Below are 54,443 nucleotides of genomic sequence, written 5' to 3'. Positions count from 1 at the left end.
CGCGACCCCCCGGCCCCTGGCGGAGGATCTGCGCGCAGCGGAACGCCTCCTCCGCCCCCTCGATGGCGGTCACCACGTCGAGCAGGGTGATCTCCTCGGGGGCGCGGGCCAGTCGGAACCCGCCGCGCGGGCCGGAGACGGACCGGAGGATCCCGGCCCGCACCAGGGCCTGCAACTGCTTGTTGAGGTACGCCGTGGGCAGCCCGTAGAACGCGGCCAGCCGGGCGGCCGACACCGCCCGTCCCGGCTGCAGCCAGGTCATGTTGAGGCAGCTGTGCAGCGCCCACTCGACGCCCTCGGCCATCTTCATATTCTGGATACTAGATATCCAGAATCTGCTCGGCAAGCGTTCCGCACGGGCCGGGCGCCGATGCCGGCCCGCCGTCGTCGGGTCGGCCCGGCGGCGGCGCGTCGCGGGGCACCGTCCACCCTGGCCGAATTCCGTCACCGCCCTCCCCGAGGCGGAGCGTCGGAATTGCGTCCGGCCAACCCTTCAGAATATCGATCGCGCCCATTTCCGGCGTCAGCCGAAAGGGAGAACGGGCCGGTAAGATCGGTGACACCGTTGTGACTGATCGCTGACTGCGGATAGTGAGGGCGATCACACACACTGCTGGCATGAATACGAGACTCGACCGCGGCAGGGCATTCCGCCTCGCGGCGTGTCTCGCCCTGGTGGCGGTGCTCACCGGGTGCATGCAGCTGCACATCGGCCTGACCGTGAACGCCGACGACACGATCGACGGGCAGCTGCTGCTGACCGCCGAGAGGCGGGTGTTGACCAGCAACAACAGGACGGTCCAGGTCGGCTTCGCCGAGCTGCGGCAGAACATCCCCTCGTTGCCGGCCGGCGAGGAACGCGTCTACGAGGACGAGCGCTACTACGGTTCCCAGATCACCTACCACCGCACTCCGCTGAAGGAATTCACCAGCGACAGCGTGAAACTGGTCCGGGACGGGGACCTCTACCGGTTCAACCTCTCGCTCGATCCGAAGAAATACGGCGGGAAAGTGGCCGAGCAGGACCCCCGGAACCAGGCCGCGTTCATGCAGTTGATGTCGTTCGAGATTTCCGTGAGCTTTCCCGGTCGCGTGATCGACACCAACGGCACGGTCACCGGTCGCTCGGTCACCTGGAAGGTCGGCTCCAACCGCGACAAGCCGACCGAGCTGCGGGCGGTGGCCGAGGCGCCGGCGAAGCCCTCGCCGTCCGCCACCGGAGCCGCCGCCACGGGCGGCGACACCGACGGCGGGTTCCCCTGGCTCCTGGTCGTCGGGGCCGTGGTCGTCCTGCTCCTGGTCGGCGGGGTCGTCGCCGTACTCCTGCTGCGCCGGCGCGGGCGTCCCGCGACCGCCGCCACGACGCCGACGGGTCCGGCCGGCACGCCGGCGCCGACCCCGTCGGCGGAGCATCCGGGGCCGGTCTGACCCGCCTCGGGTCGGACCGCGCCACCACCCCGGGCGGCCGGCCCGGGCCCGCCCGACCGGCCGCCGTACCTCACCACCACACCACCCTCCCGGCACCACCCCGAAGGGAGATCGCCGTGAACGATCTCTTCACCTGGCCCGCCCTCGGCAGCCTCACCGGCGCGAGCGCCGCCACCCTGCTGACCGCCAACGTCGTCGGCGGCCTGCTCGGACCCGCGGGCGACAAGGCCCGCAAGTGGATCGCGTTGGGCGTCGCCCTGGCGCTGTCCTACCTGACCGCCGCGTTCGCCACGGACGTCGGCGCCGAGAAGTGGATCATCGCCTTCTTCAACGGGCTGATCATCTTCTCCGCCGCCCTCGGCATCAACCAGCTGCCGCCGGGCAACCGGCAGGCGACGCAGGCGTCGCCGAGCCGGATCGCCCAGGGCGGTGGCGAGCCCCGCTACATCCGTTCCTGGGTCTGAGAGAGGTGAGCGTCATGGTCTTCGGAATCATCAGCGCCGCCGTCCACATCGTCCTCGGCGCCGCGCTCGGCGGCTGGGCCGGCGGCACCCTCGGCCTGCTGATCGGCGCCGTCGCCGGGCTGCTCGTCGGCGGCCCGTTCGGCTGGGCGGTCGCCTCCGCCCGGGTGTACGGCCCGGACACCCGCGGCGTCTGGCTCTTCGTGGTGGACCACACCTGGAGCCTGCTGAACACCGCCGTCGGCGCGGTCTACCTCGCCGTACACCTCATCTTCGGCCACCAGCTCGACCGGACCACCTCGCAGCACAGCTGCCGGGTCAACGTCGTGGAGGGCGTCTCCCCGCGGTACGCCACCACCATCGGCACGGTCTGCGCCGGCTCCAGCCCCGGCATCCAGCGGCACGAGGACGTGCACATCTTCCAGGGCCGGCTGCTCGGCCCGCTCTACATCCCGCTGGTGCTGCTCAACTACGTGCTCTTCACCATCGCCCCGGTCTGGTTGCTCTGGCACGACCACACCAACGCGCCGATCAACGCCTTCACCCGGTACTTCGAGATCGGCGTCTACCCGCACGTCTGGAACGAGGCCATCGCGTACCGGATCCAGGGAAGCCCGCCGCGATGACCGACGACGGGCGTGGACCGGTCGAGGCGGCCACCGCCGACCTGGCGGCGTGGCTGGCCACCGCCGCGGGCGAGGTCGTCCCGGTCGGCCCGCCCGCCGACGGCGGACCCGCCGACGGGCTGACGGTCTGGCCGCTGGAGCTGCGGCCCGGCCGGCAGACCCGCGGCACCGGCAACCGGGAGCCGTACCGCTTCACGGTCCGCTACCTGCTCAGCGCCGCCGGTCCGGCGGCGCTGCCCCGGCTGGACCGGGTGCTCGCCGCCGCGGTCGTCGACGGGGAGCCGGAGGTGCTGCTGGAGGCCGGCGACCCGGAGCTGTGGCGGGCGTTCGGGGTGCCGCCCCGGCCGGCGCTGCTGATCGACGTACCCGTACAGGTGGCCCGGCCGCTGCCGGCGGCGCCGCCGGTGCTGCGCCCGCTGCGGCTGCGGCAGCTGCCGATGCGCACCCTGGACGGCCGGGTGGTCGGCCCGCAGGAGCAGCCCCTCGCCGCGATGCGGGTCGAACTGGTCGGCACCGCGCAGGCCACGCACACCGACCCGGCCGGCCGGTTCCGGCTCACCGGCGTGCCGGACGACCCCGAGCAAACCGGCCCGGTCCGACTGCGCCTGGTCGGCCGCGGCCACACCCTCACCGCCGACGTCGACCCCGCCGACACCGACCTCGTCATCGTCTGCGAACCCCCGGCCCGCTGACCCGGACCGCCCCGCGCACCAGGAGGACCGATGCCCAACTACTTCTCCCCCGGCATCTACGTCGAGGAGGTGCCGAGCGGGGCCCACCCGATCGGGCCGGTCGGCATGAGCACCGCCGCGTTCGTCGGCATCGCCCCGGACCGCGGCGCCCACGTCGACCGGGCGATGCCGGTGAACAGCTGGTCGGAGTTCCTGCGGCTCTACGCCGGCGGCGAACGCCCGGAGAGCACCCCGCTGGCCCGCGCCGTCTTCGGCTTCCTCGACAACGGCGGCACCCGGTGCTGGGTGGTCAACGTCGGCGAGGGCGGCCAGCTCACCGGCGGCGGCCAGCGCCGCGCCGGCCTGCAACTGCTGGAGGCCGTCGACGAGGTGTCCATCCTCGCCGCCCCCGGCTTCCACGACCCGGTCTCGCACGAGGCGCTGCTGAGCATGGCCGAGCGGCTGCGCACCATGGTGGCGATCTGCGACCCGCCCCCGGGCATCGACGACATCTCGGCGCTGACCCGGGTCGCCACGCCCAGCTCCGCCCGGGCCCCCCGCGCCGCCGACGGCAAACCCGCCGAGGGTACGGCGAAGCCGGCCGACGACGACGGCGGCGGCACCACCGCGTACCGGCCCCGGCAGTCGGACTTCGGCACCTGCTACTTCCCCTGGCTGCGGGTGCGCGACCCGCTCAGCGGCGAGCTGGTGCTCACCCCACCGAGCGGGCACATGGCCGGCATCTGGGCCCGCACCGACGGGCTGCGCGGGGTGCACAAGGCCCCGGCCAACGAGCCGGTACGCGGCGCCGTCGACCTGGAGTACCTGGTCACCCGCCCCGAGCACGACGTGCTCAACCCCAAGGGCGTCAACGTGATCCGCTACTTCGCCGGCGAGGGCATCCGGGTGTGGGGCGCCCGTACGCTCGCCGCCGAGGCCAGCGAGTGGCGCTACCTCAACGTGCGGCGGCTCTCCATCTCCATCGAGCAGGCCATCGCCAACGGCACCCGGTGGATGGTCTTCGAGCCGAACGACTTCTCGCTGTGGCGCTCCATCCGGCGCGACATCGGCGCCTTCCTCACCCGGGTCTGGCGCGACGGCGCCCTGCTCGGGCGCACGCCGGAGGAGGCGTTCTTCGTCAAGTGCGACGAGGAGACCAACCCGGCCGACGTGCGCGACGCCGGCATGGTGATCGCCCACATCGGCATCGCGGTGGTCAAGCCCGCGGAGTTCGTGGTGTTCAAGCTCAGCCAGTGGGCCGGTGGCACCGAGACCGAGACGATCGGAGGCTGACATGACGACCCCCGCCACGCCGCAACCGGGCGCCCCGGTCGACCCGTACCGGGCCTACAACTTCAAGCTGCTCATCAACGGCATCACCAACGGGCACTTCACCGAGGTCAGCGGCCTGGAGGTGACGATCACCCGGCGGGCGTACCGGGAGGCCGGCAACGACCGGATCCGGGCCGTACCCTGCCAGGTCGACTACGCCCCGGTGACCCTGCACTTCGGGCTCACCTCCTCCCGCGAGCTGTGGGACTGGGTGCAGGCCGCGGCCCGGGGGACGGTGAACCGCCGCAACGTCTCGGTGGTGCTGCTCGACGCCGCCGGCACCAGCGAGGCGCTGCGCTGGAACATGATCAACGCGTGGCCGATGCGGTGGCGGGGCGCGCACCTGCACACCCTCTCCCAGGAGATCGCCATCGAGGCGCTCACCCTGGCGTACGAGGGCCTGGAACTGGAGTCGGGCAGTGCCGCCGCCGCGCCCAGGACCGCGTAACTGGCTGGCCCGGCGGCTCCGGGACGCCGCCGACGCCGTCGAGCGGTGGGACCCCGCCCCGGCCGCCGGTGGCTCCCCGGCCGGGACGACGCCGGACCTGCCGGCCGGGCCGCCGGCCCAGGCGACGCCGGGCCTGCCCGAGGCGAGGCCGCAGGTGCCGTCGGCCGAGGCGACGCGGGACGTGCCGCGCCGGCCGGGCCAGCCGCCGGAACACTGGCTGCGCCTGGTCACCGCGCACGCCCCCGGCCTGCTGCGCGGCCTGGACGTCGACCCGGACGCCCTGCCCGCCGCCGGGCCGTCGACGGTTGCGCGCGACCCCCGGGGCGGGCCCGCCGACGGGGCAGGTGGCGACCGGCCGCCCGCCCGCTCCGGTACGCCGGCGCTGCCCCCGACCGGCCCGCTCCGGCCGGAAATGGCCGCGGGCTCGTGGCCCCGCAACCCGGACGGCTCGTCGCCCAGGGACGCCGACCCCGCCGTCAGCGCGTGGCGCGGCGACCCCGATGGGGGCTCATGGCCCGGCGACCGCAACGCAGCCGTGGGCACGTGGCCCGGCGACCCCGATGGCACCGAGGGCTCGTGGCCCAGTGACCCCAGCACAGGCGTGGGCTCCCGGCCCGGCGACCCTGGCACGGGCGTGGGCTCGTGGGCCGGCGACTCCGGGGCGGGCCTTCGTCCCGGGTCCACCACTGCGAGCAACCGGCTCGACGGCGTCATCGGCACAGCCGGATCGAGTTCTCCGGCCGCCGGCAGGTTGCCCGGCGTCGCCGACCCGAGCGGCCGGCCGGGAGCCGCCGCGCCGGACTCCCGGCCGGGACCGCCGCCCGCGCATTCCCGGCCCGGCCGGCCGGACCACCACCGGCCGGGGCAAACCGACCGACGGGTCGGGCTGTCGGCCGACGACCTCGACCGGTCGCCGGGGCGCGACACTCCCCCGGGGCCGGCAGCTTGGCGGATCCGTCCGGCGATACCCGGGCCCGCCGCCGGATTCGGCGGCCTGTCGCACACCGGGTCCGGCGACACCCACCCGCACCGGGACGCGCCGCCGTCCGCCGGCCCCGGCGAGCCCCGCGTCGGCCGGATCGACCAGTCCGGGCCGGCCACCGGCCAGGTCCCGGCGACCGCATCCGTCGACGGCACGACAGCCGATGGTCGGGCGCGCACCGCCACCGACCCGGCGCACCGGCCCGGCACGACCGGCGCAGACCACGTCGGTGCGCTCCGGTTCCCCGCCCCCTGGTCCGTCCCGACGGGAACGCGGGCGGCCACCGGCCACCCCGGACCGCAGGCCGGCCCCGGGGCGGGCCGGGCGCGCGGGGCGTACCCGGGTGACCTCGCCCGGACGGCCGAGCAACCCAGCGGCGCCGCAGCGACCCGCACCGGCCTCGACAGCGCGTCCGGGTCCGCCGACCGGTGGCCGCCGGCACGGCCCAGCAATGGATGGCCCGACGCCGTAGCGCCCACCCCGGCACCCGACCCGTGGCCGGTCCTGCCGGACGGGCCGGCGGGCGGCGCCGGAGGCGTACCCCCGACCGGAGCGACCACGACGGGGCCGGCGGGGCGGTGGGCCGGGGATCCGTGGCCGGCGCTGCCCGACGGCCCGGCGTGGCGGCCGGCCACCGGCGACGGTGACGGCGAGCGGCTGCGCCGCCTCGACCTCGAGCAGCGGGGGGCCTGATGGAACGGGTGGCCTTCCTGGTGGACTCCTCCGGCGTCCGGGTGGACTGCCTGCTCAACCCGGAGACCGTGCAGGTGACCCGGCTGGCCGGGGTACGCCCGCGCGGCGTCGGCGACGGGCAGCTCACCGGCGCCGGCCTCGCCGACGACCCGCTGGTCTTCACCGGCGGCGGCCGCACCGAGCTGGTGCTCGACCTGCTCTTCGACACCGACCTGGTGGACGCGCCGACCCGCCCGGAGGACGTGCGCGCCCTCACTCGTCCACTGTGGATGCTGGCGGAGAACTCCGCCACCGCGCACGGCTGGCTGCGGCCGCCGCTGGTCCGGCTGGTCTGGGGCAAGACCTGGAACGTTCCCGGCGTGATCGTCGCGATCGCCGAACGGTTCGACGCGTTCACCCTGACCGGCTCGCCCCGCCGGTCCTGGCTGCGGCTGAAGCTGGTGCGGGTGGCGGAGTCCGCCGACGAGGCCCAGGAGGGCTTCGACGAGGAACTGGCCGCCGCCACCACCCCGGTGGCCGCGCCCGGTTCGGCGGTGGTGGCGGCCGGGGACGGCTCCGCCGTGCCCGGGTACTCCGGGGTCCGCTTCGACCTGCTCGCCCACGACGCGCTCGGCTCGCCGCTGCGGTGGCGGCTGCTCGCCGAGCACAACCGGATCACCGATCCGCTGACCGTGCCGGCCGGCACCGCCCTCGCGGTGCCCCCGCTGACCGCCGCCGCGACCACTCCACCCCCGCCGGGAGGTGCCCCGTGACGGCCTGGCCGACCGTGCTGCTCGACGGGGTACCGCTGGACGCCCGCCGGCTCCGGTCGGTGCGGATCGCCGGGCGGCTGGACCAGCCGACCCAGTGCGAGATCGGCTACGCCGCCGGCCCCGGCCCCGCCGCGCTGGACCTCGGCCCCGGCCCGGCGGTGCCGACCGGCGCGACCCTCGACGTCCGGCTGGACGACGCCGGCCTGTTCACCGGGGAGGTGACCTGCGTCGAGGTGGAGTACGCCGCCGACGGCGCCGCCCTGGTCCGGCTGCGTGGCTACCAGCCGCTGCACCGGCTGCGCAAGCGACAGCAGTTGCGGGTGTTCGAGTCGGTGACCGCCGCCGACCTGGCCCGGGAGCTCTGCGCCGAGGTCGGTCTCGACGTCGACGCCGAGGAGGACGGCCCGCGCCTGGAGCGGGTGCTCCAGCACCGGCACAGCGACCTCGACCTGCTGCTGGAGGTGGCCGGCCGGGCCGGGCTGCACCTCGCCGACGACGAGGACCGGCTGCGGCTGGTCACCCTGGACGGGCACGGCGAGCCGGTCACCCTGCCCCTCGGCCACACCCTGCACTCGCTGCGGATCGCGGCCAACCTCGACCGGGCCGCCGGGCAGAGCGCGGCGCTGGGCTGGCATCCGCAGCGCGCCGAGCCGATCAGCCAGCGGGCCGACGCGGCGCGCACCGGCCGGCGCATCCCGCTCGACCCGGACCCGGCCGCCGTCGGCGCGGACGGGGTGCGCACCGCGGTGGACCAGCCCGGCCGCAGCGACGACGAGCTGGCCGCGATCGCCCAGGCCGGCCTGGACGCCCGGGTGGCCGCGCTGGTCACCGCCGAGGGGGTCGCCGAGGGCGACCCGGCGCTGCGGCCCGGCCGCCGCGTCGAGCTGGCCGGGATCGCCGACCCGGTCGCCGGGGTGTACGTGCTGACCGAGGTGGTGCACACGATCGACGCCAACGGCCACCTGACCCGGTTCAGCACCGCCCCGCCGCCCGCCCCGGCACCCGCCCCGGTCGCCGGCGCGGCGGTCACCCTCGGCACGGTCACCGACGTCGACGACCCGGACCGGCTCGGCCGGGTGCGGCTCACCCTCCCCGCCTACGGGGACCTGGACGCCGGCTGGCTGGCCGTGCTCTGCCCCGGCGCCGGGGCCGGCAAGGGGATCGTGGCGCTGCCCGACCCGGACGACACCGTGCTGGTGGCGCTGCCCGGGGGCGAACCGGCCGCCGGGATCGTCCTCGGCTCGCTCTTCGGCGCCGTCGCGCCGTACGACGCGGGCATCGCCGACGGGCGGTCCGGCCGGTGGTCGGTGCGTACCGGCAGCGGCCAGACGATCGTGGTGGACGACGCGGCGCGCAGCCTGAAGCTCGCCACCGACGCCGGCAGCTTCCTGGAGCTGACGCCGGAGCTGACCACCCTGCACGCCGCCACCGACCTGGTGCTCTCCGCGCCGGGCCGGGCGATGGTGGTACGCGCCCGCAGCGTCGACTTCCTGCACGCCGAGACGACCGAGGACGCGCCGACCGCGCGGGAGCGGGCCGCCGCGCTCGCCCGCCAGAGCTCAGGAGGCGGCTGATGCGCTGGATCCACCTGCAATCCGTGATCACCTGCGACCACGACGGGCGGGTGACCAACCGGGCGTCGCAGCGCTGGGTGACCGTCACCGGCGTACCGGTGCTGGTCGACGACGACCCGCAGGGGCGGGACATCGTGGCCTGCCCGAACTACGGGCCGACGGTGAAGCCCTGCACGAAGACGCTGCCGGTGCGGATCGGCTACAGCGACTGGCTGCGCGTCGACGGGCACCGGATCGTCCTGTCGCACCTGGACGGGCTCACCGACGGCACCCCGCCGGGCCTGGTCCACCACACCGTCCGCGACCCGCGGCAGAGCCTGGTGGAGGCGGACCGATGAGGGCGTTCCGCTTCGTGGGCGCCGGCTTCGACGCCGGCCGCACCGGTGGTCTGGCGTTGACCGCGGCCGGCGGGCTCGCGATGACCGAGGGCGACGAGACGGTACGCCAGGCGCTGTACCTGCTGCTTTCCACCACTCCGGGCGAGCGGTTGATGCGCCCCGGGTACGGCTCCCGGCTGCACCGGCTGGTCTTCGCGCCCAACGACGACACCACCGCCGGCCTGGCCATCCACTACGTCCGGCAGGCGATCCGGCGCTGGGAGCCACGCGTCGAGGTGATCGACGTCGACGCCGGGCCGGACCCGGACGACCCGTGGCGGCTGGTGATCCGGCTCGACTACCGGGTCCGGGCCAGCCTCTCCCCCGGCCAGCTGGTCTTCTCCGTCGACCTGCTCCCCGAGGACGAGGAGCCCGACGGGCCGGTCCACGACCACGCCGAGGGGGACCTGTCATGACGCTGCCCGTGCCGCACCTCGACGACCGCGCCTTCCTCGACCTCGTCGCCGAAGCCCGGGAGCGGATCCGGCAGTCCTGCCCGGCCTGGACGGACCTGTCCGCGCACGACCCCGGCATCGCCCTGGTGGAGGCGTTCGCGCACCTCACCGAGGTGATGATCTACCGGCTGAACCAGCTGCCGGAGAAGGCGTACGTGCAGTTCCTCAACCTGCTCGGGGTGGCCCGGCACGCCCCGTCGGCGGCCTGGGCGGACGTCCGGTTCACCCGTACCGGGGGCGAGCACGGCGCGGTGCGCATCCCCGCCGGCACCCGGGTCGCCGCGGCCCGCGGCGCGGACCCGAAACCGGTCGTCTTCGTCACCACCGAGCCGGCGACGCTGGCCGCCGGGCAGGCCGAGGTGACCGTGCGGATGCACCACTGCGAGCCGGTCGAGGCGGAGCTGCTCGGCACCGGCACCGGGCAGCCGGGGCAGGCGCTGCGCGCCGCCCGGGCGCCGCTGGCCCGGACGGCGGAGCCGCTGGACCTGCTGCTCGGGGTGGAGGTGCCGCCGGGCTCGGTGGAGCTGGGCGCGGCCGCCCGGGAGCACGCGGGACGGACGTACGAGATCTGGCGGCCGGTGGACAGCTTCGCCGGGGTCGGCCCGCAGGCCAAGGTGTACCTGGTGGACCGCTGCTCGGGGGTGGTCACCTTCGCCCCCGCCCTGGACCTGCGCCCGTCCGGCGAGGGACCGGCCGGGGCGGCGGCGACCGGCGCGGTCGGCTCCGGACTGGTCACGGTGGCGGCCGTGCCGCCGGCCGGGGCGGGGATCCGGCTCTGGTACCGCGCCGGCGGCGGGCGCACCGGCAACGTCGCCGCCGGGACGCTGACCAGCCTGCGCGACCCGCTGCCCGGGGTGCGGGCCGACAATCCGGAGCCGGCCAGCGGCGGGCGGGACATGGAGACGCTGGACTCGGCGCTGGTCCGCGGGCCCTACGAGTTCTTCGCCCAGCAGCGGGCGGTGACCGCCCGGGACTTCGAGATCCTCGCCGCCGGCTCCGGGGCGGTGGCCCGGGCGCGGGCCTTCACCCGGGCCGCGGTCTACAGCTTCGCCCGGCCCGGCGAGGTCGAGGTGGTGCTGGTGCCGTACGTGCCGGACGAGGCCCGGCCCGGCGGCCGGCTGCCGGTGTCGGTGCTGCGCGAGCACGAGGTGGAGGAGGCGCGCCGCCGGGTCGAGGCGGACCTGGACCAGCGCCGCGCCCTCGGCACGAGCTGCCGGGCCGGGTGGGCCCGCTACAAGGCGGTCTCCATCCGGGCCCGGGTGGTGGTGCGCCGGGAGGAGGACGCCGAGGCGGTGCGGCGGCGCATCCACGACCGGCTGCACCAGACGCTGAGCCCGCTGCCCACCACGCTGAACCCGGCCGGCTGGGCGTTCGGCGAGCCGCTGCGGGCCTCCAACGTGTACCGGATGCTGGAGCACGCCGAGCCGGGCGTGCGCTACGTGGAGTCGGTGCGGTTCGTGGTCGACGAGGCCCCCGACGCCGAGGTACGCACCCTCGCCGTCGACCAGTACCAGGCCCGCACCTGGTACGCGGGCCGCGGCGAGGTGCTGTTCCGCTCCACCAACGCCGGCGCGGGCTGGGAGCCGGCCGGCCGGTTCGAGGGCGAGACGGTGGTGCGGGTGTCCCCCGCCCCCGCCCCGGTACGCCCCGGCGTGACCGCCCGCCCCGGCTCGGTGGCGGCGGTGACCGTCCGGGCCGCCGGTGGCTCCCGGGTGCACCTGAGCACCGACCTCGGCGAGAACTGGTCGCTCCTGACCGACCTGGACTCCCGCATCTCCGACGTGGCCTGGATCGACCGGGACGGCGCGGGCGCGTTGCTGGTGGCCACCGACACCGGCCTGTACGAGGTCTCCCTGCTGCCCGGCTCGGTGCCGTTGCAGATCCTGGTCGACCCGGCCGACGCCGACCGCGGCTTCTACGCCGTGCGCGCCTTCGTCTCGGAGCGGGGCGCCCCCGGGGTGGCGGTCGCCGCGCAGGCCGGGTTCGGCGTCTACCTCTCCACCGCCGCCGGCCGCCCGGGCAGCTTCACCCACGTCGGCCTGGCCAACGTGGACAACCGGGTCCTCGCCGTGCAGTACGACGGCCCGGCCACCCTGCTCTGGTCGGGCGCCGGCGAGCCGGACCCGAAGAAGCCCGGGCAGGGCTGCCACCGCACCCGGCTGTTCGAGTCGGACGTGAAGTGGCAGTCGGTGCAGGCCGGCTGGATCGGCGGCACCTGCCGCGACCTGGCCTTCGCCGGCACCCTGGCGCTGGCGGCCACCCAGAGCGGCGGGGTGGTGCGACTGGACACCCTCGCCGCGCAGCCGCAGTGGCAGCCGGTGATGGTCAACTGCGGGCTGCCGCTGCGGGACCGGTCCCGGTTCGTACCGGTCGACGCGATCGCCGCCACCGGCGGCACCGACCGGCTGGTGCTGGCCGGCGGCGAGCGCGGGGTGTACCGCAGCGGCGACGCCGTGGACTGGACGCCCAGCGCCAACCAGGCCACCGCCGACGTGGTGACCGTCCCGGACACCTGGCTGCTCTGCTCCGGCGAGCACGACATCGAGGTGGTGCGGCAGGATGCGCCGAGCGGCGATTGAGCGGCTGCTGCCCGCCGCGTACCAGCGGGCCAGCGTCCCCGGCAGCGTGCTGTTCGCGCTGCTGGAGGTGATGGAGGCGCTGCACGCCCCGGACGAGGCGGTGCTCGCCGACGTCGATGCGTTGTTCGCCCCGTACCGGGCGCCGGACGGGTTCGTCGGGTACCTGACCCGCTGGGTGGCGATGGACCACGTGCTCGCCTCGCCCCGCCCGGACGCGCCGCCGGCGCTGCCGGTGGGGCGGCTGCGGGACCTGGTGGCGCACGGCGCGCACCTGGCCCGCTGGCGGGGCACCCCGTACGGGATGCGGAGCGCCCTGGAGTTGGCCACCGGGGTGACCGGGTTCGTCCTGGACGAACCGGTCGACCGCCCCTTCCACCTGGTGGTCCGGGTGCCGCCGGCCGCCGCCGGCTCGCTCGCCCTGATCAGCCGGATCGTGACGGCGGAGAAGCCGGCCGCGGTGACCGCCGAGGTCGTCCTGCTCGGCGACGCCGAACCCGCGGACCCGCCGGCCGACCCCGAACCGCCCGTCGACGCGCCGCCGCTGCCCACCGGGCCGGCGGTCGGCCGGGCCTCCGTCCCGCCCCCACGCACCCTTCCACCTCCGGGACCGTCCGCAGAGGAGCCGTCATGACCACCGAATGGGCCGTCGTCGCCGCCGCCGAGCAGTTCACCCTCGACACCGGCAACCACGGCGAACTCACCTTCACCGTCTCGAACCCCGGCGCGGCCCCGGACACGGTGGTCTTCGACGTCGCCCCCGGGGAGGGCAGCCAGCGGTCCTGGTTCACCGTCGCCGAGCCGCAGCGGGTGGTGCCGGGTCAGGGGTCGGTCTCCTTCCTGGTCCGCCTCGCCGTGCCGCCCGGCACCGCGCCCCGCCGCTACGACATGACCGGCTTCGCCTACTCGGCGAACACCGCGCCGGAGGAGAGTTCCCGCTCCAGCGGCCGGGTGACGTACGAGGTCCGCGCCGTCGCCCCGCCCCGGCGCGCCCCCTGGCCGTGGATCGCCGCGGCCGTGGCGCTGGTGCTGCTGGTCGGGGCGGTGGTGGGCTGGCTGGTGACCCGGCCGGAGGACGCGCCCACCCCGGGCGAGCCGCAGGTGGTCACGCTGGAGGCGGAGAGCCTGGTGGCGCAGGCGAAGGTGGAGTCGCCGACCGGCGCCGCGGCGAAGGTGGTGGTCCAGCCGAACTGCTGCGGGGTCACCTGGTCGCAGGACCGGCAGCTGTTCTTCCAGGGCCTGGCGGTCGGCGACCAGGTCACGATGACCGTCGACCTGCCGAAGGACGCCGTCTGGCGGTTCTCCGCCGCCCGCACCACCTCGTTCGACTACGCCAACACCATCTTCCAGATCGACGGCGTCCAGGTCGGCGGCACCTTCCTCGGCTTCACCCCGAAGGTGGTCCGCACCGACTTCGAGGACGTCGGCACGCTGCGGCTCGGCAAGGGGCCGCACCAGGTGACCCTGGTGGCGGTGAGCAAGACGCAGGCCTTCGACCGGTACTTCGCCGGGATCGACCAGATCCGGTTCACCGAGGTCGGCGGGGCGGCGGCGGCCCGGCGATGAGCGGGCGACGCAAGCTGCTGCTGGTGGGGCTGGCCGTCCTGCTGGTGGTGCTCTTCGTGGTGGCCGTCGGCGCGGGCCGGGGCGACCGGGGCGGCCCGGACGACGACGGCGCCGTCCGCTGGCTGGGCCGGCTGGTCGGCGACAGCGCCACGGTCGACCCGGCGACGGTGCGGGCCGGCTGCGACCGTACCGGGGACACCCTCACCGTGGTCGGCGCCTGCGTGCTGCGCGTCGCCGACCCGGACGGGCTGCGCACCCTGGTGCTGCGCAGCCCGGACCGGTTCCGGGTCACCGCGCCGGCGCCCCGGGACGCCGGCTTCACCGTGGACGACGAGGTGGAGCCGGCCGAGGACGGCACGGCCGTGGCGAAGGTCGCCGTCGACCGGGCCAGCGAGATCACCGTCGGCTGTGCGGGAGGTGTGGCGTGCACGGTCACGATCGGATCCTGAGCCGCCGGGCGGCCCGGCCCGGACCCTCGCCCCGTCGCGGGGGCCCGACCCGCGAGGAGGCCCGTCGTGGGTGAGCTGCGCAAGCCGTTCCTGCTGCTGGCGCTGCTGGCCGTGGCGCTGGTGGTCGGGGTGGAGCTGGGTTCGTCGCTGCTCACCGGCGGCGGGGACGCGGGCGGCTCGCTGCGGGCCAGCGCGCAGGACCTGGGGGTGGACGTCGGCGAGGTGGGCCGGGTCGACGAGCCCTCCGGTCGGGGCACCGGCTACCTGGCGCTGATCGACGTGGTGGCGCTCTGGACGACGGGGCTGTTCTGCCTGAGCCTGGTGGTGCCGGACCGGGTCCAGGGGCGGGTGCAGGGCGTGGCGACGCTGATCTTCTCGATCGTGCTGATCCTGGTGTCGCTGCTGATGCTGGTGCTCGCCTTCGTGGAGCTGTCCATCATGGTCTCGCTCTTCCTGGCCGCGCCCTTCGGCACGCTGGCGTACCTGGCGCTGTGGGGTTTCTTCCCGGTCGGCGAGGCGAGCCTGCTGCTCGGCCTGGTGCTGCTGCTCAAACTGGTCTGGGTGGTGCTGCTGCTGCTCGCCCAGCCCCGCTTCCTGCAGAACAAGGGGCTGGTGCTGCTGGCGCTGACCACGCTGGTCTGCACGGTGCTGCTGGAGTTCCTGCACAACCTGGTGCCGGTCGTCGTGGTGAGCATCCTGGACGACGTGGGGGCGCTGGTCTTCGCGGTGGTCGCGATCGTCTGGGGCCTGGTCCTCCTGATCGGCTCCATCCCCGCCATCGTCAAGGCCGTTCGGGTCACCGCCGCCCTCCCCACCCGCTGACCGGCCCTAGGATCGATGCCATGCGTGTCCTGGTGGTCTCCGCGCCGATGGTCGGTCACGTCTTCCCGCTCGTGCCGCTCGCCGCCGCGCTGCGCGACGCCGGCCACGAGGTGCTGCTCGCCACCGGGGGCGGGGGCCTGGCCGTCGAGCGCGCCGGCCTGCCGGTGCGGGACGTCGCGCCCGGGTTCGACCTCGGACGGATCGCCCTGCCCATCATGCTGCGCCACCCGCTGATCGCCCGCGCCGAGTTGGCCGGCACCGCCGGCACCCGCGGCGCCGGCCTGCTCTTCGGCGCGCTCAACGACCAGCTCACCGACCGGGTGGTCGCGCTGGCCACCGAGTGGCGACCCGACCTGGTGCTGCACGAGCCGTTCGCGGTGGCCGGCGCGGTGGCCGCCGCCCGGTTGGGCGTGCCGGCGGTCCGCCAGGAGAACGCCCTCTTCGACGGCAGGGACCTGGTCCGCGCCACCACCGGCCGGCTCGGCGGCACGCTGCGCCGGCACGGCCTGACCGAGCTGCCGCCGCCCGCCGCCGCCCTCGCCGTCGCCCCGCCCAGCGTGACCCACCAGGACGGCTGGCCGATGCGGTACGCCTCCTACATCGGCGGCGGTGAGCTGCCGGGCTGGTTGCGCGAGCCGGGCGCGCGGCCCCGGGTCCTGGTCAGCCGCAGCACCCTGACCGGCCCGGGCGACGAGGGGCCGATGCCCGCCGTGGTGGCGGCCGCCGCCCAGGTGGACGCGGAGTTCGTGCTGGTCCGGCCGGACCGCCGGTCGGCCCGCGCGCTGCCCGGCAACGTACGGGTGGTCGACTGGATCCCCCTCGACGCGGCCCTGCCGGCAAGCGCGGCCCTGGTCCATCACGGCGGGGCGGGCAGCGTCCTCGGCGCCCTCGTCGCCGGGCTGCCGCAGCTGGCCACGGTGGGGGCGGGCGACCGGCGGCACAACGCCGAGCTGGTGGCCCGCCGCGGCGCCGGCCTGGCGCTGCGCCCCCGGGACATCACCGCCGAGACGCTGACCCGCCTGGTGACCGACGCCGACCTTCGGACCGCGGCCGGGCAGGTGAGCCGGGAGATCGCCGCGATGCCGGCGCCGGCGGAGCTGGTGTCTCGGCTGGCCGCGCTGGTCTGACGCCGCCGACCGCCGACCAGCCCGCGCACGCGGTCCGGCGATCGGGTGACCGCTAGGGGCGGCCCGCAGCACAGGCAAGGGCTTTCCTGACGCCCGTGCGGTAGCCTGTGCCCACTGCGGGGCGCGGGACGGGAGCGGGCAGGGGGTGGCCATTGGCGACGCTGGCCGATGTCGCCCGCCGTGCGGGCGTCTCCCCCGCCACCGCCTCCCGGGTCATCAACGGCAGCAGCAAGCCGGTCGCCGACGAGCTGCGCGAGCGCGTGCTGCGGGCCGTCGCCGACCTGCGGTACGTCCCGAACGCGCACGCCCAGCTGCTGGCCCGGCCGCAGCGCAGCGTGGTCGGCGTGGTGGTGCACGACGTCTCCGACCCGTACTTCGCCGAGGTGACCCGGGGCCTGCAACGGGTGGCCACCGACCGGGGCCGGCTGGTCATCATCTGCAACAGCTACCGCGACCCGGAGCGCGAGCTGGAGTACGTCGAGATGCTGCGGGGCCAGCAGGTCGCCGCCATCGTGCTGGCCGGCTCGGGCTACCACGACCCCGACTTCACCGCCCGGCTCACCGAGAAGCTGGCCGCGTACGAGGCGACCGGCGGCCGGGTAGCGGTGATCGGCCGGCACGAGCACCCCGGCGACGCGGTGATGCCGGCGAACGCCGACGGCGCGCGTCGGCTCGGCGCGGAGCTGCGCCGGCTGGGGCACCACCGGGTCGGCGTGATCGCCGGTCCCCGGGAGCTCACCACCACCAGCGACCGCCTCGCCGGGGTGGCCGAAGGGCTTGGTGCCGCGCTGCCGGCGGAGCGGGTCCGGTACGCCGACTTCACCCGCGACGGCGGCGCCCGCGCCGCGGACGAGCTGCTGGCCGCGGTGCCGGGGCTGACCGCGCTGGCCGCGCTGAACGACTCGATGGCGGTGGGCGCGCTGACCCTGCTGCGGGCCCGGGGCGTCCGGGTCCCCGAGGAGGTCTCCGTCGTCGGCTTCGACGACATGCCGGTGGCCGCCGACGTCACGCCCGCGCTGACCACCGTCCGGCTGCCCCTGGTGGAACTGGGCGCCCGCGCGATGACCCTGGCCCTGGAACCGGCCGTCGGCCGTCCCCGGGTCGAGGTGCTCCCCGCCGAACTCGTCCGCCGCGACAGCCTCGGCCCCGCCCCCGCCTGACCACCGGCCAGGGTCGGCGGCGGGGACGGTCAGACCAGCGCGGCCAGCCGGTCGATCTGCCGGGGGTCGGACAGCGCCGATCCGACCGCCGGCCGGCTCAGCGGCAGGATCACGTGCCGGAAGATGCCGAACGGGCTGGCGCGGTGGCCGACACCGGCGGGTGGCGGGAGGCCGGCGCAAACGGCGGGGAGCGGGGCCGGGGCCGGGGCGGCTGATCATGGCTCGGCTGATGGACGAGGCGGTCATCGACGGCACGCCGCACGGGACGGTCGTCGGCTGGCCAAGCGGCTCTCCGGCACCGCCTGAGGTCGCGTACGCGACGGCCGGGTCGGGCCGGTAGTGAAGATCGGCTATAAGTGGTGCATGGAGTTCCCGCCGTACCTCGCCACCATGCCGATGCACGCGATCACCGAGATCCACGGCGAACCCGGCCTGCTGGAACGGTTCCGGCTGGAGATCCGGGCGTTCGACCCGGCCGCGCGGGAACGGCTCGGCGCCGCCCTCGACCTCGCCGCCGAGCTGCACCGCGACGACCGGCGGGTGCGCGAGCCGTACCTCAACCACCTGCTGCGGGTGGCGATCCGGATGATGCACCACTACCAGGTGCGCGACGTGGACGTGATCGTCGCCGGCCTGCTGCACGACGCGGTGGAGGACCATCCGGGCGAGCTGGCCGGCACCGATGTCGCCGACCCGACGGCGGCGGCGCTGGCCACGCTGGCCGCGCGCTTCGGCCCGCGGGTCGCCCGGCTGGTCGCCGCGGTCACCAATCCGGAGTACGACCCGGACCGCGACCGCAACGCCCAGTACCGGGAGCACGTGGCGGCCAGCCTGGACCGGGAGCCGTGGGCGCGGGTGATCAAGGTGTCCGACTTCACCGACAACGGGGTGGGCGTGGTCTACACCATCGGGCCGAAGGTGGCCCGCTCGGCGGCGAAGTACCGACCGCTGGTGCCCGTCTTCCGCGACCTGATCAGCCGGCCCGACACCCCGCTGTCGGCGCCGGTGAAGCGACACATCTTCGCCCAGCTGGACCTGGCCGAGGAGCGGTTCAGCGCGATCCTCGACAAGCCCAACTAGCTTGACGCGGTGTTCACCAGCTGATGCTGGCCGCCACCGGCAGGTGGTCGCCGCCGGTGGCCGGCAGCACCCAGGAGCTCTCCGGCTTCACGCCGCGGACCAGGATCTGGTCGATCCGCACCACCGGGAACTTCGCCGGCCAGGTGAAGCCGAAGCCTTTGCCGGCCTCGCCCTGGGCCGAGCGCAACTGCGAGGTGATGCTGGCGAACACGCGGTCGTCCATGGTGCCGTTCAGGTCGCCGAGCAGCACCACCCGCTCGTTCCGCTCGGCGGCGATGGCCTCGCCGAGCGCCTGCGCGTTTCTATCCCGATGGGCCGTCCAGAAGCCCGCCCTGGGATTCACCCGTACGGACCCCAGGTGGGCCACATACACCGCCAGCGGCCCCTGGTCCGTGGCCACCGTGGCGCGCAGCGCCCGGTTGTAGGCCATCTTGATGTCGACCGGCTTGGTGGCCGCCAGCGGCCCGGCGTCCATCTGGATGTCGACCGGCTGAGTGTCCGACAGCGGAAGCTTGCTCCACAGCCCGACCGTGCCCTGCACCGTGTGGTACGGGTACGCCTTCGCCAGCTCCTTCTCGTACGTGCCCGTGGCCTGCGGGGTCAGCTCCACCAGGGCCAGCACGTCCGCACCGGAGGCGGCCAGGTCGCGGGCGGTGCCGGCCGGGTCGGGGTTGTCGGCGTTGACGTTCTGCTCGGCCACGGTGAGGTCGCCGCCCAGGCGGGACTTGTCGCCAAGCAGCCCGCCGAAGAGGTTCAGCCACACCACGGCCGGCAGCAGCAGCGCGGCCACCGCGGAGGCGGAACGACGCCATAGCGCCCCGATCAGCAGTACGGGGATGAACAGACCGAACCACGGCAGGAAGGTCTCCACCAGGCTGCCGAGGCCCCCGCGGTCCGTGATCTGCGCGTGCAGCAGCAGGATCAGGCCGAGCAGCAGCGCCAGCGCCGCGAGCACCAGGCCGCGCTTCCAGGGGCTCGGCCGGGAGGCGGCGCGTATCGCCCGGCGGATGCGCGCGCGCCAAGTCCCGACGCCGGTATCCCGGCGGCCGGCGTCGCCCTGCCCGGTCTCCGCCGTGTCCACCTGCGTGATCGTCTGCCCTCGCTCACCGCCGGTCACTGCTGCATCCTATTGTGATCAACGGGTTGTCCGGGTGAGTCTTCGATCCAGATCACCGAGGCGCGCAGGTGGAGGCCGGCGAGCCAACTCTCCGGGGTCTTGTCCTAGCGGGTTGCGATGCCTCGCCAGGCCTTGAGCTTCTTGATCGGCCGCTCGACGGTGTTCCGCTCCTTGTACAGGGCTGCGTCGTGGCTGACGGGCCGACCGGGCCTGGCGCCTTCGGCGGCGAGGTGGACCTTGCTGGTCTGCCCGCCCCGCGAGCGTCCCAGGAGGGCGGCCTTCAGCCGGAGCTTTCGGCGGAGCTTTCGGCGGAGCCGAACGCGTCGTCGCTCCTCCCGTTCGGGATCCGCTTCGGCGTCTCCCCCCTCTCTTCTTCGAAGCCGCCTCCTTTGACCTGGCCTTCTCGCGGTGGTGGAGTCGATGCTGACCTGGGACAGGTCCACCTCGCCCCGCTTCGCGGCTTCCGGTCAGGCCCTCCAGCCGGGCCTCATACACGCCGGGGTCACGCCATTGGCGGAAGCGGTTGGAGACGGTCGACCAGGCGTCCGCCCGGCCGCCCGCCGGTGGCCCGGGCTCCGGCCCGCGGTTCAGGTCCGCGCGGTGGCGACGCGGCGGCGTAGCGCGGGCAGCCGCTCGCCGGTGGTGCGCAGGACGAGCCGGAACGGGTACCGGCCGTGCGACCACACGTCGTCGCAGACCTGGAGCAGGGTGGCGAACTGTCCGGGCGGCTCGTCGGCGAGGAGCTGCTCGGCGTCGTCGACGCGCAGGGCGAGCGGGCCGGCGTCGTCTCGGTCGAGCAGGCAGTCGGCCAGCGCGTCCCAGTTGCGCCCGAACCACTCGGGCAGGTCGAGGGCCTGCGCGAGCAGCCCGAACAGGTCCGCGCGACTGCGGGCGTCGGCGCCCGGCACGACCACCGTGCCGGCGGTCGGGTCGGCGATGGGTTCGGCGGTCAGCTCCAGCCACGGTGGCAGGTCGGGCACGTCCATCCGGTCATCCTCCCCGGTTCGGTCGGGCCGGCTGGTCCCCGGCCCGACCGCTGCCCGCTCAGAGTCGGTAGAAGTTCGCGTAGTGGTCCGGCGAGAACCAGGTGACGCCGGTGCTCCGGTTGACCACGATCCGGTACGCGTCCCGGGGGGCCCCGTACGCCCGGGGGTAGACGTCGTACTCGTGGTAGGTGGCGTTGGCGGGAAGCTGGCCCTCCCGGTTGTAGAACTGGCCGCCGGCGAAGTTGTAGCGCCCGCCGCTCCAGGTGTACCAGCCCCGGCTGGTCGGGAAGCCCTTGGCGGCCCAGCCGGACCGGGCGGTGCGGGCGTCCGCGCAGCGGGTCATCGTGCACGAGCTGTAGACCGCGGCGGACGCGGAGTCGGTGAGCGACGGGGTCACCACGGACGGGCCGACGAGCGCCCCGGCGACCATGGCGGTGAGCAGGGCGAACGTGCCGACCAGGCGGCGCAGGCGGGTGAGCGGGGCGGGCGGGGTGGCGAGGATGGTCATCGGGCCCTCCGGATCACGAGGCATCGATTGATCTCGACCTCCAGTGTCCGGCCCGACCGGCGCGGACGAGAAGCCCCCGGCACCCGAATTCGTCCACAACGGTCGGTGACGTCGCGGTGCCGATGGCGCCCCAGTCCGCCGCTGCCCGCGATCTTGAGGCCTTCCCGACGGGTGGCACCATGTCTCTCATGGACTGGATGCCGTTGCTGAGCACCGGAGCGGGCGCCATCATCGCGCTCTCCGGCAGCTTCCTGGTCGACCTGCGGCGGGAACGGGACACCCGGGACCGGGACCGGGACCTCGACCGGTGGCGCACCTGCATCGACTTCGCGCTCGCCCTGGGCACCGCGCACAGCATGCTGCGCAACGCCGCCGCCGGTGACCGCGCCGCGACCACCCGGGCGATGAGCGAGTCCGGGGCGTACCAGGAACGGGAACGGCTGCTGATGTCCGGCACGCCGGAGCTGGTGGTGGCGGGCGAGGACGCGTTCCACCGGCTGGTCGACATGCAACGGCTGATCCGCGCCGGCGAGGACGTGCGCACCGACGCCGGGCACGAGGCGTACCACCGGTTCGCCGAGAAGCTGTGGACGTTCCGGATGGCGGTGCGCCGGCACTTCGGGCACCGGGCGATCGATCCGGGGACGCTGGACCGCAAGGACTGGTCCGAGCGCAACGAGTGCGTGTACTGCGGCGCCGCCGCCTGACTGATCGTCTCAGAATGAGTTGAGCTGCGGGTCTGCGGTCCTACTCATCCGGTTCCCAGGCTATGAGCAGGTCGAAGAGACGTCGGTCGCCGTCGAGCTTCAGGGAGTCCATCGGAATGCGGCCGTAAAAGGCCAGAACCAGCTCACTGGCCGTGCCTCGGGCGGAGGCGTCGGCCGCGTCCGGGTCCTCGCCGGCAGCGATGGCGGGCATTGTGCCGGGGGCGGGCAGGCGGGCGGCCCGTGAGCCGTCGGCGGAGAGCCAGTTGCGCCAGGAGCGGCCCTCGGTGGCGTGGTAATCGACGGCAGCGGGCTCGTACGGCCAAGCGGCCGTCGTTGCGCAGCAGGTGGACAGGAACTCCTCGACACCGTCGAGTGCCACCTCGTCCGGCAGCGGCTGCGGGGCGCCCAGGGTGACCTGAGCGTCGTAGGTGTGCACTGCGATCTCCTGGAGCTGGTGCCGGGCGACGGCACCGCAGGTCTGCGGTGACTGCGACGTACCCCACCACGTCCAGCACCCGCGATCCGGGCCAGCCTCCCGCAATGCGTCCAGTAGCTGCTGCGTCGATGCGGCCAACCAGGCCAACAGGGCCTCGCGCTCCCGAGGCGCGGCCGGGCCCTCCGATGCGGCCTTGGCCGAGGCGGTCGGCCCTGCGGCGACGGTGGCGGCCCAGGAGCGGCGCCCCTCGCCCAGGTGCTGCACCAGATCGAACAGCGTCCACTCGGGGCAGGTCGGCACCTGCACGTCGAGGCTGGGCGCGGAGGCGACCGCGGCGCGGAAGGCGGTCGACCGTTCGTCGATCAGCCGCAGCAGAACGGGGAACTCCAGGGTCTTATCCACTCCGGCTGTCTAGCACCGTCCTCCGGCAAAGGGACAGCGAATTTCGCAGCCGACGCGGCGGGCGCGCGGCCGCACGCCCTCGGATGAGGCGGTGTCCTCATTCTGAAAGCGTGCTCCGGACGTGGTGTCCCATTCCTGTCATTGACAGTCGAACCTGCCGCTGGCAAGACTTGCCCTCTCCAGAGCCGCGCTGCACCACCGACACGCCGATATCCGTGCACTGTGCTGCGGGAAGGACTGCTGATGCTGCAGCTCATGCTCTGCGGGGCACAGGACACCAAGCGCGTCCGCGATGAATTCGCCGCGGTCGTCAAGGGATTCGGCGCCGAGGTGTGGCACTACCTGTCCGGCGAAATTCTGTACCTGAACCATGCGAATGCCAGCTGGGAAACCAACTCGCGCGACACGGTCCGCAGCGCGGACCTGTGCGTGTTCGTGATCGTCGAGAGGTACGGCTCGGTCACGTGGCAGACCGAGCTGCGGGAGGCGCTGTCCACCGGCAAGCCACTCATCGTGCTCTGCCTGGACGAGACCTACGAGACGTACCGAACGTTGACCCGCAACGTCCCGCTCGCCGCGGTGGAGGACGAGGGACGCCGACGCTTGATCGAGACCATGCACGAGGTGGAGTCCGAGCGGCAGCTGACCATTGTCCCGTTCTCGTACGGAACCTTCGGCGACGTGCTGCGCCGGCAGTTGTCGACCCTGTTCAAGGTCGGGCTGCGTCACGTCGAGATGCGCAACGAGCGCATGGCGGCAGCACGGATGGTCCACGAGCCTGCCCGACTCACCCGCTCCGAACTGATGACGCTCGCGGAGGTCGCGGTCGACGAGACGGAAGACAAGATTCCCCGAAAGCAGGCAATACGCGCTCTCGCAGCGCGGGGAGCCACCGACGAGCAGCTGGTGCTGGATCTGCTCGCCAGCATGGAGCAGGGCGTCCAACGGCTCACGATCGAGCTGCTGCCACAGCTGTACACCACCCGACCGGCCGACCCCGACTTCCTCGCGCACTGCATCGGCGTGGCCAACCGCTCGTCGGACGTCGGAGTAACCCGGCGTCTCATTCCGGCGCTGCTCGAGATCGACCTTTCCGCCGCCGTGGAAGCGATGGTGACGCTGGACCTGGTGGAGTCCGGTGCCCGCCGCCGGATGTTCGAGACGCTGGAGACCTTCGCGCAGCACTTGACCGATCCCACGGTGGTCGAGGGAGTGCGGGCTCTGCTCGGCCGCTGCCTGACCGCCGAGTCCGAGGCGGACTGGAAGGCCCGATGCCGGGCCTGGCATGAGCGGCTGTCCTCGAATCGGCAGCGGGATGACAGCGCGCCGGGGGACGATCCGGGCCCGGACGACGACCGGGAAGACCGCTCGTCCTAGCTCGACCTGTCCCTCTCCCCGACCGGAGCCCCCTTGCCGAACGAGGCGGCGGCCGGCGGTCTCAGGGTTCGCGCATCCAGGTCTTCGGATCGGTCACGAAGACGCCTTTGCCCTGCTGTCGTCGGATGACCCGCAGGGCCTCCAGCCGGGCGTAGGCCATCTGCACGGTTCCGTGGCTCACCCCGTATTTGTCGCGCAGCTGGCTGATCGAGGGCAGCCTGTCCCCCGGGTTGAGCCTCTTGGTCCTGACGTCGGCGATCACATCGTCGGCGATGCGCCAGTAGTCCGGCACTTCTCGCATGGCACTCCTCGCGTGGCAACCCGATTCGATCACAACGCGACGCGCCCAACAAGCAGCGTTGACTCATCTGACTGTTCTAGCTATGTTGCTGGTGAGCCGCTCCTCGCGTGGCAACGGGTTCGGCTCATCCCCCTGGTCGGGGCGGGTGCGCGTGCCCGTCCCGACCCACCGGACCGCTGCGCTGCCGTACCGCTGATTAAAGCTGCGGCGGCGGGGCCGGCGGGCCGCGCGCGGCCGGCGTGCGCGCGGCCCGCCCTTCCAGACCCGCGAGAGGACGCCCGTGACCGAGCTGTATCCCGGCGGCGCCCCGGCCCGGCCGACGCCGCACGAGGTCCGCACGCACGCTTTCCCGCCGCGCCGCGACGGCGTCGACCCCGATCAGGTACGCCGGTTCCAGGCCGTGGTCGCCGACGAGCTGACCGACCTGCACCAGCGGGTACGCGAGCTGAGCCAGGAGAACGAGCGGCTCAGGCGGGCGGTGCGCGACTGGCGGACCGTGCATGCCCGGGAGTGCCAGCCACCGAACTCCGGCCCCTGGTGAACGACCGCCCCTCCCCCGGCGACCTGCTCGTCGTCGACGGCCGAGCATCCGTGCAGTTCGGCGGGGACCGCGCCCTGCTGCTCCGGGTCGTCTCGGTCGGCTCGGACGAGCCGTACCCGGGCTGGATCTGGCTGGCCGGGTACGTGCTGGACCGGCGGGGCCGGGCGACCGCCCGGCGCGAGGTGTACGTGCAGCTCGCCGGCCTCCGCCCCGCGGGTCAGCCGTCACCGCCCCCGACCAGCGCTAGAGCCGCGACAGGATCTCCGCCTTCTTCGCGGCGAACTCCTCCTCGGTGAGGATGCCCGCGTCGCGCAGCTCACCGAGCTGGCGGAGCTGCGCGATGGGGTCGACCGGCGCGGGCGCCGCCGCCGGCGCCGGGGCGGCGGGCGGTGCCGGGGCGGCGGGCGGCACCGGCGTGCCGGGCAGGCCGGAGTAGTGCCGGGTGTTGCTCCGCTGCTGCTGAGCCAACCGCGCGGCGTGAGCGGTGTCGTTGATGACCGCCACCGCCTCGCGGGGCTGCGGGATGTCCTCCAGGACCACCAGCTCGACACCGTTGGAACGCTGCACCTTGACCACCACGCTGCCGAGCCCGCGGGCCTTCTGGGTGATGGACTGCCGCAGGTCCACGTCGATCACGTCGCCGATCGGCACCTGCTGCGCGTTGGTCGAGAGGAATCCCCGCTCGAAGTACAACATGGTCTCGGTCAGCTTGTACCGGCCGCCGCCGATCCCGGTGAGCGGCTGCCCGACCGCGGCCCAGAGCACACCGGGCTCCAGCGGGGCCGGCCCCTGCGGCGGGGGCGAGACCGGCACCGTGCTCATCGGCACCGTGCTCACCGGCACCGGGGTCACCGGCTGCGGCTCCACCAGCTCGGCGGGGCTCTGCGCCACGACGGCGTCGGCCGGTGCGCGCATGGCGGGCAGGTTCGCGGGGCCCGGCGCCACGGCGTCGTCGACGTAGAGCTGCCACCCCACCGGGGGCGGCGGCCACGTCGGATCCGGCTGCCAACCGGCCGGCGGCAGCCAGCCCTCGGGTGCCGGCGGCCAACCCGGTGGAGTATTGAATCGCAACGCCATGACGATGCCGCACCTCGTTGAATCGCTGTTCAGGACCGGTAGAGACTAGCCGGGCCGGCACCCGCGCAGCTCCGCCGAACGACCGATCCACCTGCCCCCGCTCGGGTCGCCGGATCGGCTCGGCCCCTGCCTGGTCGGCGCGGCTCAGGGCTGCTCGTCGAGCAGCGGTCTCAGCTGATCCAACAGCTCGGACCTGCGGACGTTGCGGGGCAGGTCGATTTTCAGGTCGATTCCCGGGCCCTTCACCGTCAGCGTCACCGACTGCTGCGGCTCCCGAAGCCGCCAGTTGCGGATCGCGGCCACCAGGTTCTCCATCTGGGGCTGCAACGTGGCGAGGGTTGCCAGGTTCGCGGCGACGCTGACGCCCTCAATGGCGAGGGTCAGCGCCGACAGGTCCCGGACCCCCTCGTACGGCAGCGCAACCTCGTCCAGCACCTCGGGCGGTAGCAACAACTTGATACTGGTCAACGCTCACCCCTCACCATCGCAGCGATACGTTCCCGGTCGGTGGGGCTCAACGGCCGCAACGACGTCGATGCCGTCTCACCGCAGAAATAGCCCTGGACGTGGTGGATGCCGAGGTCGTAGATCTGCTTCAGCGGCACCGGCGCGTCATCGTCGAAGCCCTCGACGATGACCGGTCGGGGGCTGGACGCGTCGCCCCGGTCACTGGCGTAGCGCGCGACCTGGACCACCAGACCGAGTTCCTCCAGGGCCAGGTGATGGTGCAGCACCGCCCGGTCGACCTTGATCTGGGTCAGCGGCAGCTCCGCCATCCGCGCCAACGACGAGTAGCCGACGCCGAAGTCGTCCACCGCGAAGCTGATCCGCAGCTGGCGGGCCAGCGCGGTGAGACGCTGGTGGAAGTAGGTCAGCGGCCGCTGCATCCAGTCCTCGCCCGGCCCGGGTGCGATCTCGTCGTGCTCGGAGATCTCGAGGGTGACGGTCCGCGCCTTCAGATCCGCGTCGGTCAGCGCGCGGGCGACCTGGGCGATGTAGGCATCGCTGAGCAGCGAGCGGACCGCGACGTTCACCGAGAGAGGTTTGGTCCCCTCCCAGGGCGAGGCGGCATCGGCCTTGGCGTACGAGTCGACCGCCTTGGCGAACAGCAGGCCGTCGCGTTCGATGATGAAACGGTCACCCCAGGCGTGTGCCATCTGCAGCGCGGTCACAGGCGCCACGGACTCGTTCTCCCGCCGCCGGGCCAACGCCTCGTAGCTGTGGATGCACACGCCCGCCGCGCGCACGTCCAACTCCACCACCGGCTGGAAGACGACGGTCATCGAGTCGATCAGCTTCTGGTAGAGGCTGAACGCGTGCTCGTAGAGCGACGACGGCAACCGACCGAAGGACGTACGCAGGGCGGTCATCACCTGCATCTCCGTCAGGAGCGGATCGTCGGGAAGGTTGGAGCTCCAGACGGCTTCCAGCATGACGGCCAACGGCTCGCCCATGTCCAGCGCCGCGAGCGCCGGGTCGACGATGACCAGGGTGTGCGGTCGATCCGGGGAGGGCAGCCGTACGCAGAGCACCCGCCGCCCGGCGTCGTCGGAGACGACGTGCCCGGGTGACGAGGACCGGGCCAGGGTGGCGTCGGCCGCGCTCAACTCCAGCAGCGGATGAAGCTCGTCCTTGTCGAACCGGGAGGTGAAGCTCATCGCGCGGATGCCAGACGGCGAGAAGTCGACCACGGCGACGGAATGGGCGTCCAGGGCGTACCGGATCACCTCGGCCTTGGTCGCCTCGACGGCTTGGCGGGCCCGGGGAGCGAGCAGGGCTTCGGAGCGGAACAGGCGCCCCAGCAGCTGGCTGATGGAGCTCGACAGGTCGTCGAGCGGGTTCTTGCAGGGCCGGCTGGTGCCGGCGAGGGCGGGCGCGCTCAACGGCCGCCGGTCGTGCCGGGGCACCGGAGGTTGGGTGAGGACCGTCGTCGGTCCCCACATCTGCACGAGTTGGACCGGTGGCGGCTGGATTCCCTGTTCGGCCACGAAGGTGGCCATCTGGGCGAAGGACACCCGCCCGTTGCCGTCGGCCGCCTCGCCGCTCAGCGCGCGGAGCAGGTGATGGGTCAGCACGCCGTGCCCATGCTCCTCGCTCTCCCTCGCCGCCGACCCTTTCGGGCACGCCATCAGGGCGCTGTGTCGGTCGACCTGCGTGCGGTAGGTCTGCATGGCCTCCGCGTGCCGCAGGTCGGCGTCGAGGTACGTGCCGGCGTGGCAACAGTCGAGGATGAGGAACGAGGTGCCGGCGAACGCCTCGAACACGTCGCGTTTCAGGAACGCCATCCGGAGGCCGTTGTCCGGCTCGCTGAGCAGCGCGTCGGGATCGAGGTCGGCGGTGACGAGGTAGGCGTCGGGCTGGGTGCTCCACTCGGGCCGCAGAGCGTGCCCGGCGAAGTAGACCAGCAGCACGTCGGAGGGGCCCGCGTCGAGTGTCAGCTCCCGAAGCCGCCGCTTGATGTCGCGCCAGGTGGCCTTCGCGCCGACGTACAACTCGACATCACCGGGGTCGAACGTTCCGACCTCCCGGTCGAGCAGGACGTCGCTCATCGCTCGGGCGTCGCTCTCCGCGTAGCGCAGCGGCGGAAGCTGGAGGTCGTACCCGCACTGGTTCACTCCGATCAGAACTGCCCACCGCTGGATCGGCTTCATTGAGGACCCCCGGGACGAACGCCGCGCAGCTACGGTAAGAAATCGGAGCAATACTCGCGGTCACCCTATCGGATCTTCAACCCCGGTGGGCAGTCGGAAATGTGTCAAGTCCGGAAAGGACCGGAGCGGCCCACGTCGCCGCTGCCGGAAGAGCACCGGGTCGCCGTCCGGGTCGCTCACCCGGCACTCGCCTCCGCACCGCGCCACCCACCCGTGCGAGACGCGTGGATCGAGTATCCGAGATCGGCTTTTCGCGGACCCCCACGGGGGCGCCGGCACCCCTACGATGCGGCCATGCCCCTCTCCGCCGCACCAAGTCCCGATACCGCCCACTGGACGCCGCCGCGACGGCCGGAGTGCTCCTGCCCGGAGCACGAGGACGACCTCGCCGACCTGGTGCTGCCCTCCACCGAGCCCGGCGAGCCGCCGATGACGCTGCCCGATCTCGTGGCCGCGAACGCCCTCGGCGTCCTGCTCGCCGAACCACGCGACCGATGGCTGGAGGTACACGACGAGTCGGACTCGGGGCCGGCGCGCCTGGGCCCCTTCCACTGGGGTCTGTGGCTCGGCGACGAGGCCCGGTCGTGCTACGACGACGACTCGGAGCGGTCGCTGGACCAGGCGCTGCTGGACCGTCCGGGCATCGAGCGGGTCGAGTGGATGGAACGCGAGGAGTTCCTGGTCGGCGCCCCCACCCTCTGCGCGAGCGGGCTGATCGCCGCCATGGCGCGCGCCCTGGCCGACCCCCGAGTACGCGCCGCCGGACCGCCGACCGCCTAGGCCCGGCCGACGCAGCCGGACCGCGTCGACGCCGTCGGACCGCCGCTGACGTCGCCGGGTCAGCGGGCGAGCGCCGCGTAGCGCCCGTCGCGGTCGATCAGCATGTCGTGGGTGCCGGACTCGACGATGCGCCCGTGGTCGACCACGGCGATCTGGTCGGCGTCGCGCACGGTGGAGAGCCGGTGCGCAATCGTGATCACGGTACGACCTCGGGCGAGCTGGTCGAAGGCCCGCTGCACCGCCCGTTCGGTCTCGGTGTCCAGGGCGCTGGTGGCCTCGTCCAGCACCAGGATGCGTGGGTCGCGCAGCAGCGTGCGGGCGATCGCCAGGCGCTGCTTCTCCCCGCCGGAGAAGCGGTGCCCTCGGGAGCCGACCACGGTGTCGTACCCGTCGGGAAGGCCGGCGATGAGGTCGTGGATCTGCGCGGCGCGGGCCGCGTCCTCGATCTCGGCGTCGGTGGCGTCGGGCCGGGCGTACCGGAGGTTGTCCCGCACGGTGGTGTGCAGCAGGTAGGTCTCCTGGCTGACCACGCCCACCACGGCCGCGAGGTCGGTCAGCCGCAGGTCGCGCAGGTCGACGCCGTCGATGGTGATCCGCCCGCTGCCGGGGTCGTGCAGGCGGCTGACCAGGGCCGCGAGGGTGCTCTTGCCGGAGCCGGTCTCGCCGACGAGCGCCAGGCTGGTGCCGGCCGGCACGTCCAGGGTGATCCCGGCGACGGCGGCGGTGTCGCTGCCCGGGTAGCTGAAGGTGACGTCCTCGAGGCGCAGGTGGCCGCGGACCCGCGCCGGGTCGATCTCGACCGGCTGCGCCGGGTCGTCCACCTCGACCGGGAGGTCCAGGTACTCGAAGATCCGGGCGAAGAGCGCCAGCGACGCGGTCAGCGAGACGCCGACGTTGAGCAGCCCCATCAGGGGGCGGAACAGCCCGCCCTGCAGGGCGGTGAAGGCGACCAGGGTGCCGATGCTGAGGGTACCGGCGGTGCCGGGCAGGCCGGCGCTGAGGTAGATGACCGCCGGGATGGCGGCGAAGATGACCGTCATCGTGGCCATCCGCCAGCGCCCGGCCAGCTCGGAGCGGAGTTCGAGGTCGACCAGGCGGGCCGACGAGGTGGCGAACCGGGCGATCAGCGCGGCGCCGGCGCCGAGGGTCTTGCTGAGCTGCACGCCGCTGATCGACAGCCCCTCCTCGATGGTGACGTTGAGGTCGGCCAGTTCGCGCTGGCGCTGGCCGGTGATCTCGCGGCGCATCCGGGCCACCTTGCGGGTCAGCCAGATCGCCGGGGGCAGCACCAGGAGCGAGACCAGGGAGAGCCGCCAGGAGAGCGCCACCATGGCGACCGCGGTGGCCACCACCGTGGTCAGGTTGGCCGCGATCGAGGTGGCGGTGGAGGTGACGACGGTCTGCATGCCGCCGATGTCGTTGGTGATACGGGACTGCACCTCGCCGGTGCGGGTGCGGGTGAAGAACGCGATCGACTGGCGGTGCAGGTGAGTGAAGACGTCGGTGCGCAGCCGGTGCATCACCAGCTGGCCGACGCGCGTGGAGATCCAGGTCTGCACGACGCCGAGCACGGCGGTCACGGCCGCGACCGCGACCATGCCGACGACCAGCCAGACCAGCAGGGTCAGGTCGCGCTCGGGCAGCGCGCGGTCGATCACGGCACGCAGCAGGAACGGCGTGGCCATCGCCAGCACCGACGAGACCACGATGATCACGGTGATGGTGGCCAACTGCCAGCGGTACGCGGTGAAGAGCCGGCCGATGCGGCGCAGCGACACGTCGCGGGCCTGGGCCTTTTCGGCGGCGGAGACGGTACGGGGGGCGCCGCCGCGGCCCTCCCGGTGGGTGGGGGTCGGGTCCAAGGAGTGCCTCTTCCTGTCGGGGTTATTGCTGAGGTTACCTCATCATGAGGGAACAACAGGAGTTTCTGCTACCGTATTCCCGTGGACGCCGACGAGCGCGAGGCGCACGACGAGAGCCTGGCCGAGCTGTTCTGGGCGGTGGCCCGCCGGCTGCGCCACCAGTCCCGGCAGACCCTCGAACCGTGGGAGATCAACCCCGGTCACGCCCGCGCCCTCGCCGTGCTCGGCCGGCACGGGCCCATGCGGCTCAGCGCGCTCGCCGACCACCTGCACATCGCGCCCCGCTCCACCACCGAGGTCGTCGACGGCCTGGAGGAACGCGGGCTCGTCGCGCGCCACCCCGACCCGGCCGACCGGCGCGCGACCCTGGTCACGCTGACCGACGAGGGTACGCGGATCGGCGCAGCCATCCGCGCGGCCCGCACCGCCGAGGCGGACCGCTTCTTCGGTCACCTCTCCCCCGCCGACCACGCGCACCTGACCCGCATCCTCCGCACCCTCCGCGACTGACCCGTCCGTCCACGCTTCAGCCGTCCGCGCTTCAGCCCTCCGCTCGGCGGCTGGCGAGGATCGCCAGCACCTCGCGGCGCACCGCGTCGGTCTCGTGCACCAAACGGCGGTGGGCGAAGCGCACCACGAGGATGCCGGCGGTGGCGAGCAGCGCGTCCCGCCGCAGGTCGACCTCGCGTTGTCGCCGGTCACCGTGGGTCGCGGCGCCGTCGAGTTCGAAGTCGACCCGCTCCCGCTCGGCCCAGACGTCCAGGTACATCGTCCGGCGACCGACGACGATCCGCGTCTGCCGTTGGAACGCCGGCATCCCCGGGCCGGTGAAGACGTGGTCGTGACCCCAGATCTCCAACGGGCTGCGGCAGCCGGCATCGAGCTTTGCCAGCAGCGTCCGCAGCTCGGCGCGACCGGCGAGGCGCGGCACACGGTCGAGGGCGGCGGCGATGCGCTGCGGTGTGGTGAGCCGATCGTTGACGGCACGGATCACCGCTGCGGGGCGGTCCGCGGCGGGCAGCAGCGGCCACGCGTCGACCAAAGCCTGCTCCAACCGCACCACCGGCATCCCCGCCCGCACCACCACCTGGGGCGGCCCCAGCACCAGTCCCCGCCGATGGTGCACGACGAGGTGCGGCCGGCCACGCAGAGCCGAGTCCGCCGGCACGTCGAGGTGTACCGGCTCCGCGTCGGGCTGCCGGCGTAGCTGCCACACGTCGAGGGCGGTCGGGCCGCCCAACGCCCCCCGCCCGTCGACGTAGGTGATCGCCGCTCGCTTCCTCGTTGCCCCATCGAGCCGCGCGAAGGCGAGAGCCGGGCTGCCCGAGGCCGACCCGCCCCACCCGGCACTCAATCGACGCCGAGCCAGCTCGCCGGTCGAGCCCGGACGGCCTGCCTCGACCATCCCGCCCGACGGAGCCACCTCCGAGGGCGCGCTGAGGCCGAGCAGCCCGGCGTCGACGTAGACGCCGGGCAGCACGCGCAGCAAGGCCCCGGAGCGGCAGGCCCGCCACAGCGCCGACTCCGAGGCGACCCGGGTCGCCGCCCCTCGGCTCACCACACCCCCGCTGCGATCGAGCAGCACCCGCAGCACCCCATCCACCCACCGAACGCTGCCAACCGCCCCCACCCACCGCGACCCCCCTCACCCCCCGCTGTGGACACCCACCCCGCTGTGGACAACCCCCACCCGCCCCCCGCTTCTGCTAGCGCGAACCCGTGATCGTCTGGTGTTTTCCGACGGGGAGGACGGCGTGTCGCGCCGGAAACCCGCAGACGATCAAGGAGAAACCAGACGAGCCTGGGCGCGGAGGTACGCGCGCTCGGGTTCGTTGGCGGTGTGGGCGATGGCGGCCTCGTAGGCCGCGGCCGCCTCGGCAGAGCGGCCCAGGCGGCGGAGGAGGTTGGCGCGGACGGCGTGGAAGACGTGGTACGTGTCGAGGTGCAGGTCGTCGACGAGGGCGAGCGCCACGGCGGGGCCGTGCACCTCGGCGACGGCCACCGCCCGGTTCAGCGCCACCACCGGGCCGGGGGCGAGCGCCTGGAGCTGGTCGTACAGCTGGAGGATCTGGCCCCAGTCGGTGGGGGCGTCGCTGTGCACGGCGTTGATCGCGGCCTGGAGCTGGTACGGGCCGGGGCGGTTGCGGCGCAGGCAGCGGCGGACCAGGTCCTGCCCCTCGGCAATCAGGGCCTGGTCCCAGCGGGTGCGGTCCTGCTCGGCGAGCGGGACCAGCGCGCCCTGGGCGGTGACCCGGGCGGGGCGGCGGGCCTCGGTGAGCAGCATCAGCGCGAGCAGGCCCAGCGCCTCCGGCTCGTCGGGCATCAGCTCGACCAGCAGCCGACCCAGGCGCAGCGCCTCGGCGCACAGCTCCGTGCGGACCAGCCGCTCCCCGGCACTCGCCGTGTACCCCTCGTTGAAGATCAGGTAGACGACGGCGAGCACCGCCCGCAGCCGGTCGGGCAGGTCGGCGTCGCGCGGGACGCGGTACGGAATCCCGGCGTCGCGGATCTTGGCCTTGGCGCGGACCAGCCGCTGGGCCATGGTGGCCTCGGGGACCAGGAAGGCGTGGGCGATCTCGGCGGTGCTCAACCCGCCGAGCAGGCGCAGCGTGAGCGCGACCCGCGTGGCGGGGCCGAGCGACGGGTGGCAGCAGGTGAAGATCAGCCGGAGCCGGTCGTCGCGCACGGGTCCCTCCTCGGCCGGTGGCTCCTGGGCGTACAGCAGCGCGGCCTGGGCGTGCCGGTCCGCCCGCGAGGCCTCCCGCCGCAGCCGGTCGATGGCGCGGCGGCGGGCGGTGGTGATGATCCAGCCGGCCGGGCTGGGCGGCGGGCCGGTCTCCGGCCAGCGCCGCACCGCCTCGGTGAAGGCGTCCTGGACCGCCTCCTCGGCGAGGTCGATGTCGCCGAGGACGCGGACCAGCACGGCGACCGCCCGGCCGTACTCGGCGCGGAAGGCCGCCTCGACGTCGAGGGTCACCCCTCGCCCTGGAAGGGGCGCACCTCGATCGGCAGCGTGGTGGCGAGGGCGTACCGGCGGCCCCATTCGAGGGCGGCGTCGAGGTCGGCGGCGCGGATGATGGTGAACCCGCCCAGGTACTCCTTGCCCTCGACGAAGGGGCCGTCGGTGACCAGCACCTCGCCGTCCTTCGGGCGCAGCACGCTGGCGGTCTCCGGGGCGTGCAGCCCCTGCCCGAAGACCCACGAGCCGGTCGCCTCGAGCTCCTCGCGGATGGCGCCCAGCTCCCGCATCACCCCGGCCAGGAACTCCGGGTCCGGCGTCCCGCCCTCAGGCTGGTACATGCTCAACAGGTACTGCTTCATGTCGTCCTCCTGGTGTGGATCGGCTTCCACTCTCCACACGAACGGCGGGCGGCCGGATCGACACTCCGGCGACGGATTTTCCTCAGGCGCGGTAGCCGGCGGTCAGGATCCGCTGCGCGGACATCGCGTACGCCCGGGGGTCGTCCGGGGTGGCGGCGCCGAGCCCGTCGACGTACCGGTTGTACATGCTGAAGGCGGCGGCGATCAGGACCACGTCGTGGATCTCCCGATCGGTGGCGCCGTGGGCGCGGGCGGCGTCGACCAGCTCGCCGGTGACGGCGCGCCCGTCCTCGCGGACGGCGTCGGCGAGCCGGAGCAGGGCGCGCAGCTTCTCCGGCACCGGGGCGGTCGACAGGTCGGCGAGGACCCGGTCGACGAGGTCGGGGCCGTCGTCGAGCTGAGCCCCGGCGGTGGCGGAGTGCGACGCGCGGCAGAAGTCGCACCCGTTGCGGCCCGAGACGTACGCGGCGATCAGCTCGCGTTCACCGCGGCTCAGGCTGCTCGGCCCGCGCAGCAGCACCTCGGCCAGGTCCATCAGCGGTCCCGCGGTCTCCGGCCGGTACCGCAGCAGGCCGACGATGCCGGGCTCGCGCCGTTCGTCCACGCCGAGGTCGATGTGCGCCATCCGGTCACCCTTTCCGTTGGCCGCGCCCACAGAGGCTCGGCAGCTGGCCCCGCCATTCTGGCGGGTACGTCGACGCGGATCCATGGCCGGACGGTCAGGTGTGTCGGCGGGCCACACTCCATAGATAATCTTGACTTCATCTATTGAAGTTTATCTACGCCTCATGACCTAATACTGACAGTTCCTTTCGTCACTCCCGCCGCCCCCGCGGCGCCCCCCAGGGAGGAAAGATGAACCGTCTCCGCGCGTGCGCGGCCGCACTGCTGGCGACCGTCACGGTGGTCGCCGCCGTCGGCCTCGGCACCAGCCCCGCCGGCGCCGCCCCCGCCGGCCTGCCCGGCATGGACGTCTCCAGCCACCAGGGCAACGTGAACTGGTCGGCCGCCTGGAACAACGGCGCCCGCTTCGCCTACGTCAAGGCCACCGAGGGCACCTACTACACCAACCCGTACTTCGCCCAGCAGTACAACGGCTCCTACAACGTCGGGATGATCCGGGGCTCGTACCACTTCGCCCGCCCGGACACCACCAGCGGCGTCACCCAGGCCAACTACTTCGTCGACCACGGCGGCGGCTGGTCCAAGGACGGCCGGACGCTGCCCGGCGCGCTCGATATCGAGTACAACCCGTACGGCGCGACCTGCTACGGCCTGAGCCAGAGCGCGATGCGCAGCTGGATCGCCTCGTTCGTCAACCAGTACCACGCGCGCACCGGTCGGTGGGCCACCATCTACACCACCACCGACTGGTGGACCACCTGCACCGGCAACACCTCGCAGTTCGCCGCCAACAATCCACTCTGGATCGCCCGCTACGCCAGCACGGTGGGCACCCTGCCGGCGGGCTGGCCGACGTACTCCTTCTGGCAGTGGGCGTCCTCGGGTGTCTTCCCCGGCGACCAGAACGTCTGGAACGGCAGCCTGGACCGGCTCCGGGTGCTGGCCTGCAACGGACCCTGCTGACCCCCACCGGCGGCGAGCCGCCCGGCCCGCCGCCGGCACCACCGACGAAGGAGGCCCCCCATGTCCGTACCCGTGTCCCGCCGGGCCGCGCTGCGCGGCGCGGTCCTGCTCGGCGCCGCCGCCGGCGCCTCCGCCCTGACCCAGCTCGGCGGGGGCCGCGACGCGCGCGCCGTCGCCACCCGCGTCGACCAGCCCGTCATCGCCAACTGCGCGACCTGGGGCGCCCGACCCCCGTCGTCACCGGTCAGCGTGGTGCAGAGCCGGCCCAACAAGATCATCGTGCACCACACCGCGTTCCCAAACACCACCGACTACAGCCTGGCCAAGGCGTACGCGAACTCCCGCGACATCCAGAACCTGCACATGGACAGCAACGGCTGGCTCGACTCCGGGCAGCACTTCACCAACAGCCGGGGCGGACACCTCACCGAGGGCCGGCACGGCAGCCTCTACGCGCTGCTGCACGGGCAGACCATGGTGCAGGGCGCGCACTGCGTCGGGCAGAACAGCCAGGCGATCGGCATCGAGAACGACGGCATCTACCTGACCGTGCAGCCGCCGGCGGCGCTCTGGAACAGCCTGATCGTCTTCTGCGCCTTCACCTGCCAGCAGTACGGCATCGCACCCAGCGAGATCTACGGGCACAAGGACTTCAACAACACCCAGTGCCCCGGCCTGCTGCACGGCCGGCTTCCCGAGCTGCGCGCCGCCGTCGCCGCGCGACTGGGCTGATTGCTTATATAAGCCTCGGCTGATAGAAACGATCCGTGCACGCCTTCGACGTCCTCGGCGACCCGGTGCGCCGCCGCATCCTGGAGCTGCTCGCCGAGGGCGAGCTCAGCGCCGGGGAGGTCTGCGCGGTGATCCAGCGGGAGTACGGCATCTCGCAGCCCGCCGTCTCGCAGCACCTCCGGGTGCTGCGGGACAACGGCTTCGCCACCGTCCGACCGCAGGGCGCCCGCCGGCTCTACGCCGTCGACCCGCGACCGCTGCGCGAGGTCGACGAGTGGCTGGCCGGCTTCCGCCGGTTCTGGGCGCCGGCCCTGGACGCCCTCGCCACCGAGCTGGCGCGCGGCCGACGCGAACGGCGCCTGCACCCACCGCAGCACCCGACCGAGGAGAAACCCTGATGACCGACGTCACGCACCAGATCAGCGCCGTACGGCGCACCGTGGGCAGCCGGACCCTGGAAGCCGGCGAGGCCCGGGTGATGACGATCAGCCAGACGTACGACGCGCCCCTGGAGGACCTCTGGGACGCCTGCACCAACGCCGAACGCATCCCCCGCTGGTTCCTGCCGATCTCCGGCGAGCTGCGGCTGCACGGCCGCTATCAGTTCGAGGGCAACGCCGGCGGCACCATCCAACGCTGCGACCCGCCGAAGAGCTTCGCCGCCACCTGGGAGTACGGCGGCGAGGTCAGCTGGATCGAGGTGCGGCTGACACCGGAGGGCGACGGGCGTACCCGGTTCGAGCTGGAGCACGTCGCGCACGTCGACGACGAGCGCTGGACCGAGTTCGGCCCGGGCGCGGTCGGCGTCGGCTGGGACCTGGGGCTGCTCGGCCTCGCCTCCCACCTGGCCGCCGACGGCAGCGGGATCTCGCCTGAGCAGGCCGAAGCCTGGATGGGCTCCGAGGAGGGCCGGCGGTTCGTCACCCTGAGCAGCGAGAGCTGGGGCGAGGCCAGCGTCGCCGCCGGCACCGACCCGGAGGCCGCGCGGGCCGCGACGGCACGCACCACCGCCTTCTACACCGGCGCACCCGCCGCCTGACCACCACGCCTTTCCGGGGTACGCGCGACAGCTCGGGAGCGCGCGCCGGGCCGTGCGGATCCGCGCGGCCCGACGCGCTCCCAAATCCCCGGCGGCCCGTTTGACGAGCCGGTTTCGGCGGGCCGGGGGAAACGGGGAGGCGGAGTGTCGGTGCCCGGGGCGACACTGTCGAGCATGCCGCCGCCCCGTAGCGCCGCCGACCTCGCCGCCCTCGTCCACAGCGGACAGCCGGTGAAGTACCTCTGTTTCTGGGGGCACCGGCCCCGGCGCGACGGCACGATCGGCGCGGGCTGCCTGAGCCAGTGGTGGCCGGCGGCGTTCACGGTGGACGGCCGGCGCTTCGTCACCGCCGAGCACTGGATGATGTGGCAGAAGGCGGCGCTCTTCGGCGACGAGGAGACCGGCGGGCGGATCCTCGCCGCCAACCACCCGCACCGCGCCAAGGCGCTCGGCCGCCAGGTGCGCGGCTTCGACCAGGCGGTGTGGGAGGCCCAGCGGTACGACATCGTGGTCGCCGGCAGCGTCGCCAAGTTCGGCCAGCACGACGACCTGCGGGCGTACCTGCTGGGCACCGGGGACCGGGTGCTGGTCGAGGCGAGCCCGGTGGACCGGGTGTGGGGCATCGGGTTAACCGCCGACGATCCGCGCGCGGAGGACCCGGCCCGGTGGCGAGGGCTGAACCTGCTCGGCTTCGCGCTCATGCAGGCCCGGGAGACGCTCCGGGAGCAGGCTGATCGGTCGCCGGAGCGGCCACCGGGCCGGTAACGTGCGGCGACATGACCGGCTCTCCGTACGCGCACTGCTCCTTCTGCGGCGCCGCCTACCCGGCGGACGCCGGCTGGCCGCGGGTCTGCGCGGCCTGCGGCGAGACGGTCTGGCGCAACCCGCTGCCGGTCGCGGTGGCGCTGCTGCCGGTCCGCACCGACGCCGGCCTGGGCCTGGTGGTGGTCCGCCGGGACATCGAGCCGGCGCGCGGCCTGCTCGCGCTGCCGGGCGGCTTCATCGAGTACGGCGAGGAGTGGGCCGACGCGCTGGTCCGGGAGCTGCGCGAGGAGACCGGCCTGATCGGCGAGGCCGACCAGGCCCGGCTGTTCGCGGTGCACGGGGCGCCGGCCGGCGGCACCATCATGATCTTCGGGGAGCTGCCGGAGCGGCCGGCCGACGGACTGCCGCCGTCGGCGCCGACCGAGGAGGCCACCGAGTGGCTGGTCCTCACCGAGCCCGTCGAGCTGGCCTTCTCCACCCACACGCTGGCGATGGCCGACTTCTTCGCCCGGCAGGGCTGAGCGCCCGCCGAGGCGACCGGGACACCGGCCAGACGGGCGGCTTGACGCCGAGTGGTGCGGAGGGTTGTTCCGCCCGCCTACCGGGAGGTGTCCTCGGCGGCACCCGACCGGGCGAGCCGGCGCGGAGGGCGGACCCTCCGCGCCGGATCACCCGCTCAGCTCGCCGAGCAGGTGGGTGTGGCGGACGGTCCCACGCCGGTGCCCTGGAAGCCGAAGGTGGTGCTGGCGCCGGCGCCCAGCTGACCGTTGTAGCTGAGGTTGCGGAAGGTCAGGCTGCCGCTGGTGCCGCTGGGCTGCGCGTTCCAGGAGTTGGTGACCGCGGCGCCGGCCGGCAGGGTGAGCCCCACCGTCCAGCCGCTGACGGCCGACGCGCCGGCGGTGACCCGGACGGTCGCGACGAAGCCACCGGTCCAGGAGTCGAGCGACACGCTGGCCGTGCAGGACGCGCCGCCCGGCGGCGGGGTCGACGGCGGGGGCGTGGTGGGCGGGGGCGTGGTGGTCGGCGGCGTGGTGGGGCCGCCTGCGTTGAGCGCGTCGAGCGTGGCGGTGTAGGCCGGCTTCTTGTTGCCGCTGCCGTCGAAGAGCAGCGGGGTGCCGCTGGCCCGCCAGGAGTCGGTGTCCCGGATGCCCCAGACCGTGATGCCGGTGCAGCGGCTCACGGCGAGGCACGCCCGGACGACCCGGCCGTAGTTGTCGGCCTGGGCCGACCCGGACCCCTCGATGTCCAGCTCGGTGATCTGCACGTCCACGCCCAGGTTGGCGAAGCGCTGGAGGTTGGCCTGGTAGTCGGCCGGCACCGGCGAGGCGCTGTTGAAGTGGGACTGGAAGCCGACGCAGTCGATCGGCACGCCCCGGGCCTTGAAGTCCTGCACCATCGCGTACACCGCGTTGCTCTTCGCGTTCTGCCCGTCGGTGTTGTAGTCGTTGTAGCAGAGCTTGGCGGTCGGGTCGGCCGCCCGGGCGGCGCGGAACGCCACCTCGATCCAGTCGTTGCCGGTGCGCTGGAGGTTGGAGTCGCGCCGGGCGCCGGTGCCGCCGTCGGCGAACGCCTCGTTCACCACGTCCCAGGAGTGGATCTTGCCCCGGTAGTAGGTCGCCACCTGGGTGACGTGGTTGACCATCGCCGAGCGCAGGGCGGGGCCGCTGAGGTTCTGCGCCCAACCGGGCTGCTGCGAGTGCCAGGCCAGCGCGTGCCCGCGTACGCGCATCCCGTTGGCGCGGGCGTGGTTGACGATGCGGTCGGCGTTGGCGTACGTGAACTGGCCCTGCGTGGGTTCGGTCGCGTCCCACTTCATCTCGTTCTCGGGCGTGACCATGGTGAACTCGCGGTTGAGGATCCCGACGTAGGTGGCGTCGGAGAGCTTGTTCGCGGCCACCGCCGTACCGAAGTAGCGGCCGGTCTGGGCGGCGGACGCGCCCAGGGTGGTGGCGGCGCTGGCGCCGGGCGCCAGGGCGAGCGTGGTGCCGAGGGCGGCGACGCCCGCGGCGGCGGCCACGAGGGTCGCGCGGAGCCGGGCTCGGGTCGTCGGACGTCCGCCCGGGCGGGCGGGGACGTGGGTCATGACAGGTCAACCTTTCGACAGTGACGGGGGTGGGACGTCGCGCCTCGACCGTCGCCCGACGCGGTGACCGGCTCCGTCGCCCGACGTGACCGCCCGGAGGCCGCGCCGGGATCCGCCGTGCTGCGACTGTCACCGCAAGGGTCGAGGGGTCCCGTCCTGACGGTACCGAAAGCTTTCCGACACTTCAACGAAAATCGATGTCTCGTCTGTCGGGTGATCGCACCCGGCGTGTCTGCGGCGCTGGCGACGAAGCGGAGGCTCCGGGACGCCGAAACTTTCGGGGTGGGGTGTGCCGTCCCACCCGGCCGGTCACCCGGTCGGCGATCCCCCGGACTCCGTGCCGGCCACCGCGAGGTAGCCGCTCGCCTGGAGTTCGAACAGCTCCCGGTAGAGCCCGTCGGCGGCCATCAGCTCGTCGTGGGTGCCGTGCTGCACCAGCCGGCCGTGGTCCAGCACGAAGATCCGGTCGGCGTGCCGGACGTTGGCCAGCCGGTGGGTGATCAGGACGACCGCCCGGTCGGGGCGGCGGCGCAGGTGCTTGAAGAGGGCGTGCTCGGCCCGGGCGTCGAGGGCGGCGGAGGGCTCGTCGCAGATCAGCAGCCGGGCGTCCCGGTAGAGGCCCCGGGCGGCGACCAGCCGCTGCCACTGGCCGCCGGAGAGGTCCTGGCCGTTCTTGAACTCCCGGTCGAGCAGCGTGTCGTACCCGAACGGGAGGTCGGCGATCATGTCGTGCGCGGCGGCGGCGCGGGCGGCGTCCTCCATGGTCGGGCCGGCCTGGTCGGCGCGGCGGTCGTGCCGGCCGATGCGGATGTTCTGCCCGGCGGTGAAGGGGAACTTCCAGTACTCCTGGGTCATCACCGCCACCTGGGCCGCGGTCTGCGCCGGGTCCAGCTCGGCGAGGTCGACGCCGTCCCAGTGGATCGTCCCACCGGTGGGGCGGTAGAGCCCGGCGATCAGTTTGGCCAGGGTGGTTTTGCCGGAACCGTTCTCGCCGACCAGGGCGACCACCTCGCCCCGGCGCACGGTCAGGCTGACCTCGTCCACCGCCGGGGTGTCCGTGTCCGGGTAGCGGAGGCTGACCCGGTCGAGTGCGATGGTGTCGAACCCGGGCGCCGGGCGGCCCTCCCCCACCCCGATCCGCCCCCGCGCCCGCTCGAGGAAGTCCCGGTAGTCCTGGTAGTAGAGGGCGTCCTCGTAGAGGTTGTTGGTGGCGAAGACGGCGATGCCGAGGCTGGACCGGGCGGACTGCAGCGCCAGCAGGGCGGTCGCCGCGGCGGCCAGCGCGACCACGCCGGTGAGCAGCAGCCCGCCGAGCACGGCGTACATGCCGAAGGCGGCCACCCCGGCGGCGGACATGCCGAACGCCCGGGTGGCGCTCTGGGCCCGGACCAGGCGCAGCTCGGCCCGGGTCTCCACGGCCATCACGCGACGGAACTCGCCCAGCAGGAAGTCGCGCATCTGGTAGGCCCGGACCTCGACGGCGGTGCGCCGGTTGGCCATCAGGTGCGCCAGCATCCACATCCGGCGGCGGCGGGTGATCCGGGCCAGCATGGCCAGGTACTTTCGGCGGGCCATCCGGACCGCGGTGACCGCCTCGGGCACCGCGGCGAGCAGCAGGCACGGCAGGAGCACGGGCTGGATCACGGTCACCGCCGCGGCGGTGGCCAGCACGCCGACCACGCCGGTGATCAGGTTGACCGTGTGGTCGACGATGGACGCCGCCTCGGCCATTCCCCGGTCCCGGACCCGGTCCATCTCCTCGGCGAAGCCGGCGTCGTCGAAGGCGGCCAGCTCCACCGCCGTGGTGGCCTCGAAGAGCCGCAGCTCCACCTCGTAGTTGATCTGAGGCATCAGCCGGGCCTGGGCCCAGCCGGCGGTCACGGTGAGGACGCCCCGGGCCGTCACCGCCAGCGCGGCCAGGACCAGCGACGGCAGCGCGGCGCGGACCCGGTCGGGTGTCGGGCCGCCGGCGAACAGCTCACGCAGCACGCCGGTGGTGGCGAGCAGCCCGAGGGTGGTCATCACCCCGGCCGCGAGGTTCAGGCCGATCGCCGCGAGGGTGTCCCGCCGGCTGGTGGCCCAGGCCAGCGTGACCGCCTCCCGGACCAGGTGGGGCAGCCGCCGGGCGACCGACCGGAAGCTGGTGTGGGCGAACTCGGTCGCCCGGTGCATCCAGTGGCCGTCCTCCAGCTCCGGCAGCTCCAGTTCGTCGGCGCCGTCGGACGGGCCGTCCTCTCGGGACGAGCGGCGTGGGCCGATCACCGTCGCCATGGGTCCTCCCGGGCCGAGGGACAGGGCAGGGAGAGAGCCTACTGTCGGCGACCGCGCGGTGTCGTGGCGTGACCGGCGTGTCGTACACGTGTCGCAACGGCGTGTCGCCGACCACGGTGCGGGACGGGTCTGCCGCGTCGCGTCGCGCCGGCCCCGCCGGGGTGGCAGGCTGGAGCCGAGCCGGCGGCGGCGCGAGGAGCGCCACCGGCGTCCCGTCGTGAAGGAGAAGATCGAGCCGATGGCTGCGAGTGTGACCACCACCGACGAATGGCAGGCGCTGCGCAAGCACGCCGAGACGATGCGCGGCACCCACCTGCGGGAGCTGTTCGCCGCCGACCAGCGCCGGGGTGAGCGGCTCACCGGCGAGGTCGCCGACCTGCACGTCGACTACAGCAAGAACCTGGTCACCGACGAGACGCTGGAGCTGCTCACCGCGCTGGCCGAGCGGGCCCGGCTCAGCGACCGGATCTGCGCCATGTTCGCCGGGCGGCACATCAACTCCACCGAGGACCGCGCGGTGCTGCACACCGCGCTGCGGCTGCCCCGCGACGCCACCCTGATCGCCGACGGCCAGGACGTGGTCGCCGACGTGCACCGGGTGCTGGACCGGATGGCGACGTTCGCCGAGCGGGTCCGCTCCGGGCAGTGGCGGGGGCACACCGGCGAGCGGATCAGCACTGTGGTCAACATCGGCATCGGCGGGTCCGACCTCGGGCCGGTGATGGCGTACGAGGCGCTGAAGGCGTACCGGGACGCGGGCATCACCTGTCGATTCGTGTCCAACATCGACCCGACCGACATCCACGACAAGACCCACGACCTGGACCCGGCGACCACCCTCTTCGTGGTCGTCTCGAAGACCTTCTCCACCCAGGAGACGCTGGCCAACGCCAACCAGGCGAAGATGTGGCTGCTGTCCGGGCTGGACGCCGACGACGACGCGGCGATCGCGAAGCACTTCGTCGCGGTGAGCACCAACGAGCAGCGGGTGCGTGACTTCGGCATCGACCCGCAGAACATGTTCGGCTTCTGGGACTGGGTGGGCGGCCGGTACTCGCTGCCCTCCGCCGTCGGCCTGTCGGTCATGCTGGCGGTCGGGCCGGACCGGTTCCGGGAGCTGCTGGCCGGCTACCACGCCGTGGACGAGCACTTCCGGACCACGCCGGTGCAGCGCAACATCCCGGCCCTGCTGGGCCTGCTGAACGTCTGGTACGTCAACTTCCTGGGCGCGCAGACCCACGCCGTGCTGCCGTACTCGCAGTACCTGCACCGGTTCCCGGCGTACCTGCAGCAGTTGACCATGGAGAGCAACGGCAAGTCGGTGACGCTGGACGGCACCCCGGTCGACCACGCCACCGGCGAGATCTTCTGGGGTGAGCCGGGCACCAACGGCCAGCACGCCTTCTACCAGCTGATCCACCAGGGCACCCTGCTGATCCCGGCCGACTTCATCGCGTTCAGCCAGCCCAACCACGACCTCGGCGACATGCACGACCTGTTCATGTCGAACTTCTTCGCGCAGACCGCCGCCCTGGCGTTCGGGCGGACGAAGGAGCAGGTCGAGGCGGAGGGCACGAAGGCGGGCGTGGTGCCGCACCGGGTGATGCCGGGCAACCACCCGACCACCTCGATCATCGCGCCGAAGCTGACCCCGGGCACCCTCGGCCAGCTGATCGCCCTCTACGAGCACATCGTCTTCACCGAGGGCGCGATCTGGGACATCAACCCGTTCGACCAGTGGGGCGTGGAGCTGGGCAAGGTGATGGCCAACCAGCTCGCGCCGAAGCTGACCGGCGGCGACCCGGATCTGTCCGACGTGGACTCCTCCACCGCCGCGCTGATCCGCCGCTACCGCCGCGAGCGCGGCCGGGACTGAACCCCGCGAGACGGCGGCCGGGTCGACGACCCGGCCGCCGTTCTTTTTTGGGGTACGCGAACTGGTCCAACCAGTTGACGGGTTGATGTGCGCGGGGTCACACTGCTGCCGTGGCCTTCGTACCCGTCCCCCGCAGCTCCGTCGCCGACCACGTCTTCGGTCAGCTCCGCGACGCCATCGTCAGCGGCCGCTACCGCCCCGACGAACCGCTGCCGGGCGAGCGCGAGTTGGCCGCCGCGTTCGCGGTCAACCGGCACGCTGTGCGCGAGGCGCTGCGGCGGCTGCAACAGCTCGGCCTGCTCCGGGTCAGCCAGGGCGGCGCCACCCGGGTGCTCGACTGGCGGGTGCACGCCGGTCTCGACCTGGCGCTGTCCCTCGTGCAGTCCGGCGACGTGCTCCCCGTCGACACGCTGGTACGGGACATGTTGGAGATGCGCGCCTGCGTCGGCGTGGACGCCGCCCGGCTCTGCGCCGAGCGGGCCGGTGCCGAGCTGCGGGGCAGCGTCACCCGCGACGTCGAGGCGTACGCGGCGCTCGCGCCGGACCTGCACGCGATGGACAAGGCCAACATCGTGCTCTGGCGGGACATCGTCCACGGCTCCGGCAACACGGCGTACCTGCTGTCCTTCAACAGCCTGGTCGCCGGGGCGGTGGCCGTCGGCGAGGTGCCGCCGGAGCGCCGCGCCGCCGAACTGCTGGACGTCACCGGCCACCGCCGGCTGGCCGAGGCGATCGCCGACGGGCGCGGCGACGACGCCGCCGCGCAGGCCCAGGCGCTGCTGACCGCCTCACTCACCACCCCCACCACCCCACCAGGAAGGGAATGTCGAGCATGATCCCCGCCGTGCTCTACGCCGTACCGGCGTTCCTCCTGCTCGTCGTCGTGGAAGCGCTGTCGTACCGGTTCGCCCCCGACGACGACGAACGCGGCTACGAGCTGCGTGACACCACCACCAGCCTCACCATGGGCGTCGGCAGCGTGCTGATCGGCACTCCCTGGCGGCTGCTCACCGTCGGCCTCTACGTGGGACTGTGGACCCTCGCCCCGGTGCAGCTCTCCCCCACCAGCGTCTGGACCTGGGTGCTGCTCTTCTTCGCCGACGACCTGGCCTACTACTGGTTCCACCGCACCCACCACGAGGTGCGCCTGTTCTGGGCCGCCCACGTGGTGCACCACTCCAGCACGTTCTACAACCTCTCCACGGCACTGCGGCAGGGCTGGACGACGCCGATGACCTCGCTGCCGTTCTGGCTGCCGCTGGCGCTGCTCGGCATCCCGCCGTGGATGATCTTCCTCCAGCAGTCGATCAACCTGCTGTACCAGTTCTTCCTGCACACCGAGCGGATCAACGTGCTGCCCCGGCCCATCGAGTGGATCTTCAACACCCCGTCGCACCACCGGGTCCACCACGGCGCCAACAACGAGTACCTCGACCGCAACTACGGCGGCATCCTGATCATCTGGGACCGGCTCTTCCGCAGCTTCGAGCCCGAACGCGCCGCCGTCCGCTACGGCCTGACCAAGAACATCAACACCTACAACCCGCTGCGGGTGGCCACCCACGAGTACGTGGCGATCTGGCGCGATGTCCGGGAAGCCACCTCCTGGCGGCACCGACTCGGTCACCTCTTCGGCCGGCCCGGCTGGCAGCCCGCCCGATGAGGCGGCTCTGGCCCGGACTGTACGCGGCGGTCGTCGCCGTCGAGCTGGCCGGCGTCGCGCTCGACGTACCCGCGCTGCAGTGGGCGGCGAAGCCGCTGCTCGCGCCGCTGCTGCTGGCCTGGCTGCTGCGCGTACGCCGCAAGTGGGACCTGGTGGCGGCCGGCCTGGTGTTCGCGACGGCGGGTGACGTGGCGCTGCTGCTGCCCGGCACCACCGCGTTCCTGGTCGGGATGGGGTGCTTCCTCGGCACCCAGCTCTGCTTCCTGACCGCCTTCCTGCGGCACCGGCGGGCGCCGCTGGCCGCGTTCGCCGGCTACCTGGCGGTCTGGGCGGGCGCGAACGCGCTGCTCTGGGAGCGGCTGGGCGACCTGCGGCTGCCGGTGCTCGGCTACAGCCTGGCGTTGAGCCTGATGGCCGCCGCCTCGGTGGGGGTGTCCCGCCGGGCGGCGGCCGGCGGGGCGCTCTTCCTCGTCTCCGACGCGCTGATCGGGCTCGGCGCGGCCGGGGCGGAGCTGCCCGGGCGCCGGCTGGCGGTGATGGTCACCTACATCGCGGCGCTGGTCCTGCTCACCACCGCGTGGGCACAGCGCGAGCTGCCCGACCGGCGCCCCGAAGGAGCCACGCTGCTGCCGGCCTGACCGGCCTTGATCCACCCCGGTTTGCGGCGGGTCGGGGTGTCGGAGCGCCCCGACACCCCGACCCGCCGCCTTCCGGGACCCGGCGGTCCGTCAGGGGTTCATCTCGTAGGCGCCGGAGAGCGCCTCCACCTGGGACCAGACCCGGGCGGTGCGCTGCGGGTCGGCGACCGGGCGGCGGACCTGGGTCAGCGCCCACGCCGCCTGCGCGTCGGTGGTGGCCGCCTTGCCGTGCAGTTCGGTGGCGTGGCCGGAGAAGTCGCGGACCAGGATGTCGAAGATCTCGTCCAGCAGGTCGGCGTCCAGGCCGGTCAGCGCGGCCTGCTCCAGGATGAGCTGGCCGTAGACGACCAGCGCGAACAACTGGCCGAGGGCGAGCAGGAAGTCCAGGTCGCGCTGCTGCTCCTCGCTCGGCGCGTGGGCGGCCAGCAGCGCGCAGAGCCCGTCGGCCTGCTCCCGGAACCGGGCCACGTTCGGCACGCCGGCGTGCGCGTCGTACGCGGCCCGCCAGTCGTGGAAGCGGATCGCGCCCAGGCCCCGGGCCGGGCCCTGCCGGAACAGGAACTCGTCGTCGGCCGGGTCGTGCCGGGTCGGCACCGGCGGGAACTCGGCCGGGCGGAACAGGTAGTTGGCCATGAACTTCAGGATCAGGGCCAGGTTGACGTGCACGGTGCCCTCGAGCTTGGGCAGGCCCCGGATGTCCCGCGCGGCCTTGTCGAAGTAGGTGTCCGCCTCGAAGCCCTTGGCGGCGATGACGTCCCAGAGCAGGTCGACGACCTTCTCGCCCTCGGTGGTCACCTTCATCTTGGTCATCGGGTTGAACAGCAGGTAGCGGCGGTCGTCCGGGCCGGCCGAGCGGAAGTAGTCCACCGCCCGGTCGCTGAAGAGCTTCATCGCCACCAGCCGGGCGTACGCGTCGGTCAGCTCCCGGCGCACGTGCGGGAAGTCGGTCACCCGCCGGCCGTAGAGCACCCGGTTGTGGGCGTGGGTGACCGCCTCGTACATCGCGTGCTCGCAGATGCCGATCGAGGCGGTGCAGAGGTTGAACTTGCCGACGTTGACGGTGTTGAGGGCGGCGTCGAAGGCGGCCTTGCCGGTGTGCAGGACGTCCTCGGCGCGCACCGGGTAGTCCTCCAGGCGGAACTCGCTGACGTACATCTGCGCGTTCACCACGTTGCGCACCAGGTGGTACGCGGGGTGCCGGCTGTCGGCGGCGAAGAACACGTACCCGTCGGGGCCGTCGACGTCGGCGCGGCGGCCGAAGACCGAGACCAGGCCGGCGACGTTGCCGTTGCCGATGTAGTACTTGCCGCCGGTGGCCCGGAAGCCGCCCTCGCCGTCCGGGGTGAGCAGCATGTCGGTGGAGTAGATGTCGGCGCCGTGGCTGCGCTCGGAGAGGCCGAACGCCATCACGTGGCCGGCGTCGAGCAGGGTGGCGGCGCGGGCCCGCGCGGCGGCGTTGTCGCTCTGCCAGACCGGGCCGAGGCCCAGGACGGTGACCTGCCAGGTGTACCAGTAGCCGAGGCCGTAGAAGCCGAGCACCTCGCTGAGCGCGGCGTTGCGGGCAGTGTCCCAGCGCTTGGCCGGGTCGCCGGCACCGTCGGCGGCCGGGGTGCAGAACGCCGCGAAGAGACCGGACTTGGCGGCGAAGTCGAGGAAGTCGCCGTACCAGGTGTGGTCGTTGTAGCTGTCGACCAGGACCTTCTTGCCGCGCTGCTCGAAGAAGTCGACGGTGGCGCGCAGCAGCCGGCGGGACTCGGAGTCGAGGTGGGCGGGGTCGTAGGTACGCGGGTTGAGCAACGGGTCGGCCATGGGGGTCCTTTCCGGAGGGTGGGGGTCAGCGGGCGAGGTCGCGCAGGGTGGCGAGGACGTCGTCGAGCCAGGCCAGCACCATCCGCTCGTACGCGATGCCGCCGCGCAGCACGACGTGCTGGAGTGCCGCGCGGGCGTCGCCGGGGTCGGGCGCGGGGAAGTCGCGGCGCTCGCCGGCCAGGTAGCTGGCGAGGACCGCCTCGTGGTCGGCGCGGTAGCGCTCGACCTCGGCGACCAGGTCGGCGCGGCCCGCCCGGTCGGCGAAGGCGGCACCGCGGATCTTGACGGCCAGCTCGTGCCGGACCGCCTCGGGCTGCACGGGCGCGCGCAGCCAGTCGGCGAGCGCGCTCTGCCCGGCGGCCGTGGCGGACCAGCACCGCTTGTCGGGTCGGCCGTCCTGGCCGACCTCCTCGGCGGTGACCCAGCCGTCGGTCTCCATCCGCTTGAGCACCCGGTAGATCTGCTGGTGGGTGGCGGTCCAGAAGCGGCCGATCGAGCGGTCGAAGCGGCGGGCCAGCTCGTAGCCGGAGGCCGGCTGCTCCAACAGGGAGACCAGGATCGCGTGCTCGAGGGCCATGCGGGCATCCTGCTATGCAACGAGTTGCATAGGCAAGGCCGCAGGGGCGTCGGTCACACGGACGACGACGCCGCGCCCCTCTCGGGAGCGCGGCGTCGTCGGATCAGGGTCAGCGTCGGGCGCCGCCGGGGCGGCGGGTCAGCGCCAGCCCGAGGGCGATCATGCCAACGCCGAGGAACAGGTGCAGCCAGTCGTCCGCGGTGTTGAGCGGGACGAAGTTGGCACCGCTGTCGTGGTCGACGACCACGCCGTAGAGCCAGAGCACCAGGTAGATGGCGCCACCGGCGAGCAGGAACGTGCGCGCGCCGGAGACCGTGCGCGCCAGGGCGAGTCCGGCGACGCCGTACGCGAGGTGTACCAGGTTGTGCAGGATCGACACCTGGAACAGCCCGAGCAGCTTCGCCTCGGAGTGGTGCCCGGCGAACTTCATCGTGCCGTAGTCCGTGGTGATGCCGGGGATGAAGCCCAGCACCCCGATCAGCAGGAAGAGCACGCCGGCCGCCTGCGCGGCGCGACGGACGGGGGACGCGGCGGTCGCCGATGCCCCTCGACCGGGTCTGTTCACCATGTCAACCACCTCCGTCGACGTCCGTGTGGCCCCGGATGCCCGGGACCACACGCCGCAAACCTGCGGAACCGGGCGGTTGCGTGCGGAAGCCGGCTCAGGCCGGTGGCAGGTGCTCCCGGAGCGCGGCGAACTCGGCCACGGTCAGCCAGGAGGGGTTGGCGCCCTGCGGCTGGCGGAGCACCTCCGCCCCGGCCAGCCGGGCGTCGGCGCGCAGCCGCTCCCGGGGCACCCGGTCGCCCGGGTCGAGCACCGTCAGCTCCAGCGGCACCGACCAGGGCTCCCCCGGCGCCCCCGGCACGGCCGGCCCGGCCAGGCGTCCGACACCCCACACCCCGTACGCCAGCCGGCGTCGGCTGCCGCTGGCCCAGAGGACCACCGGCTGACCCGCCCGCATCAGCTCCGAGCGGTAGCCGGGGCGGACGCACCAGCTCCGCACCCGGGGGTCGGCGGCGAAGCGGGACGCCAGATCGCCCGCGTCCGCGTTGCCCTTGACCAGCCAGGCGCCGAGGCTTTCCGGGGTCACCCGTCGAGTCGTCATCCGGTGCTGGTGCCCAGGGCCGGCACAGGTCAATCCGTCAACGTGGCGTTGACCACTCCACGAGGGCGTTTACCGGACGTGGGAGCTGGAGACTTTCCGCCGGTACCGACCGAGGGGGAGACCGTGTCCGAGACCGACCGCCCAGAGCCGCGCGACCGGGGCACAGCGCCCGCCGGGGTGACTGACCCGCTCCTGTGGCGGCTCGCCGCCGGCGTGGCGGACGCGCACCAGCCGGACGAGACCGGGCACTGCGACAACCTGCTCTGCGACCACCAGGAGTGGCCGTGCGACGCCGCCCGCCACGCGCAGCGGGCGCTGGCACTCTCCGGCGACGCCCCCGAGGAGGTCGCCGACCCGGTTCGCGACGACCGGCGGGAGGAGTCGCCGGGCGACCTGACGGCCCTGCCCCGCCACCACTCCCGGACGGCCGCCGAGGCGGCCTGACGCTTCCCGGCGGGACCGCCGCCCGGGGCGGCTGCCGCCGCACCCACTCACCGACCCGCCGTCACATCGGCCGGCTCGGCTGTGTCTACTGCTGTGAGACGCGACGAGGGGGCGACGTGACAGCGGTCGACGAGCACGAGTGGTTGACGCAGCGGTTCGAGGAGCACCGGACCCGGCTCCGGGCGGTGGCGTACCGGATGCTCGGCTCGGTGAGCGAGGCCGACGACGCCGTCCAGGACGCCTGGCTACGGGTCAGCCGGGCCGACACCGGCGCCGTGGAGAACATCGGCGGCTGGCTGACCACCGTGGTGGCCCGGGTCTGCCTGAACGTGCTCCGCTCGCGGGAGCGGCGCCGCGAGGAACCACTCGACGTGCGGCTGCCCGAGCCGGTGATCAGCCGCGAGCCCGGGGACGACCCCGAACACGCCGCGGTGCTGGCCGACTCGGTCGGGCTGGCGCTGCTGGTGGTGCTGGAGACGCTGACGCCGGCCGAGCGGCTCGCGTTCGTCCTGCACGACATGTTCGCCGTGCCGTTCGAGGAGATCGCCCCGATGGTCGAGCGGTCCCCGGCCGCGGCCCGGCAACTGGCCAGCCGCGCCCGGCGGCGGGTACGCGGGCAGGCCCCCGTGCCCGACCCGGACCACGCCCGGCAGCGGGAGGTCGTCGAGGCGTTCTTCGCCGCCGCCCGCGACGGCGACTTCGACGCGCTCGTCGCCGTGCTGCACCCCGACGTCGTGCTGCGCTCCGACGGCGGCCCGGGCAGCCGCCACACGGTCGTGCTCACCGGCGCGGAGACGGTCGCCGGGCAGGCGGTCACCTTCGGACGGCTCTACCCGTTCATGCGGCCGGCGCTGGTCAACGGCGCCGCCGGCGCCGTGGTCGCGGCGCAGGGCCGGCCGATCTCGGTCATGGGCTTCACCGTCACCGACGGCCGGATCGTCGCGGTCGACGTGCTCTCCGACCCCGACCGGCTGCGCCGGCTCGACCTGGCCGGCCTCGACGCCTGACGGTATGCGGCCCGGCGGGGCCCGGGACCTCGGTCGCCCCGCCGGGGAGCGATGTCGTCCGCACCGAGGGGTAGCCGCCGCCCGGCCCCGCGGCACGCGCCGCGGGCGCGAACGGCCAGGTCGGTCAGGCGTCCGCCTCCGCGCGCAGCTGCTCCTCGGAGGCGCCGCGCCGCCAGTAGCCGGCGAAGGTCACCCGCCGCCGGTCCAGGCCGCGGTCGGTGACCAGGTGCCGGCGGACCGCCCGGACCGTCGAGGATTCGCCGGCGATCCACGCGTACGGGACGCCGGCCGGGAGCCGGGCCGCGCGGATCGCCTCGACCAGCAGGCCGCTGCCGGGCGGGGTGGTGCCCCGGACCAGCCAGCGCACCTCCGCGTTCGCCACGGTGGGCAGGTCGCGCACGTCGGCGGCGGCCGGCACCTCGATCCACGCCCGGACGGTGGCGCCGGCGGGCAGCCAGGCCAGGATGCCGGCGGCGGCCGGCAGCGCCGTCTCGTCGGCGGCCAGCAGGACGTGGTCGGTGCCGGGCGGGGGCCGGAAGCAGACGCTGCGGTTGTCCCGCTCGGCGGGTCCGAGCAGGACGATCCGGTCCCCCGGCCGGGCCCGGCCCGCCCACCGGGTGGCCGGGCCGCTGTCACCGTGGTGGACGAAGTCGACGTCCACCTCGGACGCCTCCGGCCGCTGCCCGCTGATGGTGTAGGAGCGCATCACCGCGCGGACCGCCGGGTCGGTGGCCCGCCAGCGCGCGTACCAGTCGTCGCCGGCGTCGAGCGGGACCACCGGCTCCGGCTGGCCCGGGTGGGGCAGGAAGAGCGAGACGCTCTGGTCCCGGCCGCCGCCGGCGAACGCGGCCAGCTCCTCGCCGGTCAGGGTGACCCGGATCAGCGAGGCGCCGATGCGCCGGGTGTGCCGGACCTGGGCCTGGTAGAAGCGGTAGCGGAGAGCGACGCGGGTCGCGGTGCCGGTCGTCACGGCGTCAGCCGACCCGCTTGGCCGACCGGATGGCGGTGGCGAGGTTCTCCAGCAGCGGCGCCGCGCCAGCGTACGAGAAGCGGGGCACCGCGTCCCACGGGGTGACCTGGTTGGCGCGGACGGCGGGCAGCTGCTGCCAGGTGGGCTTGGCCGCGAGGTCCTTGGGCTGCAACGCGGTGGACCGGTTGTCGAGCAGGATCAGGTCGGCGGGGAACTTGTTGGCGTTCTCCCAGCTCAGGCTCTCGAAGTAGTCGCCGGTGGCGAGCTTGTTCGGCACCACGATGTCGACGCCCAGCTCGGCGAAGTACATCAGGTCGGTGCTGACCTTCGGGTTGGAGACGTAGAACAGGTCGGGGCTGCCGGAGGCGGCGAGGACCCGGATGCCGGGGTTGGCCTTGACCGCCTGGCGGACCGACTCGGCGGCGGCCTCGAAGCGCGCCTTGGCGTCGGTGACCTTCTTCGCGTTCAGGTCGGCGCCGAGGGAGCGGGCCAGTTCCGCGTACCGCTCGATGGGCCGGGTCATCGGCACCCGGGCGGTGGTGACGGTGGCGCTGGGCGCCAGGGCGAGGATCTTGTCGCGGCTCTCGTCCGGCACGTACCAGAGGGCGCCGGGGTCGTACATGTGGGTGACCAGCAGTTCGGGGCGCAGCCCCGCGTACTTCTCGACGTTGAACTCGCCCCAGACGTTGCCGAGCACGGTGACCCGGTCGACGTCGAGACCACCGGCCTGCGGGTCGACGGAGCCGTCGCTGCGGGTGGTCTCGCCGAACACGCCGACGATCTGCGAGTCGAGTCCGAAATCGACCAGCGCGGCGGCGACCCCGATGAAGGCGACGACCCGGCTCGGAGTGCTCGCCAGCTCGATCTTCTGGTTGCGGTCGTCGGTGAACGACCAGGGGCCGGTCGAGCCCTTGGCACTGGTGGAGCCGGGCTCGTCGTCCTGGCCGCAGCCGACGAGGAGGGTCGCGAGGGTGGCGCCGCCAGCGGCGAGCAGGCCCCGGCGGGAGAGTCCGCGGGCGGACATGGAAGCAGGCATGATGACGTCTTTCGATCAGGACCGGACCGCGATGATCCGCGATGGCGGGGTTAGGTTAACCTAACCTAACCCGAAGTCAACCGGTGCCATGCCGTTTCCCCCCGGAGCCGACCCTGTCCGTCACCACGCTCGCCGCCGCCCCGGCGCCGGCGCCACCCACCCGCCGCGCCGGCCCGGCCGCGGCGCTCGCCGCCG

59 protein-coding genes and 1 pseudogene (2 of these 60 cut by a window edge) are annotated in these 54,443 nt (G+C 73.6%); 37 read left to right on the top strand and 23 right to left on the bottom strand.

All coding sequences use genetic code 11. The annotated features are described in order from the left end of the window. Window positions 1–310: the 5' portion of an RrF2 family transcriptional regulator gene (locus FHX75_RS02055; protein ID WP_246157534.1), read on the bottom strand. Its footprint begins 176 nt before the window's first position; 310 of the gene's 486 nt are visible here — the first part of the coding sequence; the start codon lies at window positions 308–310; the stop codon falls past the left edge of the window. 308 nt (window positions 311–618) lie between these two features. On the opposite strand from FHX75_RS02055, the gene FHX75_RS02050 reads away from it, so the two are divergent. The 19 genes from FHX75_RS02050 to FHX75_RS01960 all read left to right on the top strand — a co-directional run bounded on the left by FHX75_RS02050 (window position 619) and on the right by FHX75_RS01960 (window position 18,579). Then, the gene (locus tag FHX75_RS02050; RefSeq protein ID WP_154936385.1) at window positions 619–1,428 is read left to right on the top strand and encodes an LppM family (lipo)protein; all 810 of its coding nucleotides are present in this window, start codon (window positions 619–621) and stop codon (window positions 1,426–1,428) included. 116 nt (window positions 1,429–1,544) lie between these two features. After that, window positions 1,545–1,892, top strand: a complete 348-nt coding sequence (locus FHX75_RS02045) for a hypothetical protein (RefSeq protein ID WP_154936384.1) — start codon at window positions 1,545–1,547, stop codon at window positions 1,890–1,892. Between the two features lie 14 nt (window positions 1,893–1,906). Next, window positions 1,907–2,515, top strand: a complete 609-nt coding sequence (locus FHX75_RS02040; RefSeq protein ID WP_154936383.1) for a glycine zipper family protein — start codon at window positions 1,907–1,909, stop codon at window positions 2,513–2,515. Continuing rightward, entirely contained in the window at window positions 2,512–3,207 is a 696-nt protein-coding gene (locus FHX75_RS02035; RefSeq protein ID WP_154936382.1) for a carboxypeptidase-like regulatory domain-containing protein, read from the top strand. Before FHX75_RS02040 ends, FHX75_RS02035 begins: the two co-directional genes overlap by 4 nt. Before the next feature lie 30 nt (window positions 3,208–3,237). Further along, window positions 3,238–4,479, top strand: a complete 1,242-nt coding sequence (locus FHX75_RS02030) for a phage tail sheath family protein (protein ID WP_154936381.1) — start codon at window positions 3,238–3,240, stop codon at window positions 4,477–4,479. A gap of 1 nt (window position 4,480) precedes the next feature. After that, on the top strand, window positions 4,481–4,966 hold the full coding sequence (locus tag FHX75_RS02025) for a phage tail protein (protein ID WP_154936380.1): 486 nt from the start codon (window positions 4,481–4,483) through the stop codon (window positions 4,964–4,966). After that, entirely contained in the window at window positions 4,938–6,641 is a 1,704-nt protein-coding gene (locus FHX75_RS02020) for a hypothetical protein (protein ID WP_154936379.1), read from the top strand. The genes FHX75_RS02025 and FHX75_RS02020 overlap by 29 nt, the downstream gene beginning before the upstream one ends. Then, window positions 6,641–7,393 (top strand): CIS tube protein, encoded by a 753-nt coding sequence (locus FHX75_RS02015; RefSeq protein WP_154936378.1) that lies wholly within the window; start codon window positions 6,641–6,643, stop codon window positions 7,391–7,393. Before FHX75_RS02020 ends, FHX75_RS02015 begins: the two co-directional genes overlap by 1 nt. After that, window positions 7,390–8,967: a phage baseplate assembly protein V gene (locus tag FHX75_RS02010; RefSeq protein ID WP_154936377.1), complete on the top strand. Its 1,578-nt coding sequence runs from the start codon at window positions 7,390–7,392 to the stop codon at window positions 8,965–8,967. Before FHX75_RS02015 ends, FHX75_RS02010 begins: the two co-directional genes overlap by 4 nt. Then, the gene (locus tag FHX75_RS02005) at window positions 8,967–9,305 is read left to right on the top strand and encodes a hypothetical protein (RefSeq protein WP_154936376.1); all 339 of its coding nucleotides are present in this window, start codon (window positions 8,967–8,969) and stop codon (window positions 9,303–9,305) included. The genes FHX75_RS02010 and FHX75_RS02005 overlap by 1 nt, the downstream gene beginning before the upstream one ends. Then, a complete protein-coding gene (locus FHX75_RS02000; protein WP_154936375.1) occupies window positions 9,302–9,760 on the top strand; it encodes a GPW/gp25 family protein in 459 nt (152 codons plus the stop codon). Before FHX75_RS02005 ends, FHX75_RS02000 begins: the two co-directional genes overlap by 4 nt. Further along, window positions 9,757–12,378, top strand: coding sequence for a putative baseplate assembly protein (locus FHX75_RS01995; protein WP_154936374.1), 2,622 nt, complete (start codon window positions 9,757–9,759; stop codon window positions 12,376–12,378). Before FHX75_RS02000 ends, FHX75_RS01995 begins: the two co-directional genes overlap by 4 nt. After that, window positions 12,359–13,009, top strand: a complete 651-nt coding sequence (locus tag FHX75_RS01990; protein WP_154936373.1) for a phage tail protein — start codon at window positions 12,359–12,361, stop codon at window positions 13,007–13,009. The genes FHX75_RS01995 and FHX75_RS01990 overlap by 20 nt, the downstream gene beginning before the upstream one ends. Then, window positions 13,006–13,941 carry a hypothetical protein gene (locus FHX75_RS01985; protein ID WP_154936372.1) on the top strand — a complete coding sequence of 312 codons (936 nt, stop codon included), beginning with the start codon at window positions 13,006–13,008 and terminating at the stop codon, window positions 13,939–13,941. Before FHX75_RS01990 ends, FHX75_RS01985 begins: the two co-directional genes overlap by 4 nt. Continuing rightward, the gene (locus tag FHX75_RS01980; protein WP_154936371.1) at window positions 13,938–14,390 is read left to right on the top strand and encodes a hypothetical protein; all 453 of its coding nucleotides are present in this window, start codon (window positions 13,938–13,940) and stop codon (window positions 14,388–14,390) included. Before FHX75_RS01985 ends, FHX75_RS01980 begins: the two co-directional genes overlap by 4 nt. A gap of 66 nt (window positions 14,391–14,456) precedes the next feature. Then, window positions 14,457–15,212, top strand: a complete 756-nt coding sequence (locus tag FHX75_RS01975) for a hypothetical protein (RefSeq protein WP_154936370.1) — start codon at window positions 14,457–14,459, stop codon at window positions 15,210–15,212. A gap of 20 nt (window positions 15,213–15,232) precedes the next feature. Next, window positions 15,233–16,339, top strand: coding sequence for a nucleotide disphospho-sugar-binding domain-containing protein (locus tag FHX75_RS01970; RefSeq protein WP_154936369.1), 1,107 nt, complete (start codon window positions 15,233–15,235; stop codon window positions 16,337–16,339). 152 nt (window positions 16,340–16,491) lie between these two features. Further along, window positions 16,492–17,499, top strand: a complete 1,008-nt coding sequence (locus FHX75_RS01965; protein ID WP_154936368.1) for a LacI family DNA-binding transcriptional regulator — start codon at window positions 16,492–16,494, stop codon at window positions 17,497–17,499. Between the two features lie 363 nt (window positions 17,500–17,862). Next, a complete protein-coding gene (locus FHX75_RS01960) occupies window positions 17,863–18,579 on the top strand; it encodes an HD domain-containing protein (protein WP_154936367.1) in 717 nt (238 codons plus the stop codon). A gap of 13 nt (window positions 18,580–18,592) precedes the next feature. Here FHX75_RS01960 and FHX75_RS01955 read toward each other — a convergent pair whose 3' ends face one another. From FHX75_RS01955 to FHX75_RS01940, 4 genes and pseudogenes are all read right to left on the bottom strand, one after another. Then, window positions 18,593–19,576 (bottom strand): endonuclease/exonuclease/phosphatase family protein, encoded by a 984-nt coding sequence (locus FHX75_RS01955; RefSeq protein WP_425463480.1) that lies wholly within the window; start codon window positions 19,574–19,576, stop codon window positions 18,593–18,595. Between the two features lie 116 nt (window positions 19,577–19,692). Next, a pseudogene (locus FHX75_RS31375) lies at window positions 19,693–20,236 on the bottom strand (transposase family protein); the annotation flags it as partial. 47 nt (window positions 20,237–20,283) lie between these two features. Continuing rightward, a complete protein-coding gene (locus tag FHX75_RS01945; protein ID WP_154936364.1) occupies window positions 20,284–20,682 on the bottom strand; it encodes a barstar family protein in 399 nt (132 codons plus the stop codon). A 58-nt stretch (window positions 20,683–20,740) separates the two neighbouring features. Continuing rightward, window positions 20,741–21,190, bottom strand: coding sequence for a ribonuclease domain-containing protein (locus tag FHX75_RS01940; protein ID WP_154936363.1), 450 nt, complete (start codon window positions 21,188–21,190; stop codon window positions 20,741–20,743). A gap of 179 nt (window positions 21,191–21,369) precedes the next feature. Between FHX75_RS01940 and FHX75_RS01935 the strand changes: the two genes are divergently transcribed. Then, window positions 21,370–21,897, top strand: coding sequence for a hypothetical protein (locus tag FHX75_RS01935; protein ID WP_154936362.1), 528 nt, complete (start codon window positions 21,370–21,372; stop codon window positions 21,895–21,897). A 40-nt stretch (window positions 21,898–21,937) separates the two neighbouring features. On the opposite strand, the gene FHX75_RS01930 is transcribed toward FHX75_RS01935, so the two are convergent. Next, a complete protein-coding gene (locus tag FHX75_RS01930; protein WP_154936361.1) occupies window positions 21,938–22,735 on the bottom strand; it encodes a maleylpyruvate isomerase family mycothiol-dependent enzyme in 798 nt (265 codons plus the stop codon). 243 nt (window positions 22,736–22,978) lie between these two features. Here FHX75_RS01930 and FHX75_RS01925 point away from each other — a divergent pair, with 243 nt between their 5' ends. Further along, window positions 22,979–24,112, top strand: coding sequence for a hypothetical protein (locus FHX75_RS01925; protein WP_211364294.1), 1,134 nt, complete (start codon window positions 22,979–22,981; stop codon window positions 24,110–24,112). Window positions 24,113–24,173: 61 nt separating this feature from the next. Here the strand turns inward: FHX75_RS01925 and FHX75_RS01920 are convergent, their stop codons facing one another. Then, window positions 24,174–24,413 carry a winged helix-turn-helix domain-containing protein gene (locus tag FHX75_RS01920; protein WP_154936360.1) on the bottom strand — a complete coding sequence of 80 codons (240 nt, stop codon included), beginning with the start codon at window positions 24,411–24,413 and terminating at the stop codon, window positions 24,174–24,176. Window positions 24,414–24,693: 280 nt separating this feature from the next. Here FHX75_RS01920 and FHX75_RS01915 point away from each other — a divergent pair, with 280 nt between their 5' ends. Further along, window positions 24,694–24,954 carry a DivIVA domain-containing protein gene (locus FHX75_RS01915; RefSeq protein ID WP_154936359.1) on the top strand — a complete coding sequence of 87 codons (261 nt, stop codon included), beginning with the start codon at window positions 24,694–24,696 and terminating at the stop codon, window positions 24,952–24,954. Window positions 24,955–25,197: 243 nt separating this feature from the next. Here the strand turns inward: FHX75_RS01915 and FHX75_RS01905 are convergent, their stop codons facing one another. The 3 genes from FHX75_RS01905 to FHX75_RS01895 form a co-directional block, all read right to left on the bottom strand. Next, window positions 25,198–26,031: a PH domain-containing protein gene (locus FHX75_RS01905; RefSeq protein ID WP_154936358.1), complete on the bottom strand. Its 834-nt coding sequence runs from the start codon at window positions 26,029–26,031 to the stop codon at window positions 25,198–25,200. Window positions 26,032–26,175: 144 nt separating this feature from the next. Continuing rightward, window positions 26,176–26,499: a hypothetical protein gene (locus FHX75_RS01900; RefSeq protein WP_154936357.1), complete on the bottom strand. Its 324-nt coding sequence runs from the start codon at window positions 26,497–26,499 to the stop codon at window positions 26,176–26,178. After that, a complete protein-coding gene (locus FHX75_RS01895) occupies window positions 26,496–28,682 on the bottom strand; it encodes an EAL domain-containing protein (RefSeq protein ID WP_154936356.1) in 2,187 nt (728 codons plus the stop codon). The genes FHX75_RS01900 and FHX75_RS01895 overlap by 4 nt, the downstream gene beginning before the upstream one ends. Before the next feature lie 294 nt (window positions 28,683–28,976). Between FHX75_RS01895 and FHX75_RS01890 the strand changes: the two genes are divergently transcribed. Next, window positions 28,977–29,462: a hypothetical protein gene (locus tag FHX75_RS01890; RefSeq protein WP_154936355.1), complete on the top strand. Its 486-nt coding sequence runs from the start codon at window positions 28,977–28,979 to the stop codon at window positions 29,460–29,462. A gap of 59 nt (window positions 29,463–29,521) precedes the next feature. Here FHX75_RS01890 and FHX75_RS01885 read toward each other — a convergent pair whose 3' ends face one another. Further along, complete coding sequence (locus tag FHX75_RS01885) at window positions 29,522–31,324, bottom strand: ABC transporter ATP-binding protein (RefSeq protein ID WP_154936354.1); 1,803 nt, start codon at window positions 31,322–31,324, stop codon at window positions 29,522–29,524. Between the two features lie 81 nt (window positions 31,325–31,405). On the opposite strand from FHX75_RS01885, the gene FHX75_RS01880 reads away from it, so the two are divergent. Further along, complete coding sequence (locus FHX75_RS01880; protein WP_154936353.1) at window positions 31,406–31,834, top strand: MarR family winged helix-turn-helix transcriptional regulator; 429 nt, start codon at window positions 31,406–31,408, stop codon at window positions 31,832–31,834. Between the two features lie 31 nt (window positions 31,835–31,865). Here FHX75_RS01880 and FHX75_RS01875 read toward each other — a convergent pair whose 3' ends face one another. The 4 genes from FHX75_RS01875 to FHX75_RS01860 all read right to left on the bottom strand — a co-directional run bounded on the left by FHX75_RS01875 (window position 31,866) and on the right by FHX75_RS01860 (window position 35,270). After that, window positions 31,866–32,927, bottom strand: a complete 1,062-nt coding sequence (locus FHX75_RS01875) for a DUF559 domain-containing protein (RefSeq protein ID WP_246157523.1) — start codon at window positions 32,925–32,927, stop codon at window positions 31,866–31,868. Window positions 32,928–33,104: 177 nt separating this feature from the next. After that, on the bottom strand, window positions 33,105–34,301 hold the full coding sequence (locus FHX75_RS01870; RefSeq protein WP_246157521.1) for an RNA polymerase sigma factor: 1,197 nt from the start codon (window positions 34,299–34,301) through the stop codon (window positions 33,105–33,107). Further along, complete coding sequence (locus FHX75_RS01865; protein WP_154936351.1) at window positions 34,298–34,645, bottom strand: YciI family protein; 348 nt, start codon at window positions 34,643–34,645, stop codon at window positions 34,298–34,300. Before FHX75_RS01865 ends, FHX75_RS01870 begins: the two co-directional genes overlap by 4 nt. Window positions 34,646–34,727: 82 nt before the next feature. Beyond that, window positions 34,728–35,270, bottom strand: a complete 543-nt coding sequence (locus tag FHX75_RS01860; protein ID WP_154936350.1) for a carboxymuconolactone decarboxylase family protein — start codon at window positions 35,268–35,270, stop codon at window positions 34,728–34,730. 230 nt (window positions 35,271–35,500) lie between these two features. On the opposite strand from FHX75_RS01860, the gene FHX75_RS01855 reads away from it, so the two are divergent. The 6 genes from FHX75_RS01855 to FHX75_RS01830 all read left to right on the top strand — a co-directional run bounded on the left by FHX75_RS01855 (window position 35,501) and on the right by FHX75_RS01830 (window position 39,289). Further along, a complete protein-coding gene (locus FHX75_RS01855; RefSeq protein WP_154936349.1) occupies window positions 35,501–36,232 on the top strand; it encodes a lysozyme in 732 nt (243 codons plus the stop codon). 60 nt (window positions 36,233–36,292) lie between these two features. After that, window positions 36,293–36,964: a peptidoglycan recognition protein family protein gene (locus FHX75_RS01850; RefSeq protein WP_154936348.1), complete on the top strand. Its 672-nt coding sequence runs from the start codon at window positions 36,293–36,295 to the stop codon at window positions 36,962–36,964. Between the two features lie 35 nt (window positions 36,965–36,999). Further along, complete coding sequence (locus FHX75_RS01845; protein ID WP_154936347.1) at window positions 37,000–37,362, top strand: ArsR/SmtB family transcription factor; 363 nt, start codon at window positions 37,000–37,002, stop codon at window positions 37,360–37,362. Then, window positions 37,362–38,003 carry an SRPBCC family protein gene (locus FHX75_RS01840; protein WP_154936346.1) on the top strand — a complete coding sequence of 214 codons (642 nt, stop codon included), beginning with the start codon at window positions 37,362–37,364 and terminating at the stop codon, window positions 38,001–38,003. Before FHX75_RS01845 ends, FHX75_RS01840 begins: the two co-directional genes overlap by 1 nt. 174 nt (window positions 38,004–38,177) lie before the next feature. After that, window positions 38,178–38,768: a riboflavin biosynthesis intermediates N-glycosidase gene (locus tag FHX75_RS01835; RefSeq protein ID WP_154936345.1), complete on the top strand. Its 591-nt coding sequence runs from the start codon at window positions 38,178–38,180 to the stop codon at window positions 38,766–38,768. An 11-nt stretch (window positions 38,769–38,779) separates the two neighbouring features. Continuing rightward, window positions 38,780–39,289 (top strand): NUDIX domain-containing protein, encoded by a 510-nt coding sequence (locus tag FHX75_RS01830; RefSeq protein WP_154936344.1) that lies wholly within the window; start codon window positions 38,780–38,782, stop codon window positions 39,287–39,289. 155 nt (window positions 39,290–39,444) lie between these two features. On the opposite strand, the gene FHX75_RS01825 is transcribed toward FHX75_RS01830, so the two are convergent. Together FHX75_RS01825 and FHX75_RS01820 are read right to left on the bottom strand one after the other, a co-directional pair. Continuing rightward, window positions 39,445–40,851, bottom strand: coding sequence for a glycoside hydrolase family 10 protein (locus FHX75_RS01825; protein ID WP_154936343.1), 1,407 nt, complete (start codon window positions 40,849–40,851; stop codon window positions 39,445–39,447). 309 nt (window positions 40,852–41,160) lie between these two features. Next, on the bottom strand, window positions 41,161–43,122 hold the full coding sequence (locus tag FHX75_RS01820; RefSeq protein ID WP_154936342.1) for an ABC transporter ATP-binding protein: 1,962 nt from the start codon (window positions 43,120–43,122) through the stop codon (window positions 41,161–41,163). 238 nt (window positions 43,123–43,360) lie between these two features. Between FHX75_RS01820 and pgi the strand changes: the two genes are divergently transcribed. The 4 genes from pgi (at window position 43,361) to FHX75_RS01800 (ending at window position 47,299) form a co-directional block, all read left to right on the top strand. Further along, window positions 43,361–44,998 carry a glucose-6-phosphate isomerase gene (gene pgi, locus FHX75_RS01815; protein ID WP_154936341.1) on the top strand — a complete coding sequence of 546 codons (1,638 nt, stop codon included), beginning with the start codon at window positions 43,361–43,363 and terminating at the stop codon, window positions 44,996–44,998. A 110-nt stretch (window positions 44,999–45,108) separates the two neighbouring features. Then, entirely contained in the window at window positions 45,109–45,834 is a 726-nt protein-coding gene (locus tag FHX75_RS01810; RefSeq protein WP_154936340.1) for a FadR/GntR family transcriptional regulator, read from the top strand. Further along, on the top strand, window positions 45,822–46,661 hold the full coding sequence (locus tag FHX75_RS01805) for a sterol desaturase family protein (protein ID WP_246157519.1): 840 nt from the start codon (window positions 45,822–45,824) through the stop codon (window positions 46,659–46,661). The genes FHX75_RS01810 and FHX75_RS01805 overlap by 13 nt, the downstream gene beginning before the upstream one ends. Further along, window positions 46,658–47,299, top strand: coding sequence for a lysoplasmalogenase (locus tag FHX75_RS01800; protein WP_154936338.1), 642 nt, complete (start codon window positions 46,658–46,660; stop codon window positions 47,297–47,299). The genes FHX75_RS01805 and FHX75_RS01800 overlap by 4 nt, the downstream gene beginning before the upstream one ends. A 90-nt stretch (window positions 47,300–47,389) precedes the next feature. Here the strand turns inward: FHX75_RS01800 and FHX75_RS01795 are convergent, their stop codons facing one another. The 4 genes from FHX75_RS01795 to FHX75_RS01780 form a co-directional block, all read right to left on the bottom strand. Further along, window positions 47,390–49,108: an acyl-CoA dehydrogenase family protein gene (locus tag FHX75_RS01795; RefSeq protein ID WP_154936337.1), complete on the bottom strand. Its 1,719-nt coding sequence runs from the start codon at window positions 49,106–49,108 to the stop codon at window positions 47,390–47,392. Between the two features lie 25 nt (window positions 49,109–49,133). Then, on the bottom strand, window positions 49,134–49,685 hold the full coding sequence (locus FHX75_RS01790) for a PadR family transcriptional regulator (RefSeq protein ID WP_154936336.1): 552 nt from the start codon (window positions 49,683–49,685) through the stop codon (window positions 49,134–49,136). Window positions 49,686–49,794: 109 nt separating this feature from the next. Beyond that, window positions 49,795–50,253, bottom strand: a complete 459-nt coding sequence (locus FHX75_RS01785; RefSeq protein ID WP_154936335.1) for a DUF4383 domain-containing protein — start codon at window positions 50,251–50,253, stop codon at window positions 49,795–49,797. A gap of 94 nt (window positions 50,254–50,347) precedes the next feature. Further along, window positions 50,348–50,791 (bottom strand): hypothetical protein, encoded by a 444-nt coding sequence (locus FHX75_RS01780; RefSeq protein ID WP_154936334.1) that lies wholly within the window; start codon window positions 50,789–50,791, stop codon window positions 50,348–50,350. A gap of 177 nt (window positions 50,792–50,968) precedes the next feature. Here FHX75_RS01780 and FHX75_RS01775 point away from each other — a divergent pair, with 177 nt between their 5' ends. Together FHX75_RS01775 and sigJ are read left to right on the top strand one after the other, a co-directional pair. Further along, window positions 50,969–51,235, top strand: coding sequence for a hypothetical protein (locus FHX75_RS01775; protein WP_211364293.1), 267 nt, complete (start codon window positions 50,969–50,971; stop codon window positions 51,233–51,235). 116 nt (window positions 51,236–51,351) lie between these two features. Beyond that, entirely contained in the window at window positions 51,352–52,242 is an 891-nt protein-coding gene (gene sigJ / locus FHX75_RS01770; RefSeq protein WP_281290787.1) for an RNA polymerase sigma factor SigJ, read from the top strand. 124 nt (window positions 52,243–52,366) lie between these two features. Here sigJ and FHX75_RS01765 read toward each other — a convergent pair whose 3' ends face one another. Beyond that, on the bottom strand, window positions 52,367–53,212 hold the full coding sequence (locus tag FHX75_RS01765; RefSeq protein ID WP_154936333.1) for a siderophore-interacting protein: 846 nt from the start codon (window positions 53,210–53,212) through the stop codon (window positions 52,367–52,369). Window positions 53,213–53,216: 4 nt separating this feature from the next. Next, window positions 53,217–54,248 (bottom strand): ABC transporter substrate-binding protein, encoded by a 1,032-nt coding sequence (locus tag FHX75_RS01760; protein ID WP_154936332.1) that lies wholly within the window; start codon window positions 54,246–54,248, stop codon window positions 53,217–53,219. Window positions 54,249–54,331: 83 nt separating this feature from the next. On the opposite strand from FHX75_RS01760, the gene FHX75_RS01755 reads away from it, so the two are divergent. Then, a protein-coding gene (locus FHX75_RS01755) for a FecCD family ABC transporter permease (RefSeq protein WP_425463466.1) crosses the window boundary here: on the top strand, window positions 54,332–54,443 show its beginning. 938 nt of this gene lie beyond the right edge of the window; 112 of the gene's 1,050 nt are visible here — the first part of the coding sequence; it begins with the start codon at window positions 54,332–54,334; the stop codon falls past the right edge of the window.

This window comes from Micromonospora palomenae (genome assembly GCF_007829925.1).
Lineage (GTDB): Bacteria > Actinomycetota > Actinomycetes > Mycobacteriales > Micromonosporaceae > Micromonospora > Micromonospora purpureochromogenes.
Note: the sequence above shows the minus strand (reverse complement) of the source record. Positions and strands in the feature narration are given on the sequence as shown.

Bases quoted from the DNA above. Each gene is read 5' to 3' on its own strand.
- FHX75_RS02050 (WP_154936385.1), top strand. From the start codon at position 619: ATGAATACGAGACTCGACCGCGGCAGGGCATTCCGCCTCGCGGCGTGT.
- FHX75_RS02040 (WP_154936383.1), top strand. From the start codon at position 1,907: ATGGTCTTCGGAATCATCAGCGCCGCCGTCCACATCGTCCTCGGCGCC.
- FHX75_RS02035 (WP_154936382.1), top strand. From the start codon at position 2,512: ATGACCGACGACGGGCGTGGACCGGTCGAGGCGGCCACCGCCGACCTG.
- FHX75_RS02030 (WP_154936381.1), top strand. From the start codon at position 3,238: ATGCCCAACTACTTCTCCCCCGGCATCTACGTCGAGGAGGTGCCGAGC.
- FHX75_RS02025 (WP_154936380.1), top strand. From the start codon at position 4,481: ATGACGACCCCCGCCACGCCGCAACCGGGCGCCCCGGTCGACCCGTAC.
- FHX75_RS02015 (WP_154936378.1), top strand. From the start codon at position 6,641: ATGGAACGGGTGGCCTTCCTGGTGGACTCCTCCGGCGTCCGGGTGGAC.
- FHX75_RS02005 (WP_154936376.1), top strand. From the start codon at position 8,967: ATGCGCTGGATCCACCTGCAATCCGTGATCACCTGCGACCACGACGGG.
- FHX75_RS02000 (WP_154936375.1), top strand. From the start codon at position 9,302: ATGAGGGCGTTCCGCTTCGTGGGCGCCGGCTTCGACGCCGGCCGCACC.
- FHX75_RS01995 (WP_154936374.1), top strand. From the start codon at position 9,757: ATGACGCTGCCCGTGCCGCACCTCGACGACCGCGCCTTCCTCGACCTC.
- FHX75_RS01990 (WP_154936373.1), top strand. From the start codon at position 12,359: ATGCGCCGAGCGGCGATTGAGCGGCTGCTGCCCGCCGCGTACCAGCGG.
- FHX75_RS01985 (WP_154936372.1), top strand. From the start codon at position 13,006: ATGACCACCGAATGGGCCGTCGTCGCCGCCGCCGAGCAGTTCACCCTC.
- FHX75_RS01980 (WP_154936371.1), top strand. From the start codon at position 13,938: ATGAGCGGGCGACGCAAGCTGCTGCTGGTGGGGCTGGCCGTCCTGCTG.
- FHX75_RS01970 (WP_154936369.1), top strand. From the start codon at position 15,233: ATGCGTGTCCTGGTGGTCTCCGCGCCGATGGTCGGTCACGTCTTCCCG.
- FHX75_RS01960 (WP_154936367.1), top strand. From the start codon at position 17,863: ATGGAGTTCCCGCCGTACCTCGCCACCATGCCGATGCACGCGATCACC.
- FHX75_RS01945 (WP_154936364.1), bottom strand. From the start codon at position 20,682: ATGGACGTGCCCGACCTGCCACCGTGGCTGGAGCTGACCGCCGAACCC.
- FHX75_RS01940 (WP_154936363.1), bottom strand. From the start codon at position 21,190: ATGACCATCCTCGCCACCCCGCCCGCCCCGCTCACCCGCCTGCGCCGC.
- FHX75_RS01935 (WP_154936362.1), top strand. From the start codon at position 21,370: ATGTCTCTCATGGACTGGATGCCGTTGCTGAGCACCGGAGCGGGCGCC.
- FHX75_RS01925 (WP_211364294.1), top strand. From the start codon at position 22,979: ATGCTGCAGCTCATGCTCTGCGGGGCACAGGACACCAAGCGCGTCCGC.
- FHX75_RS01920 (WP_154936360.1), bottom strand. From the start codon at position 24,413: ATGCGAGAAGTGCCGGACTACTGGCGCATCGCCGACGATGTGATCGCC.
- FHX75_RS01905 (WP_154936358.1), bottom strand. From the start codon at position 26,031: ATGGCGTTGCGATTCAATACTCCACCGGGTTGGCCGCCGGCACCCGAG.
- FHX75_RS01895 (WP_154936356.1), bottom strand. From the start codon at position 28,682: ATGAAGCCGATCCAGCGGTGGGCAGTTCTGATCGGAGTGAACCAGTGC.
- FHX75_RS01890 (WP_154936355.1), top strand. From the start codon at position 28,977: ATGCCCCTCTCCGCCGCACCAAGTCCCGATACCGCCCACTGGACGCCG.
- FHX75_RS01865 (WP_154936351.1), bottom strand. From the start codon at position 34,645: ATGAAGCAGTACCTGTTGAGCATGTACCAGCCTGAGGGCGGGACGCCG.
- FHX75_RS01860 (WP_154936350.1), bottom strand. From the start codon at position 35,270: ATGGCGCACATCGACCTCGGCGTGGACGAACGGCGCGAGCCCGGCATC.
- FHX75_RS01855 (WP_154936349.1), top strand. From the start codon at position 35,501: ATGAACCGTCTCCGCGCGTGCGCGGCCGCACTGCTGGCGACCGTCACG.
- FHX75_RS01850 (WP_154936348.1), top strand. From the start codon at position 36,293: ATGTCCGTACCCGTGTCCCGCCGGGCCGCGCTGCGCGGCGCGGTCCTG.
- FHX75_RS01840 (WP_154936346.1), top strand. From the start codon at position 37,362: ATGACCGACGTCACGCACCAGATCAGCGCCGTACGGCGCACCGTGGGC.
- FHX75_RS01835 (WP_154936345.1), top strand. From the start codon at position 38,178: ATGCCGCCGCCCCGTAGCGCCGCCGACCTCGCCGCCCTCGTCCACAGC.
- FHX75_RS01830 (WP_154936344.1), top strand. From the start codon at position 38,780: ATGACCGGCTCTCCGTACGCGCACTGCTCCTTCTGCGGCGCCGCCTAC.
- FHX75_RS01825 (WP_154936343.1), bottom strand. From the start codon at position 40,851: ATGACCCACGTCCCCGCCCGCCCGGGCGGACGTCCGACGACCCGAGCC.
- FHX75_RS01820 (WP_154936342.1), bottom strand. From the start codon at position 43,122: ATGGCGACGGTGATCGGCCCACGCCGCTCGTCCCGAGAGGACGGCCCG.
- pgi (WP_154936341.1), top strand. From the start codon at position 43,361: ATGGCTGCGAGTGTGACCACCACCGACGAATGGCAGGCGCTGCGCAAG.
- FHX75_RS01805 (WP_246157519.1), top strand. From the start codon at position 45,822: ATGTCGAGCATGATCCCCGCCGTGCTCTACGCCGTACCGGCGTTCCTC.
- FHX75_RS01800 (WP_154936338.1), top strand. From the start codon at position 46,658: ATGAGGCGGCTCTGGCCCGGACTGTACGCGGCGGTCGTCGCCGTCGAG.
- FHX75_RS01795 (WP_154936337.1), bottom strand. From the start codon at position 49,108: ATGGCCGACCCGTTGCTCAACCCGCGTACCTACGACCCCGCCCACCTC.
- FHX75_RS01790 (WP_154936336.1), bottom strand. From the start codon at position 49,685: ATGGCCCTCGAGCACGCGATCCTGGTCTCCCTGTTGGAGCAGCCGGCC.
- FHX75_RS01785 (WP_154936335.1), bottom strand. From the start codon at position 50,253: ATGGTGAACAGACCCGGTCGAGGGGCATCGGCGACCGCCGCGTCCCCC.
- FHX75_RS01780 (WP_154936334.1), bottom strand. From the start codon at position 50,791: ATGACGACTCGACGGGTGACCCCGGAAAGCCTCGGCGCCTGGCTGGTC.
- FHX75_RS01760 (WP_154936332.1), bottom strand. From the start codon at position 54,248: ATGCCTGCTTCCATGTCCGCCCGCGGACTCTCCCGCCGGGGCCTGCTC.